General features: G+C 41.1%; 52 protein-coding genes and 1 riboswitch. Of the genes, 21 read left to right on the top strand and 31 right to left on the bottom strand.

Features of this window, described 5'->3' with window-relative positions:
• The first annotated feature begins 335 nt into the window (after positions 1–335).
• Together ACGF5R_RS11220 and yddG are read left to right on the top strand one after the other, a co-directional pair.
• Positions 336–830, top strand: coding sequence for a DUF2165 family protein (locus ACGF5R_RS11220; protein WP_112877751.1), 495 nt, complete (start codon positions 336–338; stop codon positions 828–830).
• Between the two features lie 8 nt (positions 831–838).
• Positions 839–1744, top strand: a complete 906-nt coding sequence (gene yddG, locus ACGF5R_RS11215) for an aromatic amino acid DMT transporter YddG (RefSeq protein ID WP_387690885.1) — start codon at positions 839–841, stop codon at positions 1742–1744.
• A gap of 115 nt (positions 1745–1859) precedes the next feature.
• On the opposite strand, the gene ACGF5R_RS11210 is transcribed toward yddG, so the two are convergent.
• Entirely contained in the window at positions 1860–2243 is a 384-nt protein-coding gene (locus ACGF5R_RS11210) for a helix-turn-helix domain-containing protein (RefSeq protein WP_112877749.1), read from the bottom strand.
• Positions 2244–2544: 301 nt separating this feature from the next.
• Between ACGF5R_RS11210 and ACGF5R_RS11205 the strand changes: the two genes are divergently transcribed.
• Both ACGF5R_RS11205 and ACGF5R_RS11200 read left to right on the top strand, forming a co-directional pair.
• On the top strand, positions 2545–2703 hold the full coding sequence (locus ACGF5R_RS11205) for a PhoP/PhoQ regulator MgrB (protein WP_316250583.1): 159 nt from the start codon (positions 2545–2547) through the stop codon (positions 2701–2703).
• A 169-nt stretch (positions 2704–2872) separates the two neighbouring features.
• Positions 2873–4252 (top strand): amino acid permease, encoded by a 1380-nt coding sequence (locus tag ACGF5R_RS11200; RefSeq protein ID WP_112877747.1) that lies wholly within the window; start codon positions 2873–2875, stop codon positions 4250–4252.
• Between the two features lie 147 nt (positions 4253–4399).
• On the opposite strand, the gene pagP is transcribed toward ACGF5R_RS11200, so the two are convergent.
• Positions 4400–5023, bottom strand: coding sequence for a lipid IV(A) palmitoyltransferase PagP (pagP, locus tag ACGF5R_RS11195; RefSeq protein ID WP_112877746.1), 624 nt, complete (start codon positions 5021–5023; stop codon positions 4400–4402).
• A 600-nt stretch (positions 5024–5623) separates the two neighbouring features.
• Between pagP and cspE the strand changes: the two genes are divergently transcribed.
• The gene (gene cspE, locus ACGF5R_RS11190) at positions 5624–5833 is read left to right on the top strand and encodes a transcription antiterminator/RNA stability regulator CspE (protein ID WP_036781809.1); all 210 of its coding nucleotides are present in this window, start codon (positions 5624–5626) and stop codon (positions 5831–5833) included.
• Between the two features lie 114 nt (positions 5834–5947).
• Positions 5948–6040: riboswitch (TPP riboswitch) on the top strand.
• Between the two features lie 164 nt (positions 6041–6204).
• Complete coding sequence (thiD, locus tag ACGF5R_RS11185; protein WP_387690883.1) at positions 6205–7005, top strand: bifunctional hydroxymethylpyrimidine kinase/phosphomethylpyrimidine kinase; 801 nt, start codon at positions 6205–6207, stop codon at positions 7003–7005.
• A 258-nt stretch (positions 7006–7263) separates the two neighbouring features.
• Here thiD and fbaB read toward each other — a convergent pair whose 3' ends face one another.
• The 8 genes from fbaB to ACGF5R_RS11145 form a co-directional block, all read right to left on the bottom strand.
• A complete protein-coding gene (gene fbaB, locus ACGF5R_RS11180) occupies positions 7264–8313 on the bottom strand; it encodes a class I fructose-bisphosphate aldolase (protein WP_112877745.1) in 1050 nt (349 codons plus the stop codon).
• 2017 nt (positions 8314–10330) lie between these two features.
• Positions 10331–11707, bottom strand: a complete 1377-nt coding sequence (gene yegQ, locus ACGF5R_RS11175; protein WP_387690881.1) for a tRNA 5-hydroxyuridine modification protein YegQ — start codon at positions 11705–11707, stop codon at positions 10331–10333.
• A gap of 198 nt (positions 11708–11905) precedes the next feature.
• The gene (locus ACGF5R_RS11170; RefSeq protein WP_011146999.1) at positions 11906–12250 is read right to left on the bottom strand and encodes a YegP family protein; all 345 of its coding nucleotides are present in this window, start codon (positions 12248–12250) and stop codon (positions 11906–11908) included.
• A gap of 97 nt (positions 12251–12347) precedes the next feature.
• On the bottom strand, positions 12348–13052 hold the full coding sequence (gene baeR / locus ACGF5R_RS11165; RefSeq protein ID WP_262979919.1) for a two-component system response regulator BaeR: 705 nt from the start codon (positions 13050–13052) through the stop codon (positions 12348–12350).
• Entirely contained in the window at positions 13049–14437 is a 1389-nt protein-coding gene (gene baeS / locus ACGF5R_RS11160) for a two-component system sensor histidine kinase BaeS (protein ID WP_387690878.1), read from the bottom strand. The genes baeR and baeS overlap by 4 nt, the downstream gene beginning before the upstream one ends.
• Positions 14434–17520: a multidrug efflux RND transporter permease subunit MdtC gene (gene mdtC / locus ACGF5R_RS11155; protein WP_262979920.1), complete on the bottom strand. Its 3087-nt coding sequence runs from the start codon at positions 17518–17520 to the stop codon at positions 14434–14436. Before mdtC ends, baeS begins: the two co-directional genes overlap by 4 nt.
• The gene (locus tag ACGF5R_RS11150) at positions 17517–20663 is read right to left on the bottom strand and encodes an MdtB/MuxB family multidrug efflux RND transporter permease subunit (RefSeq protein WP_387690877.1); all 3147 of its coding nucleotides are present in this window, start codon (positions 20661–20663) and stop codon (positions 17517–17519) included. Before ACGF5R_RS11150 ends, mdtC begins: the two co-directional genes overlap by 4 nt.
• Complete coding sequence (locus ACGF5R_RS11145; RefSeq protein WP_112877739.1) at positions 20663–21868, bottom strand: MdtA/MuxA family multidrug efflux RND transporter periplasmic adaptor subunit; 1206 nt, start codon at positions 21866–21868, stop codon at positions 20663–20665. Before ACGF5R_RS11145 ends, ACGF5R_RS11150 begins: the two co-directional genes overlap by 1 nt.
• 477 nt (positions 21869–22345) lie before the next feature.
• On the opposite strand from ACGF5R_RS11145, the gene ACGF5R_RS11140 reads away from it, so the two are divergent.
• From ACGF5R_RS11140 to ACGF5R_RS11130, 3 genes are all read left to right on the top strand, one after another.
• Positions 22346–23275, top strand: coding sequence for a nucleoside hydrolase (locus tag ACGF5R_RS11140; protein ID WP_387690875.1), 930 nt, complete (start codon positions 22346–22348; stop codon positions 23273–23275).
• Positions 23276–23300: 25 nt separating this feature from the next.
• The gene (gene add, locus ACGF5R_RS11135) at positions 23301–24290 is read left to right on the top strand and encodes an adenosine deaminase (protein ID WP_387690873.1); all 990 of its coding nucleotides are present in this window, start codon (positions 23301–23303) and stop codon (positions 24288–24290) included.
• A gap of 143 nt (positions 24291–24433) precedes the next feature.
• Positions 24434–25042, top strand: coding sequence for a Crp/Fnr family transcriptional regulator (locus ACGF5R_RS11130; protein WP_262979924.1), 609 nt, complete (start codon positions 24434–24436; stop codon positions 25040–25042).
• Between the two features lie 85 nt (positions 25043–25127).
• Here the strand turns inward: ACGF5R_RS11130 and ACGF5R_RS11125 are convergent, their stop codons facing one another.
• The 4 genes from ACGF5R_RS11125 to ACGF5R_RS11110 are packed head-to-tail and all read right to left on the bottom strand — an operon-like array spanning position 25128 to position 29832.
• The gene (locus ACGF5R_RS11125) at positions 25128–26660 is read right to left on the bottom strand and encodes an asparagine synthetase B family protein (protein ID WP_387690871.1); all 1533 of its coding nucleotides are present in this window, start codon (positions 26658–26660) and stop codon (positions 25128–25130) included.
• 35 nt (positions 26661–26695) lie between these two features.
• Positions 26696–28051, bottom strand: coding sequence for a 3-phosphoshikimate 1-carboxyvinyltransferase (gene aroA / locus ACGF5R_RS11120; protein ID WP_262979925.1), 1356 nt, complete (start codon positions 28049–28051; stop codon positions 26696–26698).
• Between the two features lie 27 nt (positions 28052–28078).
• Positions 28079–29383 (bottom strand): 3-phosphoshikimate 1-carboxyvinyltransferase, encoded by a 1305-nt coding sequence (locus ACGF5R_RS11115; protein ID WP_387690869.1) that lies wholly within the window; start codon positions 29381–29383, stop codon positions 28079–28081.
• A 50-nt stretch (positions 29384–29433) separates the two neighbouring features.
• Positions 29434–29832 (bottom strand): RidA family protein, encoded by a 399-nt coding sequence (locus ACGF5R_RS11110; RefSeq protein WP_112877732.1) that lies wholly within the window; start codon positions 29830–29832, stop codon positions 29434–29436.
• Between the two features lie 451 nt (positions 29833–30283).
• Between ACGF5R_RS11110 and ACGF5R_RS11105 the strand changes: the two genes are divergently transcribed.
• Both ACGF5R_RS11105 and ACGF5R_RS11100 read left to right on the top strand, forming a co-directional pair.
• Positions 30284–31522 carry an acetyl-CoA carboxylase biotin carboxylase subunit family protein gene (locus tag ACGF5R_RS11105; protein ID WP_387690868.1) on the top strand — a complete coding sequence of 413 codons (1239 nt, stop codon included), beginning with the start codon at positions 30284–30286 and terminating at the stop codon, positions 31520–31522.
• Between the two features lie 15 nt (positions 31523–31537).
• Positions 31538–32383 carry an EamA family transporter gene (locus ACGF5R_RS11100; protein ID WP_387690866.1) on the top strand — a complete coding sequence of 282 codons (846 nt, stop codon included), beginning with the start codon at positions 31538–31540 and terminating at the stop codon, positions 32381–32383.
• A 258-nt stretch (positions 32384–32641) separates the two neighbouring features.
• On the opposite strand, the gene ppx is transcribed toward ACGF5R_RS11100, so the two are convergent.
• The 5 genes from ppx to purM form a co-directional block, all read right to left on the bottom strand.
• Positions 32642–34174, bottom strand: a complete 1533-nt coding sequence (gene ppx, locus ACGF5R_RS11095) for an exopolyphosphatase (protein ID WP_112877728.1) — start codon at positions 34172–34174, stop codon at positions 32642–32644.
• Between the two features lie 3 nt (positions 34175–34177).
• Positions 34178–36247, bottom strand: coding sequence for a polyphosphate kinase 1 (gene ppk1, locus ACGF5R_RS11090; RefSeq protein WP_112877727.1), 2070 nt, complete (start codon positions 36245–36247; stop codon positions 34178–34180).
• A 63-nt stretch (positions 36248–36310) separates the two neighbouring features.
• A complete protein-coding gene (gene speG, locus ACGF5R_RS11085; protein ID WP_262979930.1) occupies positions 36311–36880 on the bottom strand; it encodes a spermidine N1-acetyltransferase in 570 nt (189 codons plus the stop codon).
• A 225-nt stretch (positions 36881–37105) separates the two neighbouring features.
• A complete protein-coding gene (gene purN, locus ACGF5R_RS11080; RefSeq protein WP_112877725.1) occupies positions 37106–37744 on the bottom strand; it encodes a phosphoribosylglycinamide formyltransferase in 639 nt (212 codons plus the stop codon).
• Positions 37741–38781 carry a phosphoribosylformylglycinamidine cyclo-ligase gene (gene purM, locus ACGF5R_RS11075; protein WP_387690864.1) on the bottom strand — a complete coding sequence of 347 codons (1041 nt, stop codon included), beginning with the start codon at positions 38779–38781 and terminating at the stop codon, positions 37741–37743. Before purM ends, purN begins: the two co-directional genes overlap by 4 nt.
• Before the next feature lie 226 nt (positions 38782–39007).
• Between purM and upp the strand changes: the two genes are divergently transcribed.
• Positions 39008–39634 carry a uracil phosphoribosyltransferase gene (upp, locus tag ACGF5R_RS11070; protein WP_011146979.1) on the top strand — a complete coding sequence of 209 codons (627 nt, stop codon included), beginning with the start codon at positions 39008–39010 and terminating at the stop codon, positions 39632–39634.
• Positions 39635–39701: 67 nt separating this feature from the next.
• Positions 39702–40994: a uracil permease gene (gene uraA / locus ACGF5R_RS11065; RefSeq protein WP_112877723.1), complete on the top strand. Its 1293-nt coding sequence runs from the start codon at positions 39702–39704 to the stop codon at positions 40992–40994.
• A gap of 77 nt (positions 40995–41071) precedes the next feature.
• Here uraA and ACGF5R_RS11060 read toward each other — a convergent pair whose 3' ends face one another.
• From ACGF5R_RS11060 to ACGF5R_RS11025, 8 genes are all read right to left on the bottom strand, one after another.
• On the bottom strand, positions 41072–41431 hold the full coding sequence (locus ACGF5R_RS11060; RefSeq protein ID WP_112877722.1) for a type II toxin-antitoxin system PemK/MazF family toxin: 360 nt from the start codon (positions 41429–41431) through the stop codon (positions 41072–41074).
• Positions 41431–41679: a transcriptional regulator gene (locus tag ACGF5R_RS11055; protein WP_112877721.1), complete on the bottom strand. Its 249-nt coding sequence runs from the start codon at positions 41677–41679 to the stop codon at positions 41431–41433. The genes ACGF5R_RS11060 and ACGF5R_RS11055 overlap by 1 nt, the downstream gene beginning before the upstream one ends.
• 152 nt (positions 41680–41831) lie before the next feature.
• Positions 41832–42245: a hypothetical protein gene (locus ACGF5R_RS11050; protein ID WP_387690862.1), complete on the bottom strand. Its 414-nt coding sequence runs from the start codon at positions 42243–42245 to the stop codon at positions 41832–41834.
• Complete coding sequence (locus tag ACGF5R_RS11045) at positions 42242–42550, bottom strand: hypothetical protein (protein WP_387690861.1); 309 nt, start codon at positions 42548–42550, stop codon at positions 42242–42244. Before ACGF5R_RS11045 ends, ACGF5R_RS11050 begins: the two co-directional genes overlap by 4 nt.
• A 244-nt stretch (positions 42551–42794) precedes the next feature.
• On the bottom strand, positions 42795–44102 hold the full coding sequence (locus tag ACGF5R_RS11040; RefSeq protein WP_112877719.1) for a 6-phospho-beta-glucosidase: 1308 nt from the start codon (positions 44100–44102) through the stop codon (positions 42795–42797).
• Complete coding sequence (locus tag ACGF5R_RS11035; protein WP_387690859.1) at positions 44099–44422, bottom strand: PTS lactose/cellobiose transporter subunit IIA; 324 nt, start codon at positions 44420–44422, stop codon at positions 44099–44101. Before ACGF5R_RS11035 ends, ACGF5R_RS11040 begins: the two co-directional genes overlap by 4 nt.
• Before the next feature lie 18 nt (positions 44423–44440).
• Positions 44441–45769, bottom strand: coding sequence for a PTS sugar transporter subunit IIC (locus tag ACGF5R_RS11030; protein ID WP_112877716.1), 1329 nt, complete (start codon positions 45767–45769; stop codon positions 44441–44443).
• A 29-nt stretch (positions 45770–45798) separates the two neighbouring features.
• A complete protein-coding gene (locus ACGF5R_RS11025) occupies positions 45799–46104 on the bottom strand; it encodes a PTS sugar transporter subunit IIB (protein ID WP_387690857.1) in 306 nt (101 codons plus the stop codon).
• A gap of 371 nt (positions 46105–46475) precedes the next feature.
• Here ACGF5R_RS11025 and ACGF5R_RS11020 point away from each other — a divergent pair, with 371 nt between their 5' ends.
• The 3 genes from ACGF5R_RS11020 (at position 46476) to hda (ending at position 48752) form a co-directional block, all read left to right on the top strand.
• On the top strand, positions 46476–47153 hold the full coding sequence (locus tag ACGF5R_RS11020) for a DUF2384 domain-containing protein (protein WP_112877712.1): 678 nt from the start codon (positions 46476–46478) through the stop codon (positions 47151–47153).
• 66 nt (positions 47154–47219) lie between these two features.
• Positions 47220–47810, top strand: coding sequence for an RES family NAD+ phosphorylase (locus ACGF5R_RS11015; protein ID WP_262979936.1), 591 nt, complete (start codon positions 47220–47222; stop codon positions 47808–47810).
• 234 nt (positions 47811–48044) lie between these two features.
• On the top strand, positions 48045–48752 hold the full coding sequence (hda, locus tag ACGF5R_RS11010; RefSeq protein WP_011146972.1) for a DnaA inactivator Hda: 708 nt from the start codon (positions 48045–48047) through the stop codon (positions 48750–48752).
• A gap of 39 nt (positions 48753–48791) precedes the next feature.
• Here hda and arsC read toward each other — a convergent pair whose 3' ends face one another.
• Both arsC and ACGF5R_RS11000 read right to left on the bottom strand, forming a co-directional pair.
• Complete coding sequence (gene arsC, locus ACGF5R_RS11005; protein WP_112877710.1) at positions 48792–49148, bottom strand: arsenate reductase (glutaredoxin); 357 nt, start codon at positions 49146–49148, stop codon at positions 48792–48794.
• A 9-nt stretch (positions 49149–49157) separates the two neighbouring features.
• Positions 49158–50621 (bottom strand): M48 family metalloprotease, encoded by a 1464-nt coding sequence (locus tag ACGF5R_RS11000; RefSeq protein ID WP_387690855.1) that lies wholly within the window; start codon positions 50619–50621, stop codon positions 49158–49160.
• 128 nt (positions 50622–50749) lie between these two features.
• On the opposite strand from ACGF5R_RS11000, the gene ACGF5R_RS10995 reads away from it, so the two are divergent.
• Positions 50750–51829, top strand: a complete 1080-nt coding sequence (locus tag ACGF5R_RS10995) for an AI-2E family transporter (RefSeq protein WP_112877706.1) — start codon at positions 50750–50752, stop codon at positions 51827–51829.
• A 126-nt stretch (positions 51830–51955) separates the two neighbouring features.
• On the opposite strand, the gene bcp is transcribed toward ACGF5R_RS10995, so the two are convergent.
• Positions 51956–52426 (bottom strand): thioredoxin-dependent thiol peroxidase, encoded by a 471-nt coding sequence (gene bcp / locus ACGF5R_RS10990; RefSeq protein ID WP_112877704.1) that lies wholly within the window; start codon positions 52424–52426, stop codon positions 51956–51958.
• Positions 52427–52452: 26 nt separating this feature from the next.
• The gene (locus ACGF5R_RS10985; protein ID WP_387690853.1) at positions 52453–52995 is read right to left on the bottom strand and encodes a glycine cleavage system transcriptional repressor; all 543 of its coding nucleotides are present in this window, start codon (positions 52993–52995) and stop codon (positions 52453–52455) included.
• A gap of 258 nt (positions 52996–53253) precedes the next feature.
• Here ACGF5R_RS10985 and dapA point away from each other — a divergent pair, with 258 nt between their 5' ends.
• The 4 genes from dapA to ACGF5R_RS10965 all read left to right on the top strand — a co-directional run bounded on the left by dapA (position 53254) and on the right by ACGF5R_RS10965 (position 57292).
• The gene (gene dapA, locus ACGF5R_RS10980) at positions 53254–54153 is read left to right on the top strand and encodes a 4-hydroxy-tetrahydrodipicolinate synthase (RefSeq protein WP_112877700.1); all 900 of its coding nucleotides are present in this window, start codon (positions 53254–53256) and stop codon (positions 54151–54153) included.
• Between the two features lie 16 nt (positions 54154–54169).
• The gene (gene bamC / locus ACGF5R_RS10975; RefSeq protein WP_387690851.1) at positions 54170–55219 is read left to right on the top strand and encodes an outer membrane protein assembly factor BamC; all 1050 of its coding nucleotides are present in this window, start codon (positions 54170–54172) and stop codon (positions 55217–55219) included.
• Positions 55220–55695: 476 nt separating this feature from the next.
• Positions 55696–56139: a type III secretion system chaperone gene (locus ACGF5R_RS10970; protein ID WP_158537769.1), complete on the top strand. Its 444-nt coding sequence runs from the start codon at positions 55696–55698 to the stop codon at positions 56137–56139.
• A complete protein-coding gene (locus ACGF5R_RS10965; RefSeq protein ID WP_112877694.1) occupies positions 56126–57292 on the top strand; it encodes a VopS family T3SS effector adenosine monophosphate-protein transferase in 1167 nt (388 codons plus the stop codon). The genes ACGF5R_RS10970 and ACGF5R_RS10965 overlap by 14 nt, the downstream gene beginning before the upstream one ends.
• Positions 57293–57671 lie beyond the last annotated feature (379 nt).

Raw genomic sequence — 57671 nt, 5'->3', positions numbered from 1 at the left:
GTAAATAATAATGGATCAGATAATAACTGATATAATGATAGTATGAACAGAAAAATATCAGTCAGATTTTAGATGAAAATATTTTAAACGTAATTCTATGATTAAATATGTGGAAATAGGGTGATGATTGTTAGATTATATGATATAGCCGTTATCTTTCAAGTTGCCTCTTTGTTGGCTGCACTCACTTATCCCGGTCACTCCGGTCACATAGTTATCTATGCTCCCGGGGATTCGCTCCCTTGCTGTCGCGATGCACCTTGAAATCCATAGGGTATAGTTTGTGTTCTTTATGATCTTTTCGGCGCTAAAACCATTCTTTGAGGACTTGACAAATGATTATTCGCTTATCTAAGACTTTGATGATTTTTGCAATAGCTTTGTTTGCGACATTAGCGGCTTTTGGCAATATCACAGACTATGCGACTAATTTCGCATTTGTACAGCACGTATTTATGATGGATACCATTTTCCCAGATACGACTATTACCTATCGTGCAATTCATTCACCAGTGCTACATCACATTGGCTATATTATGATTATTTCTTTAGAAAGTTTAATGGCAGTGTTATGTTGGATTGGCGGTATCTATTTACTGGCGAATTTAAAATCTAATGCTGCCATTTTTAATAAAAAGAAAGCTGTTGCAATAGCGGGTCTGACCTTGGGATTCTTGACTTGGCAGGTGGCATTTATGTCAATTGGTGGTGAATGGTTTGGGATGTGGATGTCTAAACAGTGGAATGGTGTATCTAGTGCTTTCCATTTTTTTATCACTATCATTCTGGTACTGATTTATTTGATTCAGTATGACAGAGAACTAGAATAAGAATAAATATGGGGATAGATGTGAAAGCAAGGATAGAACAACACAAAGCGACCCTGTACGGAATATTGGCGATTGTATTGTGGAGTACAATCGTTGGGTTGATAAGAAGTGTGAGTGAAGATTTTGGGCCTGTAGGTGGCGCAGCGCTGATTTATACAGTTGGATCGATTTTTCTGATTCTGCTAATCGGCTTCCCAAAAATTAGCGCCTTTCCCAGAATCTATTTGTGGCTTGGGAGTCTATTGTTTGTCAGTTATGAAATCTGTTTATCGCTTGCATTAGGTTTTGCCAATAATCGTGCTCAAGCAATTGAATTGGGTATGGTTAACTACCTGTGGCCAGGTTTTACTGTTTTACTTGCCGTGATTATTAATAAGCAGAATGTGAACTGGTGGTTATATCCTGGTTTATTATTGTCTATTCTGGGGATCGGTTGGGTGATGAGTGGTGATAATGGCTGGTCACTCAGACAGATGGTAGGAAATATCCAGAGCAATCCATTAAGTTATGGTTTGGCTTTTGCGGGGGCAATTATTTGGGCGGTGTATTGTAACATTACAAAAATAATGGCGGCAGGTAAGAATGGCATGTCGTTGTTTTTTATCCTGACGGCTTTCGCATTATGGGTGCAATATTTCTTCACATCACCTCCTGAAATGGCGATAAGTCTGCGTAGTGTCAGCATATTATTGTTTGCTGGCGCGGTTATGGGGGTGGCGAATGCCGCCTGGACCTTTGCGATCATCAGAGGACATGTTGCATTATTGGCTACACTATCTTATTTCACGCCGATTATATCGACGGCTTTTTCATCATTGCTTCTTAGCACCGCACTCTCTTTTTCATTCTGGCAAGGGGTGCTAATGGTTACCATAGGATCAATTATCTGTTGGTTAGCGACTAAAGCCAGATGATACCTGTTAAGTGAAGGTATCAAGGATGAGTGTGAGATGGCGTCCTTTGTGGCAACGCCATCGTTGTTTCTTCCTAAATATTTGAGGGGGCATTTAAGGTTCTCTGGTTACCGTGTCACGAACAGTTAGTCGTGAAATGAAGAGGTAATTTAACTTCGAGCTCAATCTCTGGATTCTGCCGGAAATCATAGGGAGTTATGCCATACTCTTTGCGGAACATATAAGTGAAATGAGACTGAGAGCCAAAGCCGAAATCTAAGGCGATATCAAAAATAGGCAAAGCGCTGTTTCTTAAAAGATGAACAGCGCCGGCCAGGCGTCGCTGGCGGATATATTTACCAAGAGAAATTCCGGTGACTTCCTTGAATATTTTCTGCATGTGCCAAAGCGAGTAACCGGAGTAAGTTGCCAGTTCTTCCAGATGGATTACCCGGCCAAGGTGATTCTCAATCCATTTGCTGAGAGCACATACAAGTGCTAAGTGATTATCCTGTGGCATTAACAATTTTGTTCTGGTTGAAAGTGAAAGGAAGTATACACAACTTTTTCTAAAGATGACAAAGCCTTGACATAACGATTTAAATTGTAACTGAATGTGACAATTGATTTTTTTGTTATAATGAATAGAATCCACATGGTTAGTATTTGTTTAAATGCGTTCTGATTACATTGTTAGCATGCATACTGTTGCCGGTTCGATTTTTTCACAATGAAAGCACAGGATGAATATTTTTCTTGTTTCATTGTTGTAGAATATCATTTTTCAACTTTATTCTTAACGTATTGCGTTCTGACCGAACTTGAAGGAAATAGAATTGGACATAAAAAAAACCATTGCAATCTTAGTATTACTTGGAATATGTCTGTTCTTGTACCTGTTAGCTTTGGATAGCTATTGTGATCAGGGGGAACAGTTTGATTCAGGTATTTGTTCTGTGACTCGATATCTGCCTTTCTGATTAGTTGCTGATACTCATCAGCCATTTTCCCATCATATATCTGTGCTAACATATATCTTCGATATCCACCCTTTAAAGCTAGTGTTTTGTTTGCTTTGAATAAAGCAGATAAGGGGAAGCGGTTGTTTTCCCACTAATAACAAGATAGAAGTTGTATCAAGAGGACAAGATGGCAGGACAATCGCAGCGGTCAACACTTAAACGCGGTTTAAAAAACCGGCATATTCAACTTATTGCTTTGGGGGGGTCTGTCGGGACTGGGTTGTTTCTCGGTATTGCACAAACTATAAAAATGGCAGGTCCCTCCGTAATTTTAGGATACGCTATCGCAGGCTTTATTGCATTTCTGATTATGCGTCAGCTAGGAGAGATGGTAGTCGAGGAGCCAGTAGCGGGGTCGTTTAGTCATTTTGCGTATAAATATTGGGGCGATTTTCCCGGGTTTTTATCAGGCTGGAATTATTGGGCGATGTTTACTCTGGTCGGAATGGCTGAATTAACGGCTGTGGGAATGTACATCCACTATTGGTGGCCTGATATTCCAACCTGGGTTTCTGCAACCGTCTTCTTTGTTTTAATCAATACGGTAAATTTAATTAATGTCCGGTTATATGGTGAAACAGAATTTTGGTTTTCCATCATTAAAGTGACCGCAATTATCTGTATGATTGTTTTTGGTTCTTACCTGTTAGTCAGCGGAAATGGCGGGCCTCAGGCCAGCATTACTAACCTTTGGCAGCATGGTGGCTTTATGCCTAATGGGATCTTCAGCCTTATTATGGCAATGGCTGTAATCATGTTCTCTTTTGGTGGATTGGAACTGGTGGGTATTACCGCAGCAGAAGCGGAAAATCCACGTATCAGCATTCCTAAGGCCACCAATCAGGTGGTATACAGAATATTGATTTTCTATATTGGTTCTCTGACTGTGTTATTGTCGCTTTATCCGTGGGGCAATGTCGTTGAAGGTGAAAGCCCATTTGTTATGATTTTTCATAACCTGGATAGTTTCTGGGTGGCTAACATTCTGAATATTGTTGTCCTAACAGCCGCATTGTCCGTTTATAACAGCGGTGTGTATTGCAACAGTCGGATGCTGTATGGTTTAGCAAAACAAGGCAATGCTCCTGGAATGTTGACAAAAGTTAATGAAAGTGGTGTTCCTATCAGAGCCATTGTCATGTCTGCTTTGGCAACATCCATTGGCGTATTGATTAATTATGTGATGCCGGGCAAAGCATTTGAGTTATTAATGGCGTTAGTGGTAACAACGTTGGTGATTAATTGGGTCATGATCTGTATGGCGCATTTAAAATTCCGGGCAGAAAAAGTTAAACAGGGGATAGAGCCGTCATTTAAGGCGTTTTGGTATCCATTTGGTAATTATCTGTGTCTGGTTTTCCTTGCTTTTATACTTGTCATTATTTTGATGATGGATAGCATCCGTATTTCAGTTATCTTGATGCCATTCTGGGTGGGGGTGTTATGGATCGGGTTTTTAATGTCCCATTCTCGCCGTAATAAAATGAAAACAGAGGATCAGGGATAATATCTATACCCTATGGATTTCAAGATGCATCGCGACGGCAAGGGAGTGCAGCCAACAAAGAGGCAACTTGAAAGATAACGGGTATACTTGGATTATCACTATAAAAATACCAGGCTGATGTCACGCAGCCTGGTATTTTTTATCCGGTTACCACTGCCAACGTAACCAGGCGAAGAGTACATTACCGTTGTTATATGTGCCGGGAATATACGTTCCTTGAAACGATAACCGATCATATTCTATGGAGAATAACGGTAATGGGAGTGGAATAGGGACATAATAATAATCATGACGAGCTGTAACGCTCAGAGTGAAACCAATTCCCATTCGGAAACCATCTAAATCACCGGGTATCCACATCTTCTGAAATCCATAGCCAACGATGGGTTCCAAACGGTTATGAGAATCCATAAAAGCCATTGCATAAAGGGAATGCCAATCGTTGTCTTCGTCGTAACGATATTTACCATAGCCGAAACCCCAGGGCCGCTCATTATATTTATCGGTTTTCTCTTTATCGTAGGTATGTCTGTTATGCCAAGTGATTACCGGCAGATAAAGTTCATTGTTGGGTGCATCCCAGGTGAGAGCGACATTATTGTTGAATTTTTCCCATAAACTGCTCGAATTGTTGCCATAACTGATCGGAGTGTGAGATTCAGTGGTTGCTAATGATTTGTTAGCAGTATCTGCCGTTGTTGCAAACACTGTCCCTGATGAGACTAAAAGAGTGGCTGATAGGGTACAGGCTGCGGTTAAATCAAATTTCATTATTTATTGCTCCAATTTCCCGACAACATAAATTGGGAAGATCCTTTGTATCACGTAAAATATGACAAACGTCTAAATTCAGGAATTCTACTCTTGCTATTTTCAATAAAAGTTAAACAAAAAATTAATATTAAGATGTAATAGGTATTAACTGGGTATATTTAATACTAATATTTTAGTTAACTAATATTGGGAATGTGTTGATTTTTTCTTTCACTCAAACAGTAGAGATTGGTCTCTATGACCGTACTATAGATATAAAAAATCTAATAATAAGACAGGCAAAATAAATTAGGATTATTTATGTTATCTGGGGTTTTGTTGAGTGGATAAACTGTAAGCTAATTAGGATAACCTTGGTTTTTCAAATTTTTGCAGCTATGTTAAACAATAATTGTTGTTAAGAATTTTAAATATGTGCGTTAGCTCCATAGCTGATAAAAAATGGCTTGCCATCATATTAAGAATATGTGATAAATCGTTCGGGTAAACGAGGTATGGTTCTGTTATACAGCTCTGTTAATAGCAGCAACTTGCTCTAGTTTTTATGTTGCGCCGAACGGCGAATTAGAATTAAGTGATCCGAAGGAAATTCTTAAAATGGCAAAAATCACTGGTACTGTAAAGTGGTTCAACGAATCTAAAGGTTTTGGTTTTATTACTCCGGCTGATGGTAGCAAAGATGTGTTTGTACATTTTAGCGCTATTCAGAGCGAGGGTTTCAAGACTCTGGCCGAAGGTCAAAAAGTTGAGTTTGAAATTCAGGACGGTCAGAAAGGTCCTTCTGCGGCAAACGTTACTACAGCATAACTTCTTTTTGTCAATCATTTTGGATTGACGAAGTAAATTTGTTGTCTGTTTGATTTTTTATTGGCAACAATGATATACCGATATCACCCTGTTAGTTATCTGATAGGGTGTTTTTGTTTTGACTCGGGGTGCTCTTCACAGAGCTGAGATGAACCCGTAATACCTGATCTGGATAATGCCAGCGTAGGGAAGTCGAGGTGTCTTTTCCTGATATACCCTATGGATTTCAAGATGCATCGCGCGGCAAGGGAGTGAATCCCCGGGAGCATAGGTAACTATGTGACCGGGGTGAGCGAGTGCCGCCAACAAAGAGGCAACTTGAAAGATAACGGATATACTTGCTTTCCTTTTGCTGGTTGGAAGGGGTACCTATGATGAGAATCAATTCACTGACAATTGCCGGTACTGATCCTAGTGGCGGTGCTGGCATTCAAGCCGACTTAAAAACTTTCTCCGCACTTGGTGCTTATGGCACAACAGTAATGACCGCGCTTGTTGCGCAAAACACCTGTGGTGTGCAATCTGTTTATGATATCGATCCTACTTTTGTTGCGGCACAGCTTGAATCTGTGTTGTCAGATATCAGAATTGATAGCGCTAAGATAGGCATGTTATCCAATGCGGCCAATGTTGCCGTCGTTGCCGACACAATAAGCCGTTATGCCGTTCCTTATGTTGTATTGGATACGGTAATGATTGCGAAAAGTGGCGATCCGTTGTTGGCGCCGGAAGCGGTTTCCGAGGTTGTTGGACGATTATTACCGAAGGTTTCGTTGATTACCCCAAATTTGCCGGAAGCCGCAGCGATATTGAAATGCTCTGTAGCAAAAACCGAAATGGACATGCAAAAACAAGGGCGTGAACTATTATCGCTAGGATGCGAAGCCGTTTTACTGAAAGGCGGGCACCTTACAGAACATGAAAGCCCTGATTGGCTATTTACTGTTGAGGGAGAATGGCGTTTTACTGCGCCCAGAATCAATACTCGTCATACTCATGGAACAGGATGTACGCTCTCCGCTGCACTGGCTGCTTTGCGTCCGCGTTATTCGAATTGGCAGACAACACTGCCTGTTGCCAAAGCATACCTCCAGGCGGCGTTAGAACAGGCGGACTCGTTAGATGTAGGAAAAGGAATCGGGCCTGTGCACCATTTTCATCAGTGGTGGTGAGAGTAGCTGATTGGTGTTTTCGGGATTTGGTGAGAAAGTGATAATGAATTAGGTGATTATGCTGTGAGAACAGGATAACTCAACGTTGGTAGCGACTTACTATCTATACCCTATGGATTTCAAGATGCATCGCGACGGCAAGGGAGCGAATTCCCGGGAGCATAGATAACTATGTGACCGGGGTGAGCGAGTGCAGCCAACAAAGAGGCAACTTGAAAGATAACGGGTATATTCATTATCACCGGCGACAAGCTTTATTTACGCGATAGTCACTTGCTTATCCAGATAGACATCTTGAACCGCATTAATCAGCTCAATACCCTCTTTCATGGATTTTTTGAAAGCTTTACGGCCGAGGATTAACCCCATGCCGCCTGCGCGTTTATTAATGACGGCAGTACGAACGGAGTCACTTAAATCATTATTACCGGATGCACCACCTGAGTTAATCATACCGGCGCGACCCATGTAGCAGTTAGCTATCTGATAACGGACCAGATCGATAGGATGATCGGTAGTCAAATTAGTGTAAACACGTTTATCGGTATGACCAAAGCCAATCGCCGTATAGCCGCTGTTATTTTCGGCCATTTTTTGTTTAACGATATCGGCACCGATAGTGGCTGCTAAATGGTTAGCCTGGCCTGTGAGGTCTGCACTGGAGTGATAATCTACCCCCTCTTTTTTGAAGGCAGAATTACGTAGGTAGGCCCACAATACCGTTACCATGCCCAATTCATGCGCCCGTTTAAAGGCGGCTGAAATTTCCTCAATTTGACGCCGTGATTCGATAGAGCCAAAGTAAATTGTTGCTCCAACGGCAACAGCACCCATCTCGAATGCTTGTTCAACACTAGCATATAAAGTTTGATCATATTGAGCGGGATAGCTCAGTGTTTCATTGTGGTTCAGTTTAACCAGAAATGGGATCTTATGAGCATAACGACGAGAAACAGCGGATAACACGCCATAAGTAGAGGCAACACAGTTACAGCCGGCTTCAATAGCCAGTTCAACGATATTTTTTGGATCGAAATAGAGCGGGTTTGCTGCAAAAGAAGCGGCAGCAGAATGTTCTACACCTTGATCCACCGGCAAAATAGACAAATAACCCGTACCTGCAAGGCGACCATGATTTAACAATGTTTGCATGGAGCGCAGAACCGTATTGGGTCGGTTATTGTCGATCATTACGCGATCAACAAAGTCGGCGCCTGGCAGATAAAGATTTTCACTCGGAATGGTATTGCAACGATGTTGCAATAAACTGTCCGCATCTTTGCCTAACAACTTAGCGATATCAGTCATGTCTTACTCCAGTTATGAAAAGATGCTATCGATTGTCATTTATCCTTTTTAGGATAACAAGTTATATTGGGAGGGAAGTGGTAGTGGATCGCTTCAGGTAGGATTTTAAAGAGAATTTTATTACCAGGAAAGTGGCTATTTAGTGTAAGAGTGACATAACCATTCTTTAGATGATTGATATGGGTGTGAAATAGTTAGCTATGCTCCCGGGGATTCACTCCCTTGCCGTCGTGATGCATCTTGAAATCCATAGGGTATATACCCGTTATCTTTCAAGTTGCCTCTTTGTTGGCTGCACTCGCTCACCCCAGTCACATAGTTATCTATGCTCCCGGGGATTCACTCCCTTGCCGTCGCGATGCATCTTGAAATCCATAGGGTATATATATGGATATTTTTCTTTCAATTATGATCAGATTGTCTGAATTACTTTAAATTCATATAAGTAACGGTTATTATTTGTAATAAATAACCTATTGATTAATATTGAATTATAATATTATTTCTATAACTTAATTAACCGATAAATAAGAGTGTTATTTATAGCTTTCTCTTTCTATCGTTAAACTGATTATTTTATTATATGAGTTTTTTGTAAAGATTTAATATGTTTTTATATCGTTTAAATAAGTTTTATACCCGTTATCTTTCAAGTTGCCTCTTTGTTGGTTGCACTCACTCACCCCGGTCACATAGTTATCTATGCTCCCGGGGATTCACTCCCTTGCCGTCGCGATGCATCTTGAAATCCATGGGGTATATAAGGCTGAGTATTCATATTTTTTGAACGCTATTAGATATAAATTTTATTGATTTTAATTATTTATGTGAATAATTTTTTATTTTGTCAATTTATTTATAACTATGTTGCGCCATTATATGGTAAATAGCCATTTTTGACGTCAATATTTTTAAATTTATATAATCCTGTAAGCAACAGTCAATATAGTTATTTATTCTTTCGTAAAAGTGATAATAATACAAAATAATAATTATACTAAATTTTTAGTTTTGATTGTATTCATCAATCAATTAGCTGATTGAGAAATACATCAATATAGTTTGATTTTTTCACGGACGAAAAATTTCTCATGTTTCTATTGCGAATGGTGATATTTTGGTTTTCTTCCATTTACCAAAAGTAATTTATTATTACGTTTTCTCTTTAGTAACTTGTTTGCAAACGATTTTTTATAAAGTCATTGGACCTGTTGATGTAAGCTGAGTTTGATAGATGAAAGTTGACTGTTTATTACTGTTATTTGCTAAGCTGATTTTTCTTGATGTTATTGTTAGATGATATTTTTCACGCTGATCCGGTGTAAAAATGCGTTTCTATTGTCTTTTGGTTTACTAAGCAGCTCCTATTGCGGGATTAAACTTCATTTCTATGAGGGGGTAACAGGTACTGCGCTGTCGTTTATCAGCTTTGGGGTGATTTGGCTATTTTACCCTTATTTATATTGTGGGTATATGAAACAAAAGCCGTTTTTTTGGGTTATTAAGTCGATATAGTCAGATAAATGTTGAACTAATAGTTTTAACAATAAGTAAATTGTAATTATCTGTTTTCATAATCTTTACCTGATTAATTCTATCAAATTGTATAATATTTGGTCTAAATATGATGGGTTTCCTGAATTATTAAACAGTGGAAAATTTTAATTACATTTCTTTAGATAGTGTGATATTTCAATAAGTAGAAATATTTTCTTATTAATATTCAGGGTATCAGAAACACATGAATATAAACATTCATTGATTTAATAGTTAAATTTATCTATTTAATTAATCGTGTGAATGAATTCTGTAACTTGTTGATTTTATTTCCCGGAGCGAAAAAGAAAAGGCCAGCTCAAGGGAGATTGAGCCGGCCAAGGAGGTGGTTCCTAGTCTTACTGTAAAACTTTTTTAATTTTTTATTTTTCACCAACAATACTACGGTAAATAAAATAGTATTGATGTGATCTGTTTCTAAAAAAAGAAATATATCATCGTGAAGAGGGGATATTGATGATTATTTGTCTGAGTCTCGGTTCGTTTGAGGATATTGAGAATTAATACCATTTAGATTACGTATTAATAAGGCGTAATTAATATCAATTTGTTTAGGAATTGGTAAATAGGCAATATACCCATCCCCAGGCGCAACTTCCATTGGTTGGCCTTTTTTATCCTGCATTGCTTCCAGTGTAAACTGGATATTGCCTGATGGTGTCATTAATTCGAGACGGTCTCCGATCATGAATTTATTCTTGACAGCAACTTCAGCCAATCCGTTGACTCGCTCACCTGTAAATTCACCAACAAATTGTTGGGTATCGGATATCGAGTAACCGTATTCATAAGTCTGATAGGCATCATGGGTATGACGGCGCAAAAATCCTTCGGTATAGCCGCGATGAGCAAGTCCTTCTAACGTTGTTAGCAGCGTTGGATCAAAAGGTTTCCCTGCAACGGCATCATCAATGGCTCGGCGGTAAACTTGTGCTGTGCGAGCGCAGTAATAGAAGGATTTTGTTCGTCCTTCGATTTTCAGAGAGTGGACGCCCATTTTAGTTAATCGCTCAACATGTTCAACTGCACGTAAGTCTTTGGAATTCATGATGTAAGTACCATGTTCATCTTCGAAAGCTGACATATATTCACCAGGGCGTTTTGCTTCTTCGAACGTAAATACTTTATCTGTTGGAGTGCCTTTTCCCAATGTTGGTTCGATACTTTTTGTCGGTATCGGTTCATGCATATGCACAATATTACCGATATCATCTTCTTTGCCTTCTTGGACATGATATTCCCAACGGCAGGCATTAGTGCAGGTTCCCTGATTGGGATCTCGTTTATTAATATAGCCGGATAATAGGCAACGACCGGAATAAGCCATACACAACGCGCCATGTACGAAAACTTCCAGTTCCATATCGGGAACCTGCTGGCGAATCTCGTTAATTTCATCCAGTGAAAGTTCACGGGAAAGAATGACCCGTGTTAGTCCCATTTGTTGCCAGAATTTTACTGTTGCCCAGTTAACCGCGTTAGCTTGAACGGAAAGATGAATTTCCATTTCAGGAAAAGCTTCACGAACCATCATAATCAGTCCGGGATCAGACATAATGAGGGCATCAGGTCCCATATCAATGACAGGCTTTAGATCACGGATAAAAGTTTTCAATTTGGCATTGTGAGGAGCAATATTGACCACAACGTAAAAACGCTTACCAAGTTCATGAGCTTCTTTAATGCCGAATGCCAGATTTTCGTGATTAAATTCATTATTGCGAACACGCAGGCTGTAACGTGGTTGACCAGCATATACGGCATCTGCGCCATAGGCAAAAGCATAGCGCATATTTTTCAGTGAACCGGCAGGGGAAAGTAATTCTGGAGTAAACATGGTTAAAAAATTCTCGGTTTGAGTTGAGATGAATTTTCACTATAAAAAGTAAGGATAAGGCCGGGGATTCTAACGCTTAATTTGTTGGGGATACAAATTTATTAGCACGAAACGTTCTGTTCTGTTGATCGATGAAGAGCGCCTTATCAATTGACGATAGTTTTCAACTGATAAGGTGCGGTTTATCATGAAAAAATATTATTCTGACTTTGTCAGATCTCGAACATTGACGCTAGAGCCATGTTTAATTGCAGATTGAATGCCTTTTTTGACTGCCACTTCGTTATCGTAAGACTCGCTGATGCCGATAACTTGGTAGTTTCTCGCTTTCAGCACGAAATAGGACTTGCCAGATTTGTTTTCTCTGATTTCGAAGTTTTTTTCTGCCGGTGAATTTGCTTGGACAGAACGAATTCCTTTATTCGCTGCTGCCTTGGTAGTATACATTTCACTGGTAAGGATAACTTCACCGTTCGATGCTTTTAAATTGAAGTAATACTGCTTGTTTTTTGTTCTCTTAAGATCATAATGACCTACAGCCATAAGAAATTCCTCCAATTAAAGGTAAGTATTTTTAATATAGCTGAATTTCTGACCGGTGAAAGGTTGAAAGAAATTTAATTCAGTTAAAGTGTGACAGTTATAACAAACGGCATATATCCGCTTCCCATCGGTAACCAAGTCCATAAATAGAACGAATGAATGTTTTACTGTTATCCAATTGTTCCAGTTTACGGCGTAAATTTTTAATGTGGCTATCAATGGTACGGTCTGTCACGATTCGGTGATCGTCATATAGATTATTCAATAGCTTATCGCGGGAAAATACTTGCCCAGGGCGACTTGCCATCGTTTTTAATAACCGGAATTCAACTGGGGTCAAATCCAATATTTTATCGCGGTAACGCGCTTGAAAACAGGCTTCGTCAATTTGTAGATCGCTTTGCTTGACAATATCTTGTGGTCGGTAACAGCGACGAAGAATTGTTTTAACTCGCGCGACAATTTCACGCGGGCTGTAAGGTTTACAAATATAATCATCTGCCCCGATTTCCAATCCAAGTAAACGGTCAATTTCTTCCGTCTTGGCGGTGACCATAATAATCGGTACGTCAGAGAAGCGGCGAATTTCCCGACAAATAGAGATGCCATCACAACCTGGAAGCATTAAATCCAGCAAAATAATATCTGGATTGTGTTGCTGTACATGGGAGACCGCTTCATCACCTCGCAGTAGCCATTGGGTTTCGTAATCAGCCGCCCGCAAGTAATCAACCAGCAATTGCCCAAGCTTTGGCTCATCTTCAACAATCAAAACAGTATAATGCCCAAATTTTGTACTCATAACGTTTCGTCGTCGAGGGATTCAGTTAGCGGCAATTCTACGATAATTCTCAGGCCGCCTAAAGGTGAGGGTTCGGCATGGATCGTACCGTTATGTGCTTCAACGATGTTATTGCAAATGGCTAACCCAAGTCCTGATCCACCACTGGCACGGTTTCGTGAGGATTCACTGCGGTAGAATCGTTCAAAAACCTGTTGGCATTGCTCTGGTGACAAGCCGGGCTTGCTGTCCTCCCAACTCAGAATGAAGTGGTTATCGTCAGAACAACCTTTAATGATCAATTTTCCATTATCAGCGGTATAGCGAAGACTATTTTCCAGTAAATTATGAAATAGCTGAGTCAATCTGCTTGGGTCAGCAAACACCATAATAATTTCAGGAAGTTTAACATCCACTTGGATTTGTTTATCAAGGAAACGTCCATGATAAGATGCGATAGCAACCTGAATTAACTCACTGATGTTGATAAATTCTTTCCGGTATGCCAGCGCCCCGCGATCGGATAGAGATAGCTGGTGTAGATCATCAACCAGTTTGGTCAATGTGGTAATTTCAGCCAATAACGAATTGAGTGTTTCTGGCGTTGGTTTGTGAACACCATCCTGTAACGCTTCTAATTCACCACGCAATATAGAAAGGGGAGTGCGCAGTTCATGAGAAATATCCGCCATATAATCGCGACGCATCTGCTCGTTTTTTTCCAGGGTACTGGCGAGCTGGTTAAAATTGTGGGCAAGCTGACCAATTTCATCTTTACTTGATGGTGTGACTCGGGCACTGAAATCACCGGCTGCCAGTTTATGCGTCCCTTCAACCAAACGTTTAACGGGTTTTAACATACCGCGGGATAATAATAGCGTGGCTATCATTGCTAGCAAGGTAGATAAACCGGCAATTATCCAGCTTGTCAGTTGTTGTTGGCGATCAAAACTGATATCCGCTTGACGGGTAATTTTATCTGATGTGCTAACAATGACCCAGCCAACGACTTGATGATGATAGATGATCGGTTTGCGATAAGTCTCTGACGGGATTTTACCTTCGTGACCGACCAGCGGTTTCATGTCACTATCCACCACCCAAAATTGAGTTCGCCAACCGCGAGGTGGTGGACCTTGATGGCTTTCACTGGTTTGTTCAATGGAGCGGATGATTTGAAAAATTACCCGGTCATTCCTTTTTAAGAATTTCCAGCTGCCATATTGTTGATATTGTTCGGCCAGTGCTTCGGCTAACATGGCAGTACGTAACTGGATATTTTGTTTTATATAACCAATAAAACCATACTGGAAGCTGCTTCTTACGCCCCAGTGCATGGTGATGAGTACTAGCATGCAAGTGGCGAAAATGGCCATAAACAGTTTACCACTGATGCTAAGTTTCATGATTGCTCCATAATTTGCCTGGTGGTACGCCGTTGTTGCCATTTTTCCCTTAGTCGATCAAAACAGAGATAGACAACCGGTGTGGTATACAGTGTTAAAAGCTGGCTCATAACCAAACCACCCACAATGGTTATTCCTAAGGGTTGGCGTAATTCCGTACCGTCGCCACTACTCAAAACCAGTGGCAGGGCACCAAACAAGGCGGCCAGTGTGGTCATCAGAATCGGACGGAAACGTAACAGGCTGGCTTGGAATATCGCATCACGGGCGTGAATATTATCGTTACGTTGAGCTTCAATAGCAAAGTCCACCATAATAATGGCGTTCTTTTTCACGATACCAATCAATAACATGATGCCTATTAATGCTATCAGGCTGAATGGTGTGTCAAACAGTTCCAATGCCAGCAGGGCACCAATACCGGCGGAAGGCAGGGTAGAGAGAATAGTCAATGGATGGATATAACTTTCATACAGGATCCCTAGCACCAGATAGACGGTAATAATGGCAGCCAGAATCAAGAATAATTGTGATTTCAGGGTTTCCTGGAAAATCTGGGCGGTGCCTGCAAAAGTGCCACGAACCGTTGAAGGTACGCCAAGTTCGGTTATGGTTCTTTCAATCGCATTGATAGCATCAGAGAGGGTATAGCCTTCGGATATATTGAAAGCAATGGTTGAAGCAGCAGAAAGCCCCTGATGATTTACACTGAGTGGCGCGTTAGCCGGTTGCCAGTGAGCAAAATAGGAGAGCGGAATGGCTTTTCCTTGATTGTTAATCACAAACATTTTTTCCAGTGCGCTGACATCCTGTGTATATTCTGGTGCAACTTCCATCACCACCTTGTACTGATTAAGTGGTTGATAAATAGTGGATATTTGTCGCTGACCAAAAGCATTATTTAGCAAATTATTGGCTTCACTGACATTAATGCCCAGACGAGACATGGTATCGCGGTCATAGATTATTGCCATTTCAGCTCCTTTATCCTCCTTATCTGAATTCACGTCGACCAGTTGTGGCAATTGCCCTAATGCTTTACGTATAACAGGCTCCCATTTGCGAAGATCATTCAAATCATCTGCCAGCAATGTGAATTGATAGCTGGCATTAGCCTGGCGGCCGCCAGCCCTGATATCCTGTACCGGAATGAGAAATAGATTTGCTCCCGGCTCATTAGCAAGTTTAATTCTCAGGCGTGAAATAACCTGTTCAGCGCTTTCTGAACGCTCTTTCAATGGTTTCAGAGAGATAAACATAAAGCCATTATTTACCCGTCCACCACCGGTAAAACCGATAACGCTGTCTACCGTAGGATCTGCATTGATTGTCTGCATGAAATTTTTCATTTTTTCACGCATAGATTGGAAAGAGATACTTTGATCTGCCCGAACAAACCCTAGCAACCGACCGGTATCCTGCTCTGGGAAGAAAGTTTTAGGGATATTGATATAGAGCCAAACATTTAGGGCAATGATGCCAGCCAAAATTAACAATACCCAACGGCTATGATTAAGAACCCACATCAGGGAGCGTCCGTAAATTTGCTGAATTTTCAGTAGAACTTTACCGAATCCTCGTATTTTCTTCTGTGCTTTGGGGCGCTGAGATTTTAGTAAATGAGCGCACATCATTGGCGTTAGTGTTAGAGAAACTAATAGTGAGATGCTGATTGATGTGGTTAGGGTAATGGCAAATTCACGGAACAGCCGACCAACCAATCCATCCATGAGCAGAAGGGGGATAAAGACTGCTACCAGCGAAATACTCATCGAGAGGACCGTAAAACCCACTTCCCGGACACCCTGTAGGGCCGCTTGCATAGGTTTTATGCCTGCTTCAAGGTGGCGGGAAATATTCTCCAGTACCACAATCGCATCATCTACCACAAATCCTGTGGCAACCGTTAGCGCCATTAAGGAAAGATTGTTCAAACTGAAACCGCACAGATACATAGCGGTAAATGTGCCAATGAGTGAAACAGGTACCGCAATGGCAGGGATCAATGTTGCGCGACCAGAACGCAAGAACAGGAATACCACCAGAATGACCAGCCCGATAGCAATCACCAATGCTCGTTCTACTTCCACTATTGAAGCACGAATAGTTGGTGTGCGGTCTTGAGCAACTTTAAGTTGAATACTGGCAGGAATAGATTCACGTAATGCAGGTAATTGTTCACGGATACGGTTTACTGTGGCGATAATATTCGCGCCAGCCTCACGGCGAATAATCAACAAAATAGCCGGTTTACCGCCAGACATTCCGGCTGCTCTGACATTCTGAACAGAATCTTTTACATTTGCTACATCCTGCAATCGCACTGGTGAATTGTTGTTGTAGTGAACGATGATCGGGCGATAGTTTTCGGCTGTTTTTAACTCATCATTCGTTTGAATTTGCCAGTGTTGCTGATCGGAATCCACATATCCTTGTGGGCGGCGAACATTGGCATTGCTGATAGCTTTGCGTACCGCATCCAGCGAAACCCCCTGATGAAACAGGGCGCCAGGATTCAATTCAACTCTGACTGCGGGTAATGAACTTCCGCCAACAGAGACTTCACTGACACCTTCAACTTGGGCGATTTTCTGAGCCAGTTGTGTAGACGCAAAATCATAAAGCTGCCCCTGATTATAGGTATCGGAAGTCAATGTGAGGATCATGATTGGGGCATCAGACGGGTTGACTTTGTAATAATGCGGCCTGCTCGGCATACCGGAAGGCAACAGACTTTGAGCGGCATTCAGCGCTGCCTGTACATCCCGTGCTGCACTGTTAATATCACGATTGAGATCAAATTCAAGCGTGATATTGGTATTGCCAAGGGAGCTACTGGATGTCATTTCATTGACTCCGGCAATTCGTCCTAAGGCGTGCTCCAGCGGAGTCGCAACCGATGAGGCCATTGTTTCCGGCGAGGCGCCCGGTAATGAGGCGTAAACGGAGATCACCGGAAAATCCACTTGTGGTAAAGGAGAAACCGGCAACAGGGTAAATCCCAATACCCCACATAGGGTTATGGCTAAACTCAATAGCGTGGTGGCAACAGGGCGTTGGATAAATAAGGCAAAAAATTTCACCGCGGCTCCTGATGATCAATAGATGAGGTGTTTGAAACTGAGAGCTGGCGATTGCGGCGATAGTGGGCCAGACGGTCAAACAGTAAATAGATCACTGGCGTAGTAAACAGTGTCAGGATCTGGCTCATAATCAATCCACCTACCATACAGATACCCAGAGGACGACGTAATTCAGCGCCTACACCGGTGCTAAGCATCAAGGGGAGTGCTCCAAGTAATGCGGCCATTGTGGTCATCAGAATCGGACGGAAGCGCAATAAGCACGCTTGATAAATGGCTTCGTAAGGCGATAATCCCTGTTCACGCTCCGCTGACAGCGCAAAATCGATCATCATGATGGCGTTTTTCTTCACAATACCTATCAACAAGATAATGCCGATGATCGCAATGACATCCAGTTCATGACCTGCCATCATCAGCGCTAATAGTGCACCCACTCCTGCTGTCGGTAATGTGGAGAGGATTGTCACCGGATGGATGAAGCTTTCATACAGTATGCCTAGCACGATATACATGGCGATAATGGCCGCCGCGATTAGCCACAATGTATTGCCCAGTGCGCTTTCAAATGCCAGCGTTGTTCCCTGGAATTGTGTGGAAATGTCTTTGGGCATTTTGATCAATTGTGCGGCATCACGAACAGCATTGACCGCCTGTTCGAGAGAAGCATCCTCGGCAACGTTGAAAGAAAATGTTGCTGAGGGAAATTGAGCCAGATGATTGATTGCCAGTGGGCCAAATCTTTGTTCAATAGTTGCAATAGTTCTGAGAGGTACGACATGGCCGTCAGTTCCGTTAAGGCGGATGTTATCAAATGCTGCCAGCCCTGGAGTCGATGTCACATCATGTTCCAAGATGATCCGATACTGATTAGCCTGCGTATAAATGGTTGAAATTAGCCGTTGGCCGAACGCGTTATAGAGTGCGTTATCTATAGCGGCCATTGAGATGCCCAATCGGCTGGCAATGTCTCGGTCTACTTTAACGTAGGCGATCAGCCCCTGATCTTGCCAGTCACTGCTGATATCAACTAGCTCTGCTCTCTGCTTTAGTTCAGCCAGCAATTTTGGCACCCAGATACTCAGTTCATCCAGAGAGGTTGCCTGCAAAGTGAATTGGTATTGGGTACGGGTAACCTGAGTGTCAATTGTCAAATCCTGCATCGGTTGCAGATAGAGCTTTATGCCGGGTATAGCGGCAACTTTTTCCTGCAAACGCGGAATAATGTCAACGATTCTGTCATCACGCTGATTGAGTGGTTTTAGTGTGATTTGCAGTCGCCCGTTATTCAATGTTGGGTTACTGCCATCAACGCCTACAAAAGTGGTGACATTTTCTACTGCCGGGTCTTGCAGTAATAAGGATGAAACCTGCTGTTGTTTATTCACCATTGCAGCAAAGGAAATGGATTGCGGCGCTTCCAGTGTTCCCTGAATCAGCCCATTATCCTGTGATGGAAAAAATCCTTTTGGAATCATCAGATAGAGCAGAGCAGTTAGCACCAATGTGCTTAGGGCGATGCTAAAGGTGATCCACGGATGGTTCAGTGCTCTTTTTAGCCATACAGCATAACCGGCAATCATTTGTTCAAAAAAGCGTTCACTGGCTTGTTCAAAACGATTGTGTTTTGTCTGTGATTCCGGTTTCAATATTCGAGCGCACATCATGGGGGTTAATGTCAGTGAGACAATAGCTGAAATCAGAATTGCCACGGCCAAGGTAATTGCAAACTCACGAAACAGGCGGCCAACGATATCGCCCATAAAAAGCAGCGGGATCAGTACCGCAATCAAAGAGAAAGTCAGGGAGATAATGGTAAAACCGATTTCACCCGCACCTTTTAATGCTGCTGTCATCGGTTTCTCGCCTTGTTCTATATAACGGGAGATATTTTCAATGACCACAATGGCATCGTCTACGACAAAACCGGTGGCAATGGTGAGCGCCATTAGCGTCAGATTATTGACGGAGAAACCGCAGAAATACATCACTGCGAATGTACCGATCAGTGAAAGAGGAACGGCGATACTGGGGATAAGTGTTGCGATACCGTTACGTAAAAACAGATAAATCACCATAACAACCAGTGCAATTGCCAGTAACAGCTCAAACTGAACATCTTTCACTGAGGCACGAATGGTTGTCGTGCGGTCGGTCAGGATTTTCATATCGACGAACTTTGGCAAGCTGCTGATAAGTTCCGGCAACATCTGACGAATGTTATCTGTAGTTTCAATCACATTGGCGCCTGGCTGGCGCTGAACATTAATCACAATGGCTTGTTTGTTATTTGACCATGCACCTAGTTTGATGTTTTCAGCGCCTTGTTCAATGGTTGCGACATCTTGTAACCGTACCGGTGAGCCGTTTTTATAGGCAATGATCAAGTTGCGGTAATCATTTACTGACTTCATCTGATCGTTGGCCGAAAGCGTGACAGAGCGAGTCGGGCCATCAAGGCTACCTTTGGCGGAGTTAACGTTAGCATTGTTGATAGCGGTGCGGATCGTTTCGCTATCCAATCCCTGTGCAGCGATCGCTTGGGCGTTTAGCTTCACTCTGACGGCTGGTCGCTGGCCGCCGGCGAGTGTCACTAATCCTACACCGTTGACCTGTGAAATTTTCTGTGCAATACGGGTTTCCATCATGTCCTGAATCTGTGTCATCGGCATTGCATCGGAGGTGACTGCTAGCATTAGAATCGGTGGATCAGCGGGATTAACTTTGCTGTAGATAGGGGGATAAGGCAGGTCATTCGGCAATAAATTACTGGCTGCATTGATAGCCGCCTGCACTTCCTGTTCGGCGACATCTAACGGCAAAGTTAGCTGGAATTGTAATGTGATAACGGAAGCCCCGCCGGAACTTTGAGATGCCATCTGTTTAAGGCCAGACATCTGTCCGAGTTGGCGCTCCAGTGGTGCGGTGACTGCCGAAGTCATCACATCGGGGCTTGCACCGGGGTAGAGTGTGACCACCTGAATGGTGGGATAGTCCACTTCTGGTAATGCAGACACGGGCAACATGCGATAGCCGATAATACCTGCCAGTAGGATTGCTGCCATAAACAGCGTGGTGGCAACAGGTCGCAAGATGAACAGGCGTGATGGTCCGCCTCCTGGGATTGGGGAGCTTACCTGCATCAGGAATTCTCCGTTTTATCGTGTTTTTGTGGCTGAGGCATATTTGCCATCGGTGTGACAATATCCACCTTAGCGCCATCTGTCAGGCGATCGATACCATCAGTGACCACTTTATCACCTGCTGCTAAGCCGGTACTGATAACAACGCGTTTTGTATCCTGCAATTTGACCGTGACCAGATGTTTGCTGACTTTATTCTCTTTACCTAACATCCAGACAAAATTCCCTTCATTACCCATTTGCAGGGCAGCATTTGGGATCACCACTGCGTTTTCCAGTGTATCGACTTTAATACGGACATTAACAAACTGATTTGGGAATAAGATGCTATCTTGATTGGAAAAACGGGCTTTCAGCTTAATTGTGCCGGTAGCGGCATCAATTTGATTATCAATGCTCAACAGTTTTCCTTCGGCAAGTTGTTGCTGGTTATTGCGATCCCAGGCACTAACAGCGACGTTATGATTCGTTTTCTGAGCTTGTAAAACAGCATTGATATCGTTTTCAGGGAGTGAAAATAGCACATCTACTGGATCGGTTTGGGTAATAACCACGATAGGAGAGCTGTTACCACTGGAAATAAAATTTCCTACATCGATCTGCTTCAAGCCCACTTTACCGGAAATGGGAGCGGTAATACGGCTGTAAGTGAGTTGAAGTTTTGCGCTATCAATTGCTGCTTGATCAACTTTCAGACTGGCTTCGTGTTGGCGGACAAGTGCACGTTGATTATCCATTTCTTGTTGGGAAATCAGGTGAGTGTTTGCCAATTTTTGGTAGCGATTGAGATCCTGACGGGCATTCGCCAATATTGCTTCATCTTTAGCAAGCTGGCCTTTGGCTTGTGCTAGTTGAACCTGAAAAGGGCGTGGATCAATTTCTGCCAGTAAATCCCCTTGTTTAATTTGTTGTCCTTCCTGAAAGTGCAAAGCGATAAGCTGACCTTCAACCCGGCTGGTTACCGTGGCAGTATTGGCGGCCTGAATGGTGCCAAGCCCGGCCAGAAAGCGAGGGACTGCCTGCTCTTTTGCTGTGGCAACCTGTACAGGGGGTAAAGGGGAATGTCTTAAACCAGAGGATTGATCAGATGGGCTAGATTGTTGAGGGGTTTTAAGTTGGTACCAGAAAAATATAGCGGCAGCAATGGCAATAGCGGCCAGTGCTGCACGGAAAAGGAGGGTACGGTGTTTATTATTTTGATTCATTTCTTCGACATTCTCTCAAACGCAAGGCCAAGGTATTGCTTGATTATGTCCGACTGAAATATCGGTTTAATCACATGCTATTAGTTTAGACAGTGAGGATAGGCTAAAAAATGGAGAAAATGTGGAAAATATGTCAAGGAAGCGCTTTTTAAGGCAAATTAAGGCGTTTTTTGTCAGTTTTTTCGAGCCGGCTCCAGAAATTATGCAAATGATGCTGCCTCTGTTATACCCAATGGATTTCAAGATGCATCGCGACGGCAAGGGAGTGAATCCCCGGGAGCATAGCAAATTATGTGACTGGGGCTATTTAGCACATATTTCTGCGAATTGTTTATTGACGGTACATTGTGAAATAGGGCACATATTGGTTATCTATCTCTGTGCACATTGTTTTTTAATTCTGGAAAAAGGTCATGTGACTTTTTTTTAGCGTAACTTATAGACTAATGTAAGGAATATGATAAAGGGAAATAGGCTATGAGACATTTCATTATTGATACAGATACGGCTTCCGATGATGCAGTTGCATTACTGATGGCGCTCCGTGAACCCTCAGTTTTTATTGAAGGTATTACTATTGTTTCAGGTAATTGTGCTGTTACTCAGTGCAGGAAAAATGCATTGGTTAGTATTGAAAAAGCAGGAACATATATTCCTCCGGTATATGAAGGGATGAGTAAACCATTATTTAGAGAGCACTATGCTTCATATCATATTCATGGAAAAGATGGTATGGGTAATATGAATTTACCCGAGTCTTCGTTAATAGTAGAAGATAAACATGCAGTAGATGCAATTGTTGATATCGTGAAAAAATTTCCTGGTGAGATAGAGATAATCGCTTTGGGGCCATTAACAAATATAGCAATGGCTGTCTTAAAAGAGCCGGATTTATATAAATTTGTTAAAGTGATTTATATTATGGGAGGTTCTGGATTGAAGCTAGGTAATATTACGCCATTAGCTGAATTCAATATCTATTCTGATGCTGAAGCAGCACATATAGTATTGAATTCTGGATTGCCTCTTATGTTTTGTGGATGGGAGTTAGGTATGGAGGAGGCTTTTATTAATGAATTCGATATGGATAAATTAAATTCTTTAGGTGATCTTGGTCAGTTTGCAGTGAGCTGTAATAGAACATTGATTGAATTCAATGCGGGAAGAACGAATAGAAAAGGATTTGATCTGCCTGATCCTATAACAATGGCTATTGCTTTATATCCGAATGAAGTGATTGAGGATAAATTAGAGGTGTATGGTTATGTTGAATATCAAAGCGCACGTTCATATGGGCATTTAGTGATTGATTCAACCGATCTTCTCAATCATCCTCATAATATGAGTGTGGTGACTAAAATCAAGGGTAAGGTATTTAAGAATAAACTATTTACATTATTATCGTAATTTTAGTCATATAGGCGAATAAAAGATGAATTTTAATCCTGATTTACTGAGAAAGGTAGAATTACATACGCATCTTGATTGTGGGTTGAGTTATCATTTCGTTAAAAAGCTTATTCCTGATATTACCCATAAGTCATTTTGTGAAAAATATATTGCCCCTGAAAAATGTCATGATTTAGGTGATTTTTTAAATAAAATCATTCCTTCACTGGATTTACTACAAAAAAGGGACGTAATAGCTGATGCTGTAGAAGATCTTTTTATACAATTAAAAAGCGATAATGTAGTTTATGCTGAAATTAGATTTTCACCTTTACTTCATCTTCGCTTAGGATTAAATGAGCGCGATATTGTAGAAATTGTTTTGGAGGCAATGAAAAATTCTTCAGTCAAATATGGTATAGCAGCAGGTTTAATATTATGTACATTGCGGCATTTTTCAGAAGATCAAAGTTTGAAAACCGCATATCTTGTCAATGAATATTCTAATTACGGTGTTGTTGCTCTCGATCTTGCTGCCGATGAGGCAAGATATCCACTTAATGCGCATTTGAATGCGTTTAGAATAGTGTTAGAAAATGGTGGAAATGTTATTGCGCATGCAGGAGAAGCGAAAGGGGCTGAAAGTGTGCGCGAGACTATCAATAAATTAAATATTTCTCGTATAGGTCATGGTGTCAGAAGTGTTGAAGATCGAGATGTTATTGATCTCCTTATAGAGAGAAATATACATTTAGAAATATGCCCGACGTGTAATATTATTTGCGATATTTATGATATCTATGAAAACCATCCAGTTAATTTTTTAAAAGAGATTGGTGTCAATATTGGGATTAATACGGATGCCCGGACAGTGGCAAATATCACCTTGTGTGAAGAATATTTGAAGATTAATCGATACTTTGGTTGGCAATATAGTGATTTTATTGAAACAAATTTGAATGCATTACAGGCTTCATTTTCTAGTAATGAATTGAAAAGTCGATTGGAAAAGGAAATAATGAAATTGTCGTAGTGAAAAATTGCATTCTATTTATCTTTTTATATAATTGGAAAAATTATATTAAATCTGTATTAGATATGTATCGGGATAAAGAGAATAAATTGAAATATTATATTGATAAATATCATCTAGATAGCATTTTTCCAGCAGAGTTTATGACAAAGTTAGATGTGGTTGAAGTGAAGAAAAATAGCTATCTTACACATCAGTCATCAATTTTTACTCATCTCTATATTTTAGTTGAGGGTAAACTAAAGGTTGAGTTTTATAATATTAATGGAAAATTTTCTGTTTTTGCCTTTGCTACTCCTCTTTTTCTTATTGGAGATTTAGAACTTTTTCATTCCCAAGGCGATAACATAATTAATACTGTCTTTGCTCAGGAGCGATCAGTACTGCTATCAATTCCGTTAGAGACGGTAAGAATATTTGGATTAACAGATGCTGTATTTCTTCAATTTGTTTGTAAACAACTCAGTAATAAGCTTTTTGAGTCTTCTTTGTTTCGAATGGGAATGTTTTTAACTGTTGAGGATAAGTTAAAGCGATTTCTTTACTATCATTCGAAAAGAAATGGAACTGTGTTGGTATTAGAGAAAAGGGAAGATTTAGCATCTGTTTTAGGTGTTTCAGTCAGGCAATTAAATAGAGCTATTAAGAGTTTAAATGAAAAAGGAATAATTGTATCAAAGAATAAGAGAGTTGAAATTATTGATTATGATTTTTTAAAAAAGGATATTGAGTTTCAATTTGATGCCAAGTGATGGAAATAAAAAATTCTATTTTTTATTTCCAAATAGCTGCATTATTAACAGAATAAACAATGCAGCAATCAATATAATGGTTAAATTACGATATGAAATTAAAGTAACCCGATTCTGAAAAATCTTTGCCAGATTCTTTGAAACGCTCTTTCGGTAGTGGATAACCCAAAGAGAGATATTTTTCAGCGAAATATAATGAACTTTGATGGGTTAACCCGATAGAATTAAGGTTGTCAACCATGCTTCTCGGTAGATTGCATTTAATATCTTTAACGTAATCAACGATAGTATTTTTTACACCACTGCCATCTGGCATTCTTATTTTTGGTCTGTCAATGATATATTCGGATATTTTTCCTCTGAATGCTTCGCGTAAAATATGTTTTTCTATCCCATTATTGAGTTTGTAAGAAAAATCCAAGCTTAAAACATAAGGCACTAGTGCTGAATCCATAAAGGGAACTCTTGCTTCAACAGTATTTCTCATGCTTGCCCGATCAACTCTTTGTAAATCAGTCCTATAAAGATTATTTAATCGATATAGGGAGAGGTGATGGGGGTCGGGGTATGTTTTAAATAAATCGTAACCAGCAAAAATTTCATCACTACCTTCTCCACATAAAGCAATTTTAAAGCCAAGGCGGTTAGCAATATAATAGCCAAAGTGAGCAATAGTTGAATCAATCGCATCGATTTGTTCGAAAAATTCACCATAATAGATAGCATCTTGGATATTATTGATTAATTCTTCCTGAGTAAATGTATATATAATATGCTTTATATTATTCTCAGAACAATATCTTTGGGCAATTTCAATGTCTTTTGAACCCGGTAATCCAAATGAAATCGCCGTAATATCGTGGTGATATTTTTTTGCAAGATAAAGTACGATGGTACTGTCTATGCCGCCGCTAAACATAATTGACACAGGTAGGTCTGTGTCAACTCGCTTTCTGACGGCATTATCTAACAGTGAATAGACTTTTTCTTTTGCCTGTTCGAAGTTATCGCTGCTTGCTGGGATAGTTGTGTCGTAGCTAATATATTTCTCACTAGTAAATCCGTCGAAAATTGAACCGGGTTCAACAGGTTTAATTTCTGAGTTAAACTCGATCAATGATTTTATTTCTGATGCTACATACCAGTTACCCTCTTTTTGGGTGTAATAGAGAGGTTTTATACCGACGTGATCTCTGCCTAATAAGAATTTATTATTCTTATTATCAAATAGAATAAAACTAAACATGCCATCTAATTTTTTAATAAATGACTTGCCATAGCAAATGTAGGCAATTAGGGCAACTTCTGCATCGCCACCATTTTTAAATTGATAACCTTGTTTAATTAATTCATTTCGAAGAGATTTGTAATTATAAATTTGACCATTCAGAACAAGATGAAGATCATGTTCCTGATTTGATATGGGTTGATAGGCTGAATCGCGTTCGACAATAGCAAGCCTGTTGGTTGCGATTGAAAAGTTATTTCTGACAATCTTCTCATTAAATCGAGATGGATCGCCCCGATGTGCTATTTTTGACATTATCGTCTGTAGCTTATTCTCAATATCATCAATAAGCCTATTTTCTGTATTAAAAACACCACCAATTCCACACATAGTGAATTCCTTCGGTTAAGAGTTATCAATGATATTTAAACGTCTTCTGGTATAGGGCCAGAATATTTTAATTCGTTCACATTGGCGCCTAATGTGGATATTTCGGCGAAATATTCTGGATAGGTCTGACCAACATGATATGGCTCACTGATAATGAGGGGCTCATCACAATGTAAACCTATTGTTGTGAGTGCCATGATTAATCCATGATCGTAATGACCATCAACAATAATGCCGCCTTTATATCCATATGGATTGCCATAAATAATTAATTGGTCTAGCTTCTCTTCTGATCTAATCCCTATTTTGTCTAATTCCCGTCGAAAATCAGAAATTCTGTCTGATTCTTTATAGCGGATATGTTCAATGTTATAGAAAACGCTTTTACCGTCGGCAAACGCAGCTAATGCAGCAAGTGCTGGTACCGCATCTGGTGCCAGTGAACCATCGAAATCCTGCGCTTTTAGGATTCCGCCAGATCGAATATTGAGACAATCATCCCTGATGAAGCTGATTTTCGTTCCACTGTTAATTAAATAATCCACCACCGCGCCATTACCTAATTCTTCCTCAAAGAAACCGTTTAGGGTGACATCAGAATTCAGTGAGGCACAAAGTGCAAGGATTGCCGCCGTGCTGGCTGGATCAGCGCCGACGCTAAATTCTGATGGAATAAATCGATTTTTTCCTGTCGTAAAGAAATTGCGGAATTTATCATCATATTCGATATTAATGCCCGCTTTGCGCAAATTATTAATTGTCGTGTGAACCATCGATGGTGCGGTAATTGTATCGATGACTTTTATTTGCAGATCTCGTTCACTAATGGCACCTAAGTAAAGTAGTCCACTCAGGAATTGAGAGCTCTTTCTGCATGAAATTTCAGTGTAACTACCGATGTTTCTATCTGATTTCATGCTTATCGGCAAAAGTGAATCAGGCCCAACAGAGGTGCACTGAATATTGAGTAATTTTAATGCATTGACCATTTCTGATTGTGATCGTGTACCCAGGGAGTAACTGTATTCTGTAATAAATTCAGTATCAGGTAAATAACCGGCTACTCCCATTAATAGCCTTAATACAACGCCAGAATTACCTGGGTTAAAGATGATTTTTTTATCAATTTTTCTGATATCTATGCCTTCTACGATTGTCCTTGTAATATCACTATTAAATGATGCCCCTAAACGGGAACAGTTTAATTTCATTGCTGTTGTATTGTTCCCTGATGCCATGTTATTTATTTTACTTGTACCTTCCGTTAATGATGCAGTCAGAATGGCGCGAGTTGAAGAACTTTTGGAGGCAGGTAAGGTTATTGAGCCATTTAATGATTTTGTTTTGTTTATTTCGATAAATGGCGGATGATTATTACCATAATAATTCATATTTTTGTCTCGCTTTTATACTGTTAGCTAACTTATTTTAGCTCCGAGAGAACTTAAGGATTGGATAAATCCAGGAAAACCATCATCTAATTTATGTATATGATTAACCGTTGTTCGTTCTCTTGCCCCTAGTGATGCAATAATATTGGATGCGCAAATCCGATGATCATAATAACTGAATATTTCGACGCCTCCGTTTAATGGTCCGTTACCGTTGATCCTTATTTTGTTGAAAGCCCCAGTATCATCAAAAATTAAATAACTTTTCCCGCCCATCATGCGTATATTTTCGTTGATAATAAATGCGCGTTGACATTTATGATTGTTTATAGCATTAAGACCGGAAAATGTAATATTTCCATTGCCATTAATCGCTGCCGCGATAATGTTAGTAGCAACGGAAGGAAGTTCATTTAAGTAGATTTCATCTGTAATGGTGTTATGTTCCTCCTCCAGGCTGATATTAAGTTGATTCTTAATTGGGTTATATTTTAAATTCATACCAAATTTTTTATATATGTCAAATAATACTCTTTCGTTAATGGTATTCCCCAAATAATAACTTCTGATGGTGACTTTGCTTGGTCGATTAATACTTAATATTGACGAAGCAATGTAGCTTAGTGATGTGAAATCAGAGGGGATGCTAATAGTAATATCCCTTGGTTGATATTCAGTTGAAATAAATGTGCTGCCTATTCGAGTGATTTGACTTCCCAATAACGCCATCATGTTAATTGTTATATCGACATATCCATTCTTAGTTTCGCCATTGTTGTTAATGATAATACTTTTCCCTTTCATAAATGGTGAAACAAGAAGAGAGAATGATAGGAATTGAGTACTCTTATTGAAGTTTAATGGCGATTGTGATGGATATATTCTTCTGGAAATAATGACAATATTTTCTTCTCGCTTTTCTGCAAATACATTCAGGTATGAAAAAAATGATTCATCATACAGACTTTCTCTGTTAAACAGTGAATCATTGCATTTTATATAAACTTCCTTTTCTGTTAGTGACGCTAAAGCGACAATGATTCTAAATAACATGCCAGAACCATTAGCATTAATGATCCCATTACAATGATAGATTGGATGTGCTCCTTTCAATATGATGTGGTTTTCACTTCTGTCCAGAATTTGCAGACCAAATTGTTGTAAAGCAATAAGGAGATCTTCGGTTTCGGTACACCACGATATATTATTTACGGTTGTTGTTTCTTCATTCAATAGTGCTAATAGTAGCGCTCTTTGGATATGAGGCTTAGATGATGGTATGACTATTTCCCCGTTAAGAGTGGAGCCGGGGAGCACGCTAATTTTATTCATGCCAAGCCTCCAGGTAGATCAATTACCATTGGTATTATTCTTTAATTTAACTATTTGCTATCGATAGCAATAGTTGTAATTTCAACGTAATGTTCTGGCTTTACCATCGATTTAACGGCAATAGTCGTATTGACCGGGCGTATATCGCCAAATTTCTCATTAAATGCTCGACAATAATCATCAAAATGTTGGAAATCTGTTAAATGTGTTACTGTGCTGACAACGTCAGTCAGTTCTGCATCAAGCTCTTTTAAATATTTCTCAATTTTTTCTATGATAAATAGAGTTTGCTCGTAAGCATTTTCCCCCATAACATTTCCATCACCATCTGAAGCGACACATCCTGCAATAAATATCTGATTGCCAACTCTTTTTCCTCTTGAGTATCCCATTTTATTTTCCCACGGAGAGGGGCTGAATACTGTTTTTCTAATTTCATGAGATGACATAAATACTCCTATAAATGAAAATATATAAGAAGAAGATTTGGGAACAATAAATTAATTTAAACAATTTATTCCGTTAACTAAAAAATATCCGTAAATCAATGTAGTATTAATAAAAGTATATAAAGTCTGATATGTCAAATAAAGTTGATTATTAAATTAGAATAATTGGGTGTTTTTTTATTTTAAAAATGAATAACTATTTTATTTTTGGCGAAAAAATTATTTTTATGAAAAAATTCTTTTTATTATTTAATTGGTTATGTATTAAATAGCTGAATCTGGTTGTATTCTGGCGGTTTTTTTATTTGAAAGTCATCTTAGTTGGAACTATACATGATGATTAGGTTGTCTTAATTTTAATGAAACTTTTTATTATTAAGTAAAATTAGATGATTTCAGGAATGAAGAAAGCGTCATAAATTAATAAATATCAACTAACGATGGGGTCGATATGCGTGTTTTTATTTTTATTGAAGCAAGACCGGTTGAATGCTCGGCAATTGATTATATTAGAGATTTGGGATTTTCTCCTGTGTTATTGACTTCAATGGAATCAATGAATAAAGGATTATATGATGATTTAAGAAAGGAATTATTTGATAATATTTATTATGTTGATACGAGAAATAGTACAGATATCATTAATTTAATTAAAGATAACCGTATTCCTGTTGCTGCAATTTTAGGTTGCTATGATGATTTTATGATTGTGGCGTCTGAAGTAGCGTTAGAATTCGGTTTACCTCACCCGGATATAGATGGTTTGAGGAATGCATTTAGTAAGAAGAATGTCAGGGATATCTTAGCACAACATGGTTATGAGCAACCTGCTTACGAGGTTTTTTCTTATAATAATATTCCAGAAAATCCTAAGGTTCCTTTTCCGTTTGTGGTTAAGCCACTTCGTGATGCAGGGGCTTATGGGGTATCACTTTGTAAATCTCAAGATGATTACCACCATGTGGTTTCAGAAATTTCATCTAATGGCACAATGTCAATGCTCGGTAAAGTTAATGAAGAGTTCTTGATAGAAGAGTTCCTGCAAGGAAATTTTTATGGGGCAGAATTAATTTATAGTCATGATGAATGGCATTTACTTGGTATCAATAGAATTTTCGTTTCTCCTGATGATGACCTGTGTATGATCGGCTTATCTCATCCTGCTGAACTGTCTGAATTTGAGTTTGCAATGGCTTGTAAGTTTGTTAAGGAGTGGGTAGCCGCTTTGGGATTACGGGGTGGTGCAATAAATGTAGAATTTATTTATACCTCTCGTGGGCCCGTATTAGTTGAAGTCAATTTGCGCATAGCGGGTGCTAGAGCGGCTCAACAGATCTTCATGACTTCTGGGATTAATATGGTCAAATACTTGGTCGATTTTGTTTGTGGTATCGAAAGTTCTATATCACCAGCGTCGGAAATCGTTTATCCATTTGTCGCTGATGCATTTGTTTTTTATCGTGGTGAGGGGGTTGTCAATGATATCAGAATAGATGCTGATATCCCTTATTTCATTTCCGCAGGGTTTAAAAAAACGCCTTTTACTATTTTATCGAAAAGTAAAAATTCATCAAAAAATAAAAACTTTGGTTCTATTGTCGGTTATGTTCTGGCTTATGGTAATAGTTGTGAGGAAGCGATGGAAAATGCGACACGTATTGCTAACCGCGTACAGTTAAAAACAAATTAATAAGAGATTATCATTATGGCTATTCTGATGGGGTTGATTTCAGCATTGTGTTGGGGAAGTACTGATTTTTTGGCAGGGCAAGTCGCAAGAAAAGTCGGCGTTGCTAAATCTTTATTCTACAGTCAGCTATTTGGTTTTTTTGTTTTATCGTTGTTGCTGTTTTTTTATTTTGAGATGTCGTTTGTTAATGCAAGCTTTTTTCAACTGACCATCTGTGTTGTTGCTTCGGTTTGCAATTTAATGGCAATGGTGTTTCTGCTTAAAGCATTATCAATCGGCAAAGCCTCGATTGTCGCGCCGATTGTTTCGCTTTATGGTGCCGTTACCACGATTTTGTCACTGATAAATGGGAAACCAATGACCGCTTTGGTTTTGTTTAGTCTATTTATTTGTGTTGTTGGGGCTTGTCTAACTAGTATACCGAAATCAAAAGATGGACAACGAGAATCATCTGGTTCAATTTTCTTTGCACTTTTGTCTTCACTGATGTTTGGTTTAGGCTTCTGGTTGCAAGGGGAATTTGCTGTTAGAGATCTGGGTGTTATCAATGCATTATGGGTTTACTATTTAACCGCTGTGGTTGTTTTATTTCTCACTCTATTAAAAAAAGGAAATTTATCATTACCGCCGATTTCAATTATTGCTCTGGTTTTTTCAATTAGTTTCTTTAGTCTGATCGGGTTTGCTTCATTAGCTTACGGTTCTGCAACGGGACATGTTGCTGTTGTTACTGTTCTGAGTTCATTGGCAAGTGGAATCACCGCTTTATTAGGCTTTTTTATTCGTGGAGAACGGTTAAGTCGAATTCAGTGGATTGGTATTGTGATAATAATAGCGGGTGTCGTTCTTTTGAAATTATGACATTTATAATAGCTTGTTTCCCCGAAGAATTCGGGGGAACAGTGAGGTAATGATATTGATTAATGATAATCTGCAATAAGTTGATTATTTCATTTGATGATTTTCACCTTTCTCTATTATGACCTTTTTATTTTGTTGATGATGTTCTAATGCCGCTATGGATGAGTAAATGAAACGGCCAAATAAAATCAGAAAGCTGATAAGTAAAACCAATTTAATTATCTGAGATCGCTTCTTTTTTTTCATGGTTTGGTATCTTTATATTGATTCCTCGGCTATTTCTAATTGCCAACCCGTAACGTTATGCCAGTAACCTTGCTCTTTTTCCAGATCAAGCTGCATCAGGGTGTTTTCTGATAAATAATTGTAAGGCAGGTAGAGCGCCCAATGGCTATCATCAGTAACCAGTCTGAGTGATTCAGGAATGGTTGTGGATTGGCGTTGATTATTGAGTAAAGTTGCCAGACGTAGGATTTGAATTAATGGTAGATACTGTTTTTTCTTGAATAAATTGAATCTTGGCAAATCATCCAGTTTTATTGTCTTACGATGACAGCGAACCAAGGTTGCCAGCAGTAATTGCTGTTCCTGATTAAAGCCGGGTAAGTTGGTGTTTTGCAGAATATAGGCAGAGTGTCGCTGTAATCCGCTTAAGTTAATACTTAATCCAACTTCGTGTAACATTGCCGCCCAGTGTAAAATCGCTTCGAGTTGAGGTTGCACTAGTTTAGGGTTCTGGATTGCCCACTGTTGGTAAAGTGTTTCAGTCGTATTAAGTACACGCTTTGCCTGTTCTCTGTCGATATTATAGTGTTCAGCCAGGCTTTTTGCGGTTCTCTGGCGGATATCTTGATGACGGAAACGGCCTTCCATTTCATATAAAACGCCTTCACGTAGCGCACCATCTGAGAGTTGTAATGCTTTTATATGCAGGGTATCGAATATACCGCATAAGATTGCTAAACCAGGAATAAAGAAGTGTTTACGATCATCCGATAGTCCGGGTAAGTCGAAGGTTTTTAATTTCTTGAATTTGAGTATTTCTTTGACCAACATCTCCAGCCGTTCAGGGGTGATTAATCCGTCCTTTTCCCCCATTGCGACCAGTACTTCATACACCGCTTTAATGGTCCCGGATGCCCCAAGTGCTGAATTCCAGCCAGTGATGCGGTACTGCCATGAGAGATTTTCCAATTTTTGTGCAGCTTCAAGCCGCGCTCGGCGGAATTTTTCTGCGCTAATTTCGTCATCGGGAAAGAATTGGTGGGCGAAACTAATGCATCCCATTCGGCGGCTTTCTACTAATAATGGTTCAAAATTTTCACCAATTACCAGTTCAGTGGAGCCGCCGCCAATATCAATCACCAGTTTACGGTTTTTTTCTGGTTGTGTATGTTCTACCCCCATATAGATCAGACGAGCTTCTTCATGGCCGGAAATAATTTCAATCGGGTAGGGGATAACGTCTTTAGCGCGTTTGATAAATTCTTTGGCATTGCTGGCTTCACGTAAGCTGTGAGTGCCCACCAGACAAACGTTATCAGCAGGAAAGCCTTGTAACCGTTCAGCAAATAAAGCCAGACAGGCAAGACCGCGTGTTATTGCTTCTTCGCTTAATAGATTGTTGTTATCAAGACCGTCGGCAAGATGGACCCGTTGTTTTAAGCGACCTAAAATCTGAAATGCGTCGTTAACAATTCGGGCAATAATCATATGAAAACTGTTTGAACCCAGATCAATAGCCGCAATTTCTATTGGCCTGGGCGTCGGCTTGTCATGTGTTAGCGGCATAAATTAAGCTCTTGGTTCAGGTTGTTCGAGGGCTTTTATATAGTCATAAATAGCGAGTTGTGCCCGGATTTTCCGCTTATTACCCCGTGGCACATAACTATTGCTCAGCTCTTTATCGACGTAACGGGCTTTTACCGTATCGTTGAATTGTAATTCGAGAATGTCCAGTACCCGTTGTTTCAATTGTGGATCAAGTAGGCAAACCGCAACTTCAATTCGGTAGTCGATATTACGGGTCATCCAGTCAGCAGACGAGAGAAAGACTTTTTCGTCTCCGTCATTAGTGAATACGTAAACCCGATCGTGTTCGAGAAAACGGTCAACGATACTGGTGATCTGAATATTTTCGCTAAATCCTGGCTGGTTGGGCACCAGTGAGCACATACCACGTATCAGTAGGCGTATTTTTACCCCTGCCTCCGAAGCGTCATATAGGCGGTCCACCAGCTCTTTATCAACCAGATTATTAATCTTTAACGTAATACCTGCGGGCTTATTCGCTCTGGCGTTGGCGATTTCCTGTGAAATAAGCTGGTTGAGCATTGCGCGGGAATTTTGCGGCGAAACCATCAGATTTTCAAATTTGACCGGGCGGTAGGGATTCTCAATAAAGTTGAATACCCGGCGCACTTCGTTAGTAATTTTGGGATTTGCTGTCAGCAAGGAGTAGTCGGTGTAGAGGCGAGCGGTTTTTTCATTAAAATTGCCGGTACCAATATGGGCATAGCGAACAATTTCTTCACCTTCCAGACGGGAAATAAAAAACAGTTTTGCGTGAATTTTTAGTCCCGGTGCTGAGAAAATAACATGTACACCCGCTTCGGTTAGCCGTTTGGCCCAATGAATATTGGCTTCTTCATCAAATCGAGCCTGTAATTCAACCACGACGGTCACTTTTTTACCGTTATGGGCAGCATGGATCATGGAATCAATAATGCGGGAGTCTTTTGCTACCCGATAAATATTGATCTTGATGGAAAGTACACTTGGGTCGAAAGAAGCCTGACGTAATAATTCCAGCACATGTTCAAAGGTGTGGTAGGGATAATAGAGCAGCACATCTTGTTCACGAATCGCATCAAAACCATTACGGAAATTATCAAACCAAGTGTGCCGTAATCTCGGTAAAGGTTTATTGAGTAAGTTTCTCTTCCCCTCATTGGGGAATTTAATGAAATCTTTAAAATTGTGATAGCGTCCGCCGGCAATCACCGAATCATTGTTTGACAAGCCAAGTTTGCTACGCAGTAACCCCACCATTTCATCTGGCATTTCTCGTTGATAAACGAATCTTACTGGTTCCGCTGTCAGCCGTTGTTTCAGCGTGGATGACATTAGTTCGAGCAAGCTTGATTCCATCTCTGTTGCTAAATCATATTCAGAATCACGGGTCATTTTCATTGAATAGGCGTTCAGTGAATCATAATCGAAAAAGCCTTTGAAAATTTCATCAAGACAATAACGCATAATATTGTCTAGCAGGATCATTGATTTGCGGCGGTGTGGCATTTCAGGCGGCAAGTTAACAAAACGTGGCACCTTATCTGACGGAATTTCCAATAGTGCATATTGAATATTCTGGCCGTGGACAATTTCAACTGCCAGATAAGTGTAGTCATCTTTTAGAAATTCAACCAGGTTGGTTTCTGGATTGATCAGAATTGGCGTAATGTGTGGCCGCAGATGTTGACGAAAATATTGACGTAACCAGATTTGTTGATTTGGTGAAATTTGTCGTTCATTGATGAGAAAAATTTGATTGCGAGCTATTTCTAGTAGCAATTCATTATAGAGCACATCAAATTCTTGATCGGTTTTAGCCACTTTAGCTTGAATTTTTTTCAACACATTTCGAGCGCTGGTGGCTGATCCTCGTTCTTCATTGATTAATATTCGCCGTTTCACATCAGCAAAACGGACTTTGTAAAATTCATCCAGATTATTGGAGTAAATACCAAGGAACCGCATCCGTTCTATTAATGGATTGCTCTTATCCGCTGCTTCTTGAAGCACACGTTCGTTGAATGATAACCAACTCAGTTCTTTCTCGGTATAGAGCCTGTCTTGGGACATTGTTACTCCAGGTGTTGAGGTAAAAGTATTGAAACTTTGAATACGACGGGGCGTCGTTTGTCGCTATCTTATCGGCAGTAGCTGTTGACTCATTTTTTCATCTTCCTTAGATGCAAAATATTGATGTTGGAAAACGCACATGCGAATGGCTGTGCGGTAACTGCCATTAATAAAGAATTCATCTATTAATTCGCCCTCAGTATAGAAACCTAGTTTATTATAGATGTGAATGGCTTTAACATTCTCTTTATCAACAATCAGGTAGAGTTTATACAGATTAAGTACGGAAAATGCATATTCCATTGCCAGTTTTGCCGCTTTGGTTGCATGGCCTTGGCCCTGATAGGCGGGATCGATAATAATCTGAAATTCTGACCGGCGGTGGATATAGTCGATTTCGACTAATTCAACCAAACCCACTTTGGCGTCAGAACTTGCGATAATAAACCGGCGCTCGCTCTGGTCGTGAATATGTTTGTCATAGAGATCGCACAGTTCAACGAAAGCTTCATAAGGTTCTTCGAACCAGTAACGCATGACGCTAGCATTGTTATCTAATTGATGGATAAAAGGCAGATCTTCCCGCTCAAGGGGGCGTAACCTAACAGGTGGAGTATGAGAACCACCAGACATTTGACACCTCAGTGTTTTTAATAAAAAAGGAGCATATACCCGTCATCTTTCAAGTTGCCTCTTTGTTGGTTGCGCTCGCTCACCCCAGTCACATAGTTACCTATGCTCCCGGGGATTCTCTCCCTTGCCGTCGCGATGCATCTTGAAATCCATAGGGTATAATTAATAATAGTTCGCAGTGCTGGATATGTTACCACAGCACTGTAATTAGTCGTTAATAATAGATTATTCTGCGGCATAGCCTTCTGGAGGGAGGATCTTTCCATCCAGATACGCTTTGCCATTAACCATATTTAGGCGCCCTTCGATAAACCAGTTGATAACTAATGGATAGATGTTGTGTTCCTGAGTCTGAACCCGTTTAACAACCTCATTTTCCTGATCTCCGGCAAAAATAGGAACTTTAGCTTGCAAGATCACCGGGCCGCCATCCAACTCTTCTGTTACAAAATGGACGGAAGTGCCGTGTTCTGTATCTCCATTTGCTATCGCTTTGCGGTGAGTATGCAGACCAGGATATTTGGGTAACAGAGAAGGATGAATATTTAACAGCCGGCCAAGATAGTGCTGAACAAAATCTGGCGTCAGAATACGCATATAACCCGCGAGGACCAGCAAGTCTGGTTGATACTGATCAATCACGTGTTTTAGCGCTTCATCATAAGCCTGACGATCTACATAGTTTTTCGGGCTAATGACATGGGTGGGAATATCTGCCTGTTTAGCGCGTAACAGACCGTAAGCATTTGCGGTATTACTCAATACCGCGCAAACCTGCCCATTGATTCTGTTCTGCTGGCAGGCGTCAATCACCGCCTGGAGATTGCTGCCGCTGCCAGAGATGAGTACAACGATATTTTTCATTTAATGATAACCTGTTGTTCACCCTCTTTCAGTGTCGCGATAGTGCCGATTTGCCAGGCTTTTTCACCGGCAGCAGTGAGTAATTCAATCGCGTGTTCAACGGCTGTTGGTGGTAATGCAATCACCATTCCAACACCACAGTTGAATGTACGGTACATTTCATGACGGCTGACATTGCCTGTCTGTTGCAGCCAGCTAAATATGGCCGGCCATTGCCAACTGGATTCGTTAATCTGTGCTTGGGTATTTTCAGGCAGAACACGCGGAATATTTTCCCAGAAACCGCCACCGGTTAGATGAGCAATAGCGTGAATATCAACCTGTTCAATCAAGGATAAAAGGGATTTCACATAAATTTTTGTCGGGGCGAGTAGGTGATCTGCCAATGATTTACCTTCAAGCTCTGTTGCTTCTGGATCGGTGTTGTTGACGGCCAGAATTTTGCGTATCAGAGAATAGCCGTTTGAGTGAGGGCCACTGGCGGCGAGGGCAATCAAGGCATCACCCGCCTGAACTTTACTGCCATCAATGATTTCTGATTTTTCAACCACGCCGACGCAGAAGCCGGCAACATCATAATCTTCACCGTGGTACATCCCCGGCATTTCTGCGGTTTCACCACCAACCAGAGCACAGCCGGATAATTGACAGCCTTCTGCGATACCGCTGATAACGCTGGCAGCCGTATCAACATCCAGTTTCCCGGTTGCATAGTAATCAAGGAAAAACAGGGGTTCTGCACCTTGAACAACCAGGTCATTGACACACATTGCAACTAAGTCAATGCCGATAGTGTCATGACGTTTGAGATCCATTGCCAGACGCAACTTGGTGCCGACACCATCAGTACCAGAAACCAGAATTGGCTCGCGGTATTTTTGTGGTAATGCACATAAAGCGCCAAACCCACCTAAACCGCCCATAACTTCTGGACGACGGGTCTGTTTTACAACACCTTTAATGCGGTTGACTAAGGCATTACCGGCGTCGATATCGACACCGGCATCTTTATAACTGAGAGAGGTTTTGTTGGTCACTCGAAGCCCCCAAGGCGGTTGCGTTTGATAAATTAAGACAGAATAGTAGCAATTCTAACAGTCTAAGCAAACGTTTGCGAGACTCTTGTTTCGGATTTCTGTTCTCGGTAATTAGGGCTATGTTTGATGAAAATCAACGGATTGGTGGTGGTGTTATGGGTAAAAGGCGGTATAATCTCGCCGTTTTTTTGTCTGCTGGCGACATGACATACAGTAGGAGAGGTCCATGAAGATCGTTGAGGTGAATCACCCACTTGTTAAACATAAACTCGGCCTGATGCGAGCGCATGATATCAGCACCAAACGCTTTCGTGAACTGGCCGCAGAAATTGGAAGCCTTCTGACTTATGAAGCAACCGCTGATTTAGAAACAGAAAAAGTCACTATTGATGGCTGGTGTGGTCCGGTGGTAGTTGAGCAGATTAAAGGTAAAAAAATAACTGTCGTACCTATTTTGCGTGCGGGATTGGGGATGATGGATGGTGTATTGGAGAATGTTCCCAGTGCCCGGATCAGCGTCGTAGGGGTTTATCGTAATGAAGAAACCTTAGAACCTGTCCCTTATTTTCAGAAATTGGCTTCCAATATTGATGAACGTATGGCGCTGTTGGTTGACCCCATGTTGGCAACCGGTGGTTCCATGATTGCAACTATCGATTTACTGAAAAAAGCAGGCTGCCAGTCGATTAAAGTGCTAGTTTTGGTGGCTGCTCCTGAAGGTATTGCCGCGCTGGAAAAAGCCCATCCTGATGTGGAACTGTATACAGCTTCTATTGATGAGAGACTCAATGAACAGGGATACATTGTGCCTGGCTTGGGGGATGCAGGCGATAAAATATTTGGTACGAAATAATAAGTTAGCCGACTTTTGAGTCGGCTTTTTTTGGTTCTGACGCGATAATATTAAGAGGATAAATAAGATGACCCGTCGCACTATTGGAGTAGATGAGCGGCCTCCTTTTTTACAGACCATTCCACTCAGCTTCCAACATCTTTTTGCTATGTTTGGTGCGACGGTATTGGTGCCGATTTTGTTTAAAATCAACCCGGCGACAGTTCTGCTATTTAATGGTATCGGTACATTGTTGTATCTGGTGATTTGCAAAGGAAAGGTTCCGGCGTATTTGGGATCGAGCTTTGCTTTTATTTCACCGGTCTTATTGTTGTTGCCTCTGGGATATGAATTAGCCTTGGGTGGTTTTATTATATGTGGCGTGCTGTTTTGTCTGGTTTCACTGATGGTTAAGGTGGCAGGGCGAAGTTGGATTAATGCGCTGTTTCCACCTGCGGCAATGGGGGCGATTGTTGCTGTTATCGGTCTGGAACTTGCCGGTGTTGCGGCTGATATGGCGGGTTTGCGTCCGGCGGAAAGTGCCGATGTTGATTCAACAACATTGACCATTTCTCTGGTAACACTGGCGGTAACCGTTCTTGGTTCAGTTATGTTCCGTGGATTCTTGGCTATCATCCCGATTCTCATTGGCGTGTTGGTAGGTTATGCGTTGGCGTTCCTAATGGGCGTAGTTGATCTGACGCCGGTACGTGAAGCGCCGTGGTTTGCATTGCCAACTTTTTATACACCACGTTTTGAATGGTTCGCTATTATGACTATCTTGCCTGCGGCGCTGGTTGTCATAGCTGAACATGTTGGTCATTTAGTTGTGACGGCGAATATTGTGAAGAAAGATTTGCTAAAAGAGCCGGGTTTGCACCGTTCTATGTTTGCAAATGGTTTTTCAACCGTGATTTCCGGTTTCTTTGGTTCAACGCCAAATACGACTTATGGCGAGAATATTGGTGTCATGGCAATTACCAAAGTTTACAGCACCTGGGTTATTGGCGGTGCCGCGGTGCTGGCGATTTTGCTCTCCTGCGTCGGTAAATTGGCGGCAGCAATTCAGGCCGTACCAGTTCCGGTCATGGGAGGTGTCTCGCTGTTGCTTTATGGCGTTATTGGCGCATCAGGTATTCGAGTGCTGATTGATTCAAAAGTAGATTACAACAAAGCACAAAATCTTATCCTGACTTCCGTGATTCTTATCATCGGCGTCAGTGGGGCGAAAATTAATATCGGTGTTGCTGAACTTAAAGGCATGGCGCTGGCAACGATCGTAGGTATCAGTATGAGTTTGATTTTCCGTCTGGTCACGGTTTTCCGTCCCGAAGAACGATATATTGAATCTTCCGTTGAATCTGTTAAGCACGGTAAATAATAGGGCAATAAACTTGGGCTGATTTGCCCGCTTTGAGTAGTTTTCATTATGAAAAGGTGGGGATGATGGTCATTATTTTATTCGTAAGAGAGGCAGGAAAGCAAATGTTCGCCACCAATGAGAAGAATGAGTTTTAGCAGAACTTCATCGTGAAGTCCAGGTTCTGACTCAGTGATGAATTTCACTTTGCATTGCCGCCAATCTAGAGTTTGGATCAAAGTTGTTGCTACTATGCAAGGTTGTTCCAGATTAGTGACAGGTACTTCTGTAGGTGCTCCTCTTATACTGGTGCTAATAGGACAACAGATAACTAATCCAGTTAGTCGGTTATAGGTTTCATGCGATAATATGAGTGTTGGGCGATATTTGCCAATTTCTTTGCCTTTTGTTGGTTCGAAATCAAGCCAGCAAATATCTCCACGTTTAAGAACAAACATCAGTAATTGAGTTCCTTGTGATTCGGAGCTGCCAGTTCATCAGCATGCGCAGTATAAGCGGATAAGCCATTTAATAAATCAGACTCGGTTAATCGTTTCTTGACGGCTTTTTGAATAATTAATCCTTCTTCACTGATATTAATGTTTACGATATCACCTGCTTCAAAATTAGGTATCTTTTTCAGATTTCCCGATAATCGCAGAGCAATACTGTTTCCCCATTTTTGCAAAACTGCTTGAGTGCGCATATCTATGCCTCCATAAATGTCTCTTCATGTCTAGTAAGTAACATTATAACCGTATGAGTATCTACTAAGTAGATACAAAAGGAAGTCATTATCTAGGGTATCAGATTTGTTTATTGTGGAGTAAAAAAGGAGCGAAAAGCTCCCTTTAAAGTTTATCGGACTACGTACCAGTTTCGTTTTCCATTGAGATACTGAATAGTACCCTCTCTTTCGGATTTTTTTAGGGCGCTGTAAGCAGATCTCATTCGTTCAGCTTTTTTAGCTACCGCTTTTTCGAGTTCAAGCTTTTCTTTTTCAGCTTGTTCGATATGTATGACATAACCCCTCCCGTTTGGATCTAACTTATCTATCATGGTAAAGCCGTTTTGTGTCACAAATCGATTAATATACCGCTTATAGACTCTGTTCAGTCGCTCATCCGCAGCTAGTAAAATGTATCCACTAGGGCTGACCGCATTATAGTGCTCATTAATCAGCCTTTCAACTGTGTACATAATCTCTATCATCTGATTATGGTTATTTGTAGGATGCCTCTCAAATAGCGTGTTATTGTTTATACCCGTCATCTTTCAAGTTGCCTCTTTGTTGGCTGCACTCGCTCACCCCGGTCACATAGTTTGCTATGCTCCCGGGGATTCACTCCCTTGCCGTCGCGATGCATCTTGAAATCAATAGGGTATAAATTGTTTTTTGCATCAAATGAAACTTCAAAAAAATTATTTATATCGAAGCTGTAATTTTCAGGCAAAACGACAGAAGAATCTCTCTTTGAAATAATCTCCATTATAATCAAGGTATATTCCACGCCAGACACCATAAAATCTGCGATATGGGCTTCGCCATATCCCAGGTTTTCTATTTTAAAAGGCATAGAATTTCTCAAAATTTCAATGTGTTGAAACTGTTATTTTCAATATTCTTCAATCAATTGATTTCAGCGCAGTATAATACAAAATCTCTTATTCAAACTTAATGTGAAAGATAAATGCGTGCGGCGCCGCAAAAAAAAAGAGGTTACAAAGTTAGTTAGCGATATCTATTAGTCAGAAGTAACAGATATCGCTTTAATTTTATGCTTGTTCTGATTTCAAATTAACTAATCAGGTACCGCTTATTCATTGAAATTGCGGTAGATAATCACGGTTTATTGTTAATACGTCATCCAATAGTGGTGAAGCAATGTCTATATCGGCAACCAGTGGGTTGGTGATCAGTGCCAATAGTGCAGCATTGCGATCACCATGAATCGCTGCTTTGATCGTTAAGCGTTCATAGGTTTTTATCTGTTGTGTCAGAGCATACATACTGTCAGGTAGGCGGCCGAACGTCAGCGGGTGGGCGCCTTCTGCATTAATAATACAGTTGGTTTCAATGACAGCATCGTCCGGTAAACCTCGAATAGCACCGTGATTTGTGGTATTGACTACCAATTGGCTATCGAGATTGTTATGAATGGCGCAAATCAGATCCAATGCAACCTCAGAATAGAATGCACCACCGCGGAAACTGAGTTGTTCTGGCTTGTGATCGAGTTCTGGATCAGCATACAGTTCAAATAGTTCCTGTTCTACTTTCATGACCTGTTCTGCTCGTGTGCCTTGTTCGAACGCAGCCTCGCGCTCTTCCTGTAACATATTGCGGGCTTGGTAGAAGTAGCGGTGATAAGGGCAGGGGATTGCGCCTAGAGCCTTGAGCAGTGGTGGAGGCCAGGGCGCCTCTTGAATATTATTCATGGTTAAGACTGCGCCATTGCATAGCATATCAAGTACCTGTTGAGTTTTATCCTGACCTGCAACCAGTACTTGATGTACCCAGACCATATGATTCAGCCCGGCAAAGCGTAACTGCACATCCTGATAAGGGCGTTGTAGCATATTAGCTATCATGTGGTGCATTGTGACCGGGACATTACATAGGCCGATAATTTTTGCTTTGCTATAGCGGGAAATCGCTTCGGTAACGATCCCGGCTGGATTGGTGAAGTTAATAATCCATGCGTCTGGTGCAAGTTTTTCAACTTTATGGGCAATATCCAGCAAAACGGGGATGGTACGTAATGCTTTGGCAAAGCCGCCTACGCCGGTAGTTTCCTGACCGATCAAGCCATATTTTAGCCCCAGACGCTCGTCCGCAGCGCGAGCCGGAAGCTGGCCGACACGCAGTTGAGTTAAAATAAAATTGGCACCGCGAATGGCGTTATCTGGTGTGAAATGGACGCTGACAATAACGTGTTCCATGCCGTGACGAGCTAACATACGGCGAGTAAGCGCGGCGATAATTTCTACTTTCTGTTTTCCACCGTCAATGTCAACCAATGCCAGTTCAGATAGTGGAATATTTTTTTGGTGTTGAATAAGCCCTTCGACTAATTCAGGTGTGTAGCTGCTACCGCCACCAATAACGGCTATTTTGATTCGTTTCATACCTTTTCCTCTTGCGATGGTATTCGACGATAGAGTTCAATCATATCGCTGGCAAGATCTTGAATAACCATTGCGTTCATTAAATGATCTTGCGCATGGACGGTGATGAGATTGACAGGTAATTTACCGCAGCCTTCATCCAATCCGATGAGGGTAGTTTGAATCGTGTGTGCTTCTTTGATTGCCTGTTGGGATTCTGCCATCAGTGTTTGTGCTGTTTGAAAGTCACCATTTCTGGCATGTTGTAATGCCATTAGTGCATGACTGCGTGCGCTTCCGGCATGAACCAGCAGTTCTACAATAGTTTTTTCTAAATCCATGTGTAAATCCTCCGAAAATTAGGGTTGGGATTGAGTTTCTACACCGGTGGATGCTGTGTTTTCTCGCTGTTTATCTTCTTCGTTGACCAACTGTTTTTCAAAAATTTTGAAGAAGGGATACCAGATAAAGAGGTCGATTATCGTGAGTATGATCACTAGCACTGCCGCACGATAATCCCAGGCGGCGGAAATCATTGCGCCGAATGGCGCCGGTGTAGTCCAGGGCGAAATAGCGACCATTTTATGCACCAGGTCAAGATGCAGGACGCTGTAGGACAATACTGCATTGACCAATGGCACAACCAGTAATGGAATGAATAAGGTTGGATTCATCACAATCGGTGAGCCAAACAGTAGTGGTTCGTTAATATTGAATATGGACGGAACCACGCTCAGTTTTCCGATAGTACGCAAATGCATAGAACGGCTGCGCAGATAAAGAATCGCCAGAACCAGTGTAGAACCAGAGCCACCAATACAGATATAAAACGACCAGTAAGGGTCAGTAAAAATGTGTGTTGTAGCAGTACCTTGAGCCATTAATGTTGCATTGGCAGCAATATTTGCCATAAAAATAGGGGCCATCAAGCCAGTGACAATATTAGCGCCATGAATACCGGCAAACCACAGTAGGTTAGCAATGAGTAGTGCCAATATAATGGCAGGTAGAGTATCACCGACGGAAATGAGTGGGTGGAACATCTGCATTATGGCTGCGGGAATAAGTAGATTGAATTCACTCTGTAATAGCAAGCTGGCGGGATAAACTGTCAGCAAGATACCTATGACTGGGTACAGAAGTTCAAAAGAACGGGCGATTGCTGGTGGCACTTGTGTTGGCATTCTGATGGTAATGTTATATTTTTTTAGTAAACGCGTTAGTTCAACTGACCAGATAGCGCAAATTAATGCGGTAAATACACCTGCGCCACCGAGGAAATCGAGTGCTATTTTGTTTTCTATTTGTGGTGCTGCTGCTAGCAAAAACGCCATTAGTGACAGTAAAGCCGAAGTTAACCCGTCCAGACCGTAGGATTTAGCTAAACTGTAGGCGGTACCGACCGAAACAAAGACACTCATTAATCCCATCGTCATAAAGTAAGGCATTGTGATGGTGTCCCAGTGAGTTTTGGCAAAGGACAACCAAGCTTGGCCGAATGAGGATGCAGTCTGTAAATCGAAGGGTGGGTTTGCCACAATTAACATTATGCTGCCGATGATCAAAAATGGCATGGCTGAGATAAAGCCGTCACGCATTGCTGTAATATGCCGCTGGTTACCGATTCGCCCGGCAAACGGGATAATGTGGTTTTCTAAAACACGCATAAAAGAGGTATAGAGACTCATGAGGGTACTCCGCGTGATGATGAAATTGCTTATTCCAACAGGCTTAATGCCTTATCGAGAACCTTATCACCACGAAGAGTGCCATAATCCATCATGTCAATAACGTCTATTGGTTTACCAAGTGGTTTGGCGATAGCGGAAAAATGGGCCAATTGATACCTCACCTGTGGGCCGAATAAAACAACGTCAGCGTCGGCTATCATGTGTTCTAATTCAACCGTGGGAACAGCCTTGATCTCGATGTCCAATGCCCGTTTTATCACTTCTGCCTGCATGCGTTGTACCAGCATGCTGGTGGACATACCGGCAGCACAACACAATAGGATTTTTTTCATTGTTCAATCTCCAGTTTGTTATATCGTTTCTTATGGGATAAGTGGTTGATGAGAGCTTTCACTTTTTATTAAGACTAGCAACTTATGTTAAATATGTTGCGATTTTGTTCGCATATTAATCAAGAATAGTTTAAGGAATAGCGATAGAATGTGATCTTCGTTTGGATTGTACATAGTGTGAAAATGTCAAGTTATGTAGGACGTTGCAGCGAGATTTCTCACTTATGGAATGAGGGTGAGTGCTTGTTTATACCTTGTATGGTTATCGGCTATGGATCGTTAATCTTTGCCTTTTTCATAAATACGCCATATCATCCATATAACTAATATATGCAAAATACGAACTCAAGTAGATACAATATGGAGGCAGTATGATTACTAAATCCCAAACTAAGTCGAAGCATGTCAGCTTTAACTTTCTTTCAATGGATACCATTGAGTTGTCAAACAATAAGGATGTTGCTAAGCATATCAATTTGTCTGATATTCCCGTTGATGAGGCAGATCAATATGTTGTCGTGAAATTGCCAAGATCAATTGATTATTATGATATTAAGCTTGCAATAGCTAGCGCGGTAACTGCTGTCACTACATTCAATAAGCACAAACATTTGCCTTTGGTGACTGAACCATCTGAAAGTGAATTTGCTTACCGTAATGAAGCACGCCTCGAAAAATTAAAAAATCAGATCCTTACTGATTCAAAGTGGCTAACTGCAAGTGAACTTAGCAGATTAACCGGATCTAAATCGATTAATTCCAGCGCTGCGGCAAATCGGTTGAAAAAGTCGAAAAAAATATTCGCATTGCCCATTAATGGTAAAGATCTATTCCCGTTGTATGCTCTAGACGAAGGCGGCCAGCCGTTACCTGTGATAAAAAACGTTATTGAGCTGTTTAAGAACAAAACGCCCTGGTCAATAGCTATTTGGTTTGGTACACCAAATAGTTGGCTCAGTAATAAAAAGCCAAAGGATCTTTTATTAACTCAACTTGATGATGTTTATATGGCAGCCAAAGAAGAAGTTGAAGGGCCACGTCATGGTTGATGATGAAAAGGAGCTTCAAGAAAATATACCATTTCCTCCAGAGAATACAGGAGTTAAGGTTCAAAAGTGGAAAGCTGGTACACCTATGAACGTATTCATAGAATTAAGTTTAAAGGGATTGAATTTAATCCTGGCATTGGCAATGCTCGTTTTAGCCCGTTCAAAAATAATGGAATTTTCATTCCGACAATCTATGGTGGTGAAAATATAGGAGTAGCTATTATGGAGACGATTTTACATGATATTCCATTGAATTGCTCCGGTATACCTGTTTATCTTGGTAAACTAGATGACTTAGTGCGTAGCCAAATTATTCCGAGAAAAAATATCAAGTATGTGGATATCAATCCACGAATACTGAAGAAGTGGGGAATTATTCAGTGCCAGCTAGTAGAATCAGAAGCATCGGATTATCATATTACTCGGAGATGGGCAGCCCAAATTTATCATGATAATCCTGATGCTCAAGCAATTCGATGGTCTTCTAAGCAGCACGGTGGCAAAGCGATAATAATTTTTGGGGATCGAGTAAAAGAAGGCGATTTGAGTGTGTCTATTGAATCTGAGCCAGCAGCTACTTCTAAAGAAGTTAACGAAAAACTTAAAGACCTTGCCGATGAGATGGAGTTAGTTCTGGTGCCTAAAAATATTACATAAATATCCGCTGATTTTCATCATTAGGGTAGTTTTTAAGTCGTTCGATTAAACTATTATTTTACAAGTGGTTGCGGGCTGTTCTGTGTTATGACGAAATATTATGCTCTTCTGGGGCTGAAATGGATTTAACTTATTGAATCCTAAAAATAGTTTTTTTATTCTTTACCTATACAGTTCATTTACAACTATTTTCTGTGATAAACTTGTTGGCGTTTATTACCAGCTCTGTTTGAGGTGCTTCTGAACACACCATCGCAGCTTTCGTTACCTTTGTATCTTCCCGATGATGAAACTTTTGCCAGTTTCTTTCCGGGGGAAAATGCCACCCTGTTAGCTGCAATCAAATTGGCCATTAATCAGCCGCATGGCAGCTATATTTATTTCTGGTCCCGTGACAGTGGGGGCCGAAGTCATTTGTTGCATGCCGCCTGTGCTGAGTTGTCCCTGAAAGATGAAGCTGTGGGCTATGTTCCGCTGGATAAACGTGCCTATTTTATCCCTGAGGTGCTTGATGGCATGGAACACTTATCACTGGTTTGTATTGATAATATTGAGAGTATTGCTGGTGATGAAGAGTGGGAAATGGCAATTTTCAATCTTTATAATCGCATCCTGGAGATCGGTCGCACATGTTTGCTTATTAGCGGCGATCGCCCACCTCGCCAGATTAATCTTAAGTTACCTGATTTGGCTTCTCGTCTGGATTGGGGGCAAATTTATAAATTACAACCGCTTTCTGATGATGAGAAATTACAAGCCTTGCAATTGCGAGCGAAGTTACGCGGCTTTGAATTGCCAGAAGATGTAGGGCGCTTTTTATTGAAAAGATTAGACAGAGAAATGCGGACTCTGTTTATGGCATTGAATCAGTTAGATCACGCTTCGATAGTGGCCCAGCGCAAGCTGACGATTCCATTTGTGAAGGATATTTTGCACCTTTGAAGATGATGGTGGTGTCACCATCATCATATCTATTCTTAATCAATTAAGAATTTCTTTTACTTTTTCCGGTGGGCGCCCAAGTCTGGCTTTATCACCGCAAACCACGATTGGGCGTTCAATCAGTTTAGGGTTGGCAATTATCGTTTTCAGTAAATCATGCTGAGTAAGTTTTTCATCAGCCAAATTCAACTCCTTGTATAGATCTTCTTTTGTTCTCATCAATTGGCGTGCATCATGAAAACCAAGCTGTTCTAGCAGAACGGATAATTGCTCTACAGTGAGAGGAACCTCCAGATAAAGAATAATCTGTGGCTTAATTCCTCGTTCTTCAATAAGTGCCAAAGTTTCACGGCTTTTTGAGCAGCGGGGATTATGATAAATTGTCACCTGTTGCATGAGAATTCCTTAACGTTTGTATTGACTGTAACGCTGTTGTAGCTGGCGTAATTGATCGATACGAGCATCATAACGTGCTTGATCGTAACTACCTAATTTTACCAGTGCGCTGGCACTACTGAGGTATTTGATGGCATTGCCAAACTGACCGCGAAGTGCCATTTCTTCAGCATGCGCTGATAATTCTTCATGGCGTTTTCCTTGTTTGGCGGCAGCTTCGGCTATCAGGCGCCAACCGTTGGGATCATCTGGATTATTGAATGTATAGCGATGGAGCAGTTTTAAAGCCTGTTGATATTGTTTTGCGTGAATAAGTGCATTAGCGAGATTGATTTGCAATACCAAATTGTCCTTTTGTTTCTGCAAAGCGTTCTGTAACCGGGTGATAGCCTGAGCAATTCGGTTCTGTTCAATGTCGATATCAGTCATTGTGTCAATGTACCAGACATTATCCGGTTGTTTTGCTAACAGTGGTTCTAGAATAGCCCGTGCCTCAGTGTATTTTTTATCTTGAGAAAGCAAGATTGCTCGGCCATAAGCGGCGGCAAGTTGCTCTTTAGCTGTGCCTCTCCGATAATTTTCTAAAATTTGCTTAAGATAGTCGCGTTGCTCGGTGGTGTACATGCCCATAACACGAACTCTGGCGAACAGAAAATCTTGAGATTGTGGAATGTTCTGGGCCGGGTATTGATTAGCGCGGTTACGTGCATCAGCAAGGCGGCTGTCAGGTAACGGGTGGGTGAGTAGCATTTCTGGTGGCTTAGAACTGTAACGGGTTTGATCTACCATGATTTGCATAAAATCTGGCATACCTTGAGGATCAAAGCCAGCTTTACGTAATGTCTGCATGCCAATACGATCAGCTTCTTGTTCATTGGATTGAGTAAAACTGATCATACCTTGTTGTATACCGGCAATAGTGCCGCTGAGGGCTGCCATCCCTGCTTGTGGGCTAGCCATTAGCAAAAGAATAGAACCCAACGTACCTGCCCAGGCTAGCGGTGCTGTACGTTGCTGATCTTCCATCATTCGCGCCAGGTGGCGTTGAGTAACGTGGGAAATTTCGTGAGCCATTACGGAGGCAAGCTCGCTTTCATTACGACTATAACGAAAAAGTGCAGCATGGAGTACTACATTACCGCCAAAGAAAGCATAAGCGTTGATATTCGGGTTATCAATCAGATAGAAATGGAAAGGCGTTTTAACTGAGTCTGCATGAGCCACTAGCCTTTGTCCAAGGGCATTAATGTATTGTGTCAATAATGGGTCATAAATCAGCGGAGCGTTGTCACGCATTTGGCGAGCGTAGAAATCGCCCATTGCCAGTTCCTGATTGATGCTCAGGATTGAACCTGCCGTGGTACCGATATCCGGCAATGAATCTTCAATGGAGGCGCTGAGAACAGGGGAGCTTGTTAGCAATAATGTACTGATTAATATTGCTGTCAGAGATTGATTAGACATTATTTTCATAAAACAAAAATGCTCTCATTTGACCATCGTTTTAGATAATGCGTGTATGATAAACAAGGGTACCTTAAAAATTAATCAATTTTTAAGAAAAATAGAAATATGAATATTGCTATCAAGGAGCCTGGTCAATGCTGGATATGATTATACAGTGGTATCGCCGTCGGTTTACTGATCCGCAAGTTATTGCGTTATTTGTTATCTTGTTGGCAGGGTTTTGCATTATTTATTTCTTACATGGCATTTTGACACCTTTGCTGGTGGCGATTGTTCTTGCCTATTTGTTGGAATGGCCAACGGCTAAACTTGAAAGACTGGGATGTTCGCGCACAGTGGCTGTTTGTATTGTGCTGATTATTTTTTCCAGTATTAGTTTGTTGGTCATCTTGATTGTGGCGCCAACTGTATGGCAGCAGGGAATTAATCTGTTGTCAGATATACCCAATATGCTTAATCGGTTTAATGAATATGCCCAGACATTACCAGCCCGTTATCCGGCTTTGGTTGATGCTGGCATCATTGATATGATGGCCGAAAATTTGCGCAGTAAGATTTCAACTGCTGGAGAGTCTGTAGTGAAATTTTCGGTGGCTTCACTGATTGGTTTGTTAACGCTGGCTATCTATCTGATTCTTGTGCCACTGATGGCCTTCTTCTTGCTAAAAGATAAAAACCAGATGTTGCAAGCATTGCAACGGGTCCTGCCACGTAACCGCATTTTGGCCGGGCAGGTATGGCGCGAGATGAACCAGCAAATCACTAACTATATTCGGGGTAAAGTCACCGAGATGGTGATCGTCGGTATTTGTACCTACGCGGTGTTTGCATTTCTTGGATTGGATTATTCATTGCTGCTTTCTGTTTTGGTTGGGCTGTCAGTGTTAATTCCTTATGTGGGTGCGTTGATTGTCACGATTCCTGTTGTACTGGTTGCGCTATTTCAATGGGGAGTCGGAACAGATTTCTGGACTTTGATTATTGCCTATTTGGTTGTTCAGGGGCTGGATGGTAACTTGCTGGTGCCGATTTTATTCTCTGAAGCCGTAAACTTGCACCCGTTGGTAATCATTCTTTCTGTGATTACTTTTGGTGGTTTGTGGGGATTTTGGGGCGTATTTTTTGCTATTCCGCTGGCGACGCTGATTAAAGCGGTGATCCAAGCCTGGCCGGAAGATATAGTTATAATAGAAGACGATGAAATAAAAGAGTAAATTTATTTTTAATGATGCGGGTACCCGTTATTAGAGGAAGCACGGGTTGGTGATATCCCTCCCGTACTTGCCCCTGGCATCTTGAGCTGTTAAATGAGCGTGATTAAATTTTGAGTCATTTTCTATTTAAGGGTGCAGTTTCAGATAATCCACCACGATTTGGTGGTGATCACTGGTCTTAAATTTATCAAAAACGTACTCGATATTACCGTTGGTATCAATCAGGAAACTGATACGGTGGATACCATCGTAGGTTTTTCCCATAAATTGTTTCTTGCCCCAGACACCAAACTGTTCAGCAACTTGGTGATCCTCGTCGGACAACAATGTGAAGTTCAGCATTTCTTTCTCCACAAAGCGTGACAATTTACTTGGGTTATCTGTGCTAATGCCTAGCACTTCAACACCTGATTCCTTTAATGTATCCATTTCATCGCGCAGACCACAGGCTTGTACAGTACAACCAGGAGTCATTGCTTTAGGGTAAAAATAGACTAAAACACGCTGGCCTTCGAAATCAGATAAATTGATTGTTTCTCCATCTTGGTCAGGAAGGCTGAACTGAGGGGCCTTATCACCGGCTTTCAATGGGTTCATCCCGTATTCTCCGTTTAATCTTTCAACTAAAGTGGTTCAAGAATACTAATACTGCCTTGTGCATTTAGATCTGTACATAACTTATTAAACGCCTGCTTAATAATTATGCCGTCATCCTCTAGGCTGTGGGCGGTAATCTGGATCTGCAACCGAGCAGGGATATCGCCTTCTGGTGGATGTGTTTTTGATACCAGTTCAGCAATATTAAAATCCTGTGTAGTAAACAGATTGGTAAACTGCTCAACAATACCGGATGAATCATCAACATCAACCTTAACGGAAACCGTGGAAGGAAATGTTGTGTGGGTATCGCACTTTGTGCGTTTCATTACAATAAGAAGATCGAGCTCGGCCCCTTTCTGTGGCAGTGAGGATTCAATCATTGTGATAGCGTTCCAACTACCGGAAAGTAGCATAATGAAGGTGAATTCCTCGCCAAACATGGCTAATCGGCTGTCTTCAATGTTACAACCACACTTACTCACAAGACGAGTAATGGTGTTGACGATACCAGAACGGTCAGCGCCTAAAGCGGTTATAACGAGAAAATGTTGTTCTGATTGTGGCAAAGTCACTTTTCCTTCTCTGCTGTGGTTTCGTTAAGGTAAACATAAAAAGGCTATGCTGCCAAGGTCAATTGCATCAAAGTTGCTCTATTGTATTCCCATTCTCTATCATTGAATTTCAATAAATTACTTTGGTTATCACTTCTTTTTAACAGAGGTTATCTGGTATTAACAAAATTCATTGAAATCCTGTGTTAAATAGTTTCCTTCTGAATGACTAAAAAGTACCATGGAGTTCTTGTTTGTATAGGGGGTTATGTAATGTCTAGCGGGAGATTTGAATTTACAGGTAGCATTGTTGCGCTGGTAACACCAATGGATGCGAGTGGTCAGGTTGATAAGGCCAGTCTGAAAAAGTTAATCGATTACCATGTTGCTAGTGGGACATCAGCGATAGTCTCGGTAGGGACAACCGGAGAATCTGCTACATTGAGTCATGATGAACACGGTGATGTTGTTTTGACAACCGTAGAATTGGCTGATGGGCGTATTCCGGTTATTGCCGGAACAGGTGCAAATGCGACTGCTGAGGCAATATCCCTAACGAAACGTTTTGAAAACAGTGGCGTTGTTGGTTGCCTAACGGTAACGCCTTATTATAATAAGCCGTCGCAGGAAGGTTTATATCAGCATTTTAAAACGATTGCTGAAAATACGGATTTACCACAAATTTTGTATAATGTGCCTTCTCGTACCGGGTGTGATCTGCTGCCATCAACTGTAGCGCGTTTGGCGAAGATTAAAAATATTGTCGCAATTAAAGAAGCTACAGGGAACTTAAATCGCGTTAGTCAAATCCAAGAATTGGTTAATGATGATAGTTTCATCTTATTGAGTGGTGATGATACAAGTGGGTTGGATTTTATTCAGCTTGGTGGCAAAGGGGTTATTTCTGTTACTGCAAACATTGCAGCGCCTGATGTTGCTAAGTTTTGTGAATTGGCATTAAACGGCCAGTTTGCAGAGGCGCGTAAGTTAAATAACCGTCTGATGGATTTACACCGTCAGCTATTTGTTGAACCTAACCCGATTCCAGTTAAATGGGGATGTCACAAATTGGGTTTGATTGCTGATGACACCGTGCGTCTGCCGATGACGCCATTGACGGATGCAGGAAAAGTCTCAGTTGAAAAAGCCTTGAAAATGGCCGGATTATTGTAAAATTTAGGGAATTTTAATGGCAATATTGTTGCAAAAATCGAAGGTGATGAAGGTTGCTGGTATGTCACTTGTCATATTATTGGCAGCTTGTTCCAGCGACCAGAGCTATAAGCGCCAAGTCAATGATGATGAGACATATCTTGAAACACCTCCCCGGAAGGCGTTGAAAGTTCCTGCGGGTATGGTATTGCCATTGCAGAATGGTGAATATGATATTCCAGCAATAGCCTCTAAAGGGCAGGTTGGGAAAGCGCTTGATATTCGCCCGCCATCTCAGGCGCTAGCCCTATTGAGTGGTTCCCGTACTGAAAACAGTGTAAAGAGCAGTAAGTTGCTACTTGAAAGCACTCCTGAGAATAGTCATCTGTGGTCACAGATTAACAATGTGCTATTGAAAAAAGGTTTCCAAGTTAGCCAACGTGATGATGCTAGCCAGACATTGACAACCGATTGGATCGATTGGCCGCGAGCAGATGAAAATGTTCCATATCAGACTCGTCATCGTATTAGTGTTGCACGCCAGAGCTATCAGATTGAATTATCCGTGACTAATGAAGGGCTGAGACAAGGTGATCATCAGATAACTGATCCTTTTGAAATCCAACGTTATAACGCACTGATGCTCAATGAATTAATTGAAGGTGTAAATCAGCAGCGTGAACGTATTAGCGATGACTCTGTGGCGCGTAATCTAGGTTCATTGGACGTACAGAGTGGTGGTGATACATCTGGATTACCTCAGATGATTGTTCGGGCACCATATAATATTGTTTGGGATAGATTACCGGCAGCACTGGAAAAAGTAGGTATGAAAGTGGGTAGCCGCAGCCGTTCAACGGGTTCTATTACTGTAACTTATAAAAGCCTCAGTTCATCTAGTTGGAAATCAATGGGTGTTAATGAACCATCCATTAGTGAAGGTGATTACAAATTACAGGTTGGTGATTTGAATAACCGGAGCAGCTTACAGTTTATTAGTGATAAAGGTAAGCCGTTGACCCAATCACAAAATGATGAATTGGTAGCGGCGTTGAAGGCTGCTTTCAGCCAGACCACAGGATTATAGGTCTAATAAAGGGGGGTGAAAAGCCCCTCAGATTATTGACAAAGCGCTGGCCGTTTGGTGAGCGCTTTGATTTGATTATAAATTTATATAAAAAACGAGTTTGACGCGCGATTAAGAAGCCCCCCAGCGCAATTTCTCCACGAAAGGATACCTCTGAAAAGTTGGCGCCTAAATATTATCTAGTCTATGGAATTGATTCGATTGTCAATTTTGCATTTATCTATGGTAAAGCTGTTATACCCTATGGATTTCAAGATGCATCGCGACGGCAAGGGAGCGAATCCCCAGGAGCATAGCTAACTATGTGACTGGGGTGAGTGAGTGCAGCCAACAAAGAGGCAACTTGAAAGATAACGGGTATATAACTGCTTAATATTGGTTGCCAATATACAAAAGATAGACTAGATCTGACAGCCATCATATTGCTGAAAGCTTAAAATCCTATCATCAAAATGATTGGGTTTCCTTTCTCCACTATGAATGATTATCTCACTAATATATTAATGACCGAACTGGCAGCCAAATTGGGTATGAATGGACTCTCTTTTGATGAAGAGGGAAATTGCTTCTTACTCATCGATAACGCTATGCCTGTTATTTTGCGTCGCCAAGAAGAATATTTAGTCATTATTGGCCAGATAGATATGGTACTTCCAGATTCAGCCGATGCTGACACTCTTCGTTATTTGCTCAATATAGCACTTAATCCATTAAATAATCAGTTACCTAGCGTTGGTTGGCATCAAGAGCTTGGGGTCGTTGCGTATAGAATATTACCCTTGCTACATCTAACGGCCAATAAGTTGGAACATGAATTGTCTGAATTTATTACTTGGGCAAATACATTTCCATCGTCACTATCACAGAAAAATACCTTGCCGTCGTCTTATGACAGGAGAATAATTTATGATCGAATTTAAAAATCTTACCGCATTACAACATGCCTCATCACAAATACAAGAGCAGGTTCGTAACGAAGGTAAATTGCAAATTGCTGGCCATGAATACCATATTAATGCAGACCTGCAACAGGTTTTGCGTACGCATCCAAAAAGCAATCAACTTGCCCGTTTCTTTGAGGGGGTAAGTAAATTTTTCTTGCATGGCAGTAGTGCCTCAGTGGCTAAAGAGGTGACTAAAACCCTCTTTTCTACCGAAGGGGCGCAACAGCAGCGTCTACAGAGCACTGATTCGGTTAGCCATGCTCGTATGTTGTTTAAGGATGGCAGTTTACGGACACTAGAACAAGTACTAGAGAAATTAAGAACAGTAGATACACATAAAATGACAGAAGACATGTTGGCTGAACATACGCTTTTGCTACAGCGTACTATGTCAGAGTCGCTACAAAATACAGAAACCGGTAAAAAATTACAGGATCTGATGGGACATCAGGCAACAGCTCAATTGACCAACAAATTGGTTGCCCCTAAGCAGGAGTTTGTCAGTCTTGAACAATTGCGTAAGCAACCTTCGGCTGCTAATGCTGTTGCCAGTCTTGAGCCAGTTTTGATGATGGAAGAGAAGCACTTGCTGGCAGCTCAACATCATCAAGAAGTAATAAGAGGCCAAGATCTTAATCAGGGCATTTATGCAGAAATTCTTCCTGAAGAGTCTTATAACCCAAATAAGCTAACTGATAATGTTGACCGCGCTGCCGCCTGGATCCTTAAGGCATCCAGTTCAAAGGGGAACGAATGGAGTAACTTCACCGCGCTACTCAAGGAGTATACCCATAATGGAAAAGATCTCACTGATAGCCAAGTTCTTAAGGAGCTTCATCATAGACTGGTTCCAAACATAGAGCGTGATTATCGTGGTCCAGCAATTAGCGGTGGGAGCCTTCCTTCCAGTGTAGGCGGTGCAGCAATGCTGGCACATCATTTAGAGACATTGGATAAGGAAGATCCCCAGATTGGGAAACAGCTCTTTGCTGCTGTCGTCGGTTTTCACGGTTTCACTGATGGTAATGGTAGGATGGGACGTCTCCTCTATGCACTGACAGAACTGAGAGCGGGTCAATTTTCGCCCCTTTCTCTCCAGACAGAAAATGTTTTGCACGGGATCAAGTGAAAATAGGCCTGCGTATGCAGGCCAGCTTATTGACCTGGCGCTGTGTTAAGTGTCCCCTTCATGTAATTTCTCCCTGAGACTCAGGAAATTCAAGTTAATATCGCTTACTACCGTTGGTTACCATACTGCTAAGGTATTCACAATATTTTGGCTTTGTAACTGCTTAGAAATTTAGAAATGCAGAATTGATTAATTTTTTTATTAGCTTTATTTACGGATGGACTTTTGGGATAAGTTTTTTGACGGTTATCAGCTTGCCTTGAGACTGATTAACCTGAGTTCTGGTTAAGCCGTCACTAATATGTCCATTTCTGAGCGGGAGATATTCAGTGACGGTTTGTTCTCTTTGAAACAATAAGCGATTAGCCCTCCTAACACA

The sequence above is a fragment of the Photorhabdus sp. RM71S genome (assembly GCF_042879355.1).
GTDB classification, from domain to species: Bacteria; Pseudomonadota; Gammaproteobacteria; order Enterobacterales; family Enterobacteriaceae; genus Photorhabdus; species Photorhabdus kayaii.
Note: the sequence above shows the minus strand (reverse complement) of the source record. Positions and strands in the feature narration are given on the sequence as shown.

Excerpts from the sequence above, each read along its gene's own strand:
- ACGF5R_RS11220 (WP_112877751.1), top strand. The coding sequence starts at position 336 with ATGATTATTCGCTTATCTAAGACTTTGATGATTTTTGCAATAGCTTTG.
- yddG (WP_387690885.1), top strand. The coding sequence starts at position 839 with ATGGGGATAGATGTGAAAGCAAGGATAGAACAACACAAAGCGACCCTG.
- ACGF5R_RS11210 (WP_112877749.1), bottom strand. The coding sequence starts at position 2,243 with ATGCCACAGGATAATCACTTAGCACTTGTATGTGCTCTCAGCAAATGG.
- ACGF5R_RS11200 (WP_112877747.1), top strand. The coding sequence starts at position 2,873 with ATGGCAGGACAATCGCAGCGGTCAACACTTAAACGCGGTTTAAAAAAC.
- pagP (WP_112877746.1), bottom strand. The coding sequence starts at position 5,023 with ATGAAATTTGATTTAACCGCAGCCTGTACCCTATCAGCCACTCTTTTA.
- cspE (WP_036781809.1), top strand. The coding sequence starts at position 5,624 with ATGGCAAAAATCACTGGTACTGTAAAGTGGTTCAACGAATCTAAAGGT.
- thiD (WP_387690883.1), top strand. The coding sequence starts at position 6,205 with ATGATGAGAATCAATTCACTGACAATTGCCGGTACTGATCCTAGTGGC.
- fbaB (WP_112877745.1), bottom strand. The coding sequence starts at position 8,313 with ATGACTGATATCGCTAAGTTGTTAGGCAAAGATGCGGACAGTTTATTG.
- yegQ (WP_387690881.1), bottom strand. The coding sequence starts at position 11,707 with ATGTTTACTCCAGAATTACTTTCCCCTGCCGGTTCACTGAAAAATATG.
- ACGF5R_RS11170 (WP_011146999.1), bottom strand. The coding sequence starts at position 12,250 with ATGGCTGTAGGTCATTATGATCTTAAGAGAACAAAAAACAAGCAGTAT.
- baeR (WP_262979919.1), bottom strand. The coding sequence starts at position 13,052 with ATGAGTACAAAATTTGGGCATTATACTGTTTTGATTGTTGAAGATGAG.
- baeS (WP_387690878.1), bottom strand. The coding sequence starts at position 14,437 with ATGAAACTTAGCATCAGTGGTAAACTGTTTATGGCCATTTTCGCCACT.
- ACGF5R_RS11150 (WP_387690877.1), bottom strand. The coding sequence starts at position 20,663 with ATGCAGGTAAGCTCCCCAATCCCAGGAGGCGGACCATCACGCCTGTTC.
- ACGF5R_RS11145 (WP_112877739.1), bottom strand. The coding sequence starts at position 21,868 with ATGAATCAAAATAATAAACACCGTACCCTCCTTTTCCGTGCAGCACTG.
- ACGF5R_RS11140 (WP_387690875.1), top strand. The coding sequence starts at position 22,346 with ATGAGACATTTCATTATTGATACAGATACGGCTTCCGATGATGCAGTT.
- add (WP_387690873.1), top strand. The coding sequence starts at position 23,301 with ATGAATTTTAATCCTGATTTACTGAGAAAGGTAGAATTACATACGCAT.
- ACGF5R_RS11130 (WP_262979924.1), top strand. The coding sequence starts at position 24,434 with ATGACAAAGTTAGATGTGGTTGAAGTGAAGAAAAATAGCTATCTTACA.
- ACGF5R_RS11125 (WP_387690871.1), bottom strand. The coding sequence starts at position 26,660 with ATGTGTGGAATTGGTGGTGTTTTTAATACAGAAAATAGGCTTATTGAT.
- aroA (WP_262979925.1), bottom strand. The coding sequence starts at position 28,051 with ATGAATTATTATGGTAATAATCATCCGCCATTTATCGAAATAAACAAA.
- ACGF5R_RS11115 (WP_387690869.1), bottom strand. The coding sequence starts at position 29,383 with ATGAATAAAATTAGCGTGCTCCCCGGCTCCACTCTTAACGGGGAAATA.
- ACGF5R_RS11110 (WP_112877732.1), bottom strand. The coding sequence starts at position 29,832 with ATGTCATCTCATGAAATTAGAAAAACAGTATTCAGCCCCTCTCCGTGG.
- ACGF5R_RS11105 (WP_387690868.1), top strand. The coding sequence starts at position 30,284 with ATGCGTGTTTTTATTTTTATTGAAGCAAGACCGGTTGAATGCTCGGCA.
- ACGF5R_RS11100 (WP_387690866.1), top strand. The coding sequence starts at position 31,538 with ATGGCTATTCTGATGGGGTTGATTTCAGCATTGTGTTGGGGAAGTACT.
- ppx (WP_112877728.1), bottom strand. The coding sequence starts at position 34,174 with ATGCCGCTAACACATGACAAGCCGACGCCCAGGCCAATAGAAATTGCG.
- ppk1 (WP_112877727.1), bottom strand. The coding sequence starts at position 36,247 with ATGTCCCAAGACAGGCTCTATACCGAGAAAGAACTGAGTTGGTTATCA.
- speG (WP_262979930.1), bottom strand. The coding sequence starts at position 36,880 with ATGTCTGGTGGTTCTCATACTCCACCTGTTAGGTTACGCCCCCTTGAG.
- purN (WP_112877725.1), bottom strand. The coding sequence starts at position 37,744 with ATGAAAAATATCGTTGTACTCATCTCTGGCAGCGGCAGCAATCTCCAG.
- upp (WP_011146979.1), top strand. The coding sequence starts at position 39,008 with ATGAAGATCGTTGAGGTGAATCACCCACTTGTTAAACATAAACTCGGC.
- uraA (WP_112877723.1), top strand. The coding sequence starts at position 39,702 with ATGACCCGTCGCACTATTGGAGTAGATGAGCGGCCTCCTTTTTTACAG.
- ACGF5R_RS11060 (WP_112877722.1), bottom strand. The coding sequence starts at position 41,431 with ATGTTTGTTCTTAAACGTGGAGATATTTGCTGGCTTGATTTCGAACCA.
- ACGF5R_RS11055 (WP_112877721.1), bottom strand. The coding sequence starts at position 41,679 with ATGCGCACTCAAGCAGTTTTGCAAAAATGGGGAAACAGTATTGCTCTG.
- ACGF5R_RS11050 (WP_387690862.1), bottom strand. The coding sequence starts at position 42,245 with ATGACGGGTATAAACAATAACACGCTATTTGAGAGGCATCCTACAAAT.
- ACGF5R_RS11045 (WP_387690861.1), bottom strand. The coding sequence starts at position 42,550 with ATGCCTTTTAAAATAGAAAACCTGGGATATGGCGAAGCCCATATCGCA.
- ACGF5R_RS11040 (WP_112877719.1), bottom strand. The coding sequence starts at position 44,102 with ATGAAACGAATCAAAATAGCCGTTATTGGTGGCGGTAGCAGCTACACA.
- ACGF5R_RS11035 (WP_387690859.1), bottom strand. The coding sequence starts at position 44,422 with ATGGATTTAGAAAAAACTATTGTAGAACTGCTGGTTCATGCCGGAAGC.
- ACGF5R_RS11030 (WP_112877716.1), bottom strand. The coding sequence starts at position 45,769 with ATGAGTCTCTATACCTCTTTTATGCGTGTTTTAGAAAACCACATTATC.
- ACGF5R_RS11025 (WP_387690857.1), bottom strand. The coding sequence starts at position 46,104 with ATGAAAAAAATCCTATTGTGTTGTGCTGCCGGTATGTCCACCAGCATG.
- ACGF5R_RS11020 (WP_112877712.1), top strand. The coding sequence starts at position 46,476 with ATGATTACTAAATCCCAAACTAAGTCGAAGCATGTCAGCTTTAACTTT.
- arsC (WP_112877710.1), bottom strand. The coding sequence starts at position 49,148 with ATGCAACAGGTGACAATTTATCATAATCCCCGCTGCTCAAAAAGCCGT.
- ACGF5R_RS11000 (WP_387690855.1), bottom strand. The coding sequence starts at position 50,621 with ATGAAAATAATGTCTAATCAATCTCTGACAGCAATATTAATCAGTACA.
- ACGF5R_RS10995 (WP_112877706.1), top strand. The coding sequence starts at position 50,750 with ATGCTGGATATGATTATACAGTGGTATCGCCGTCGGTTTACTGATCCG.
- bcp (WP_112877704.1), bottom strand. The coding sequence starts at position 52,426 with ATGAACCCATTGAAAGCCGGTGATAAGGCCCCTCAGTTCAGCCTTCCT.
- dapA (WP_112877700.1), top strand. The coding sequence starts at position 53,254 with ATGTCTAGCGGGAGATTTGAATTTACAGGTAGCATTGTTGCGCTGGTA.
- bamC (WP_387690851.1), top strand. The coding sequence starts at position 54,170 with ATGGCAATATTGTTGCAAAAATCGAAGGTGATGAAGGTTGCTGGTATG.
- ACGF5R_RS10970 (WP_158537769.1), top strand. The coding sequence starts at position 55,696 with ATGAATGATTATCTCACTAATATATTAATGACCGAACTGGCAGCCAAA.
- ACGF5R_RS10965 (WP_112877694.1), top strand. The coding sequence starts at position 56,126 with ATGATCGAATTTAAAAATCTTACCGCATTACAACATGCCTCATCACAA.